Here is a 57671-nt window from a genome sequence, read left to right as displayed (position 1 = left end):
TGGGCCCCGCAGCTGGTTCGGCCGTCCCCCGGGACGGTCGTCGCAAGAGGGAATCCGGTGCGAATCCGGGACTGCCCCGCAGCGGTGAGTGGGAACGACCGCCGTCACACAGCACTGGGCCCGACGGGCCTGGGAAGCGACGGCCAGTAGGCACGAGCAGTGCGCCCGCGAGTCCGAAGACCTGCCCGCTGTGCGTCCCACGACCGTGGGGCGCTGGCTGAGACCTCGTGGGCGGGTCCTCGCCGAGCCTCACCTGCGGCCGCCGGGCCGCCGGGGTGGGCTCGTCGCGGCGTGCCCCCGGGGTCCACGTGGACTCGCGAAGGAGAGCCCCGTGACACCGACCACCAGCCGTGCCACCCTGCACGGCTATCCGCGGCAGGGCGCGGACCGCCAGTTGAAGAAGGCGATCGAGGCCTACTGGGCCGGCCGGACCGACGCGAGCGCCCTGCTGGACACGGCCCGTGAGCTGCGGCTGAGCAACCTCGCCGAGCTGCGCGAGGCCGGTGTGGACGAGATCCCGAGCAACTACTTCTCGTTCTACGACCATGTCCTGGACACCGCTGTGCTGCTGGGCGCGATCCCGCGGCGGCACCTCGACGCCGTGCCCGACGTGTCGACGCCGAAGGGCCGGCTCGACCGCTACTTCGCCCTGGCTCGCGGCAATGCAGACGTGCCGCCGCTGGAGATGACCAAGTGGTTCGACACCAACTACCACTACCTGGTGCCCGAGCTCGGTCCGGACACCGAGTTCACCCTGGACGCGAGCAAGCCGTTGGCGGAGTTCGCCGAGGCGCTGGCGCAGGGCGTGACCACCCGCCCGGTGCTGGTCGGACCGGTGACGTTCCTGTTGCTGGCCAAGGATCCCACCGACACCGTGGGCTTCCGGCCACTGGACCTGCTGGACAAGATCGTGCCGCTCTACGCGGACCTGCTGGCGCAGTTGCGCGCGGCCGGGGCCGAGTGGGTGCAGCTGGACGAGCCGGCGCTGGTGACCGACCAGCCGGCCGAGGTGCTGGACAAGGTCGCCTCGACCTATGCCGCGCTGGCCGCCGTGCCGAACCGGCCGAAGATCCTAGTCGCCTCGTACTTCGACCGCCTCGCCGACGCGTTGCCGGTGCTGGCCGAGTCCCCGGTCGAGGGCCTGGCCGTCGACTTCACCAACAACGCCGCCGCCAACCTGGCGGGCCTGGCCGCGATCGGCGGCGTCCAGGACAAGCGCCTGGTCGCCGGCGTGATCAACGGCCGCAACATCTGGGCCGCCGACCTGTCGGCCGCGCTGGCCACCCTGGGCACGCTGCTGGGCCTGGCCGGCTCGGTCGACGTGGCCGCCTCTTCGTCCCTGCTGCACGTCCCCTACGACGTGACGCTGGAGACCGACCTGGACCCGGAGATCGCGGGCTGGCTGTCGTTCGCACGGCAGAAGGTCGCCGAGATCGTCACCCTGCGCCGCGGCCTGACCGAAGGCCGCGCCGCGATCAGCAATGCCTTGCTGGTCAACGAAAACCGGCTGGCGTCGCGGGCCGCGTCGCCGATCGTGCGGGTGCCGGCCGTGCGTGCGCGGGTCGCCGCGGTGACCGACGCCGACGAGCACCGGACCAGCCCGTACGGCAAGCGCCGGCAGGCCCAGCAGGAGCGGCTGCGCCTGCCGGAGCTGCCGACCACGACCATCGGCTCGTTCCCCCAGACCGCCGAGCTGCGCAAGGCCCGCGCCGCGCTGCGGGCCGGGAAGCTGGACCACGCCGGCTACCAGGAGGCCATGCGGGCGGAGATCCGCTCGGTCATCGGCGAGCAGGAGCGGATCGGGCTGGACGTGCTGGTGCACGGCGAGCCCGAACGCAACGACATGGTCCAGTACTTCGGCGAGCAGCTGGCCGGATTCCTGGCCACGCAACAGGGTTGGGTGCAGTCCTACGGCACCCGCTACGTCCGGCCGCCGATCATCGTCGGCGACGTGTCCCGCCCGTTGCCCATGACCGTCGAGTGGTCGACCTACGCGCAGAGCCTGACCGACAAGCCGGTCAAGGGCATGCTGACCGGCCCGGTGACGATGCTGGCGTGGTCGTTCGTCCGTGACGACCAGCCCGAGGGCGACACCGCCCGCCAGGTCGCGTTGGCGCTGCGGGACGAGGTCGTCGACCTGGAGGCCGCCGGGATCTCGGTGATCCAGGTGGACGAGCCGGCGCTGCGCGAGACGCTGCCGCTGCGGACCGCCAACCGCGCCGGGTACCTGGACTGGGCCGTGGCCTCGTTCCGGCTGGCGACCTCGGGCGTGCGGGACGAGACCCAGGTCCACACCCACATGTGCTACGCCGAGTTCGGCGACGTGCTCCAGGCCATTGTGGACATGGACGCCGACGTGATCAGCCTGGAGGCGGCCCGCTCCAACATGGCCATTGTGGACGGTCTGGCCCGGGCCGGCTATCCGAACGAGGCCGGGCCGGGCGTGTGGGACATCCACTCGCCGCGAGTGCCCTCGGTCGAGGAGATCGTGGGACGCCTTCAGGTCGCCACCGCGGCGTTCCCGGTCGAGCGGCTGTGGGTGAACCCCGACTGCGGGCTCAAGACCCGCGGCTACCCCGAGGTTCGGGCGACGCTGGCGAACCTGGTCGCCGCCACCGGGCAGCTCCGGGCGCGTTAGTGGATCCGCGTTCACCGTGGCGGGCGGCACTGCCGCCCGCCGCGGTCTTCGCGCGACGTCAGTCCAGCAGGTCGAGGATGTCGTCGGCGTGCTCTTCCTCCTCTTCCAGGATGGATTCCATCAGCCGCCGGGTGGTCGGGTCGCTGTCGCCGATCCAGCGGATGATCTCCTGGTACGAGGAGATGACGATCCGCTCGGCGACCAGGTTCTCCTCCAGCATCCGGCGCAGGTCGGACTCGTCGGTGGTGACGTACTCGGTGTGGGCGCGGGCGGCCAGCGTCGCCGGATCGAAGTCGGGCGAGCCGCCGAGCTGGCTGATCCGCTCGGCGGCGCGCAGCCCGTGGTCCATCTCCTGCTTGGCGTGCTCGCGGAACTCGGCCGCGACTTGGGCGCGGTCGATGCCGGTGGCGGCGATGGCGTGCTGGCTGTAGCGCAGGAAGCAGACCACCTCGGTCGCCACGACGTCGTTGAGCAGCTCGATGAGACGCTTGGTGTCGCCCTGATAGGTTCCGGTCACCGGACCGTCCTGCATCTTGGCGCGGGCGTCTTCGCGGATCTTGGTGACGTCGATCGCGAACTGGTTGTCCATCGAGTCCTCCTCAAGGTGTCTGCCCGAGCGGGTACCCGCGCCGCCGCGGTCCATTCACGGGGATTACCCGCGCTGTGACTGGGTAATCCACTAGGCATGAGTGCGGGCTACGAGGTCGGCACGGTCGAGGCGGCGGCGTACACGGTGCCGACCGACGGCCCGGAGGCCGACGGGACGCTGTCCTGGGACGCCACGACGATCGTGGTGGTGACGGTTCGAACGCGGGCCGGGACGACCGGCATCGGCCACACCTACGGGCACGAGTGCCTGACGGGCCTGATCTCCGGCCTGCTGGCGCCGCGGGTGGTGGGGATGGACGTGCGGGAGACGTCGACGGCGTGGGAGGCGATGCGGTCGGCGATCCGCAACCTGGGCCGGCCCGGGCTGTGCTCGATGGCGATCGCGGCCGTGGACATGGCGTTGTGGGACGCCAAGGCCCGCCTGCTCGGCGTGCCGCTGCATCGGCTGCTGGGCGGCAGTCGGGCCGAGGTGCCGGTGTACGGCTCCGGCGGTTTCACGACTTACTCCCGGGACGATCTGGTGGCGCAGCTGGCCGGCTGGGTGGAGCAGGGCATTCCGCGGGTGAAGATGAAGATCGGCATCTCGCCGCAGGACGACCTCGCCCGGGCCCGGGCTGTGCGCGCGGAGATCGGCGACGATGCGGAGCTGTACGTGGACGCCAACGGCGCGTACGACCAGGTGACCGCCCGGCGGCTGGGACTGCGGCTGCTGGAGGAGGCCGGCGTGTCGTGGTTCGAGGAGCCGGTCAGCTCCGACGACTTGCGGGGCCTGGCCGACCTCACGCGCACGCTCCCGTTGGATGTGACCGCGGGGGAGTACGGCTATCACCTGGAGTACTTCCTCGCCATGGCCCCGTGTGTGGACGTCATGCAGGCCGACGTGACCAGGTGCGCCGGCATCACCGAGTGGCTGCGGGTCACCGCCGGCACCGTGCGGCCGGTGTCCGCGCACTGTGCGCCGTCGGCTCACGTGCATGTCGCGACGGTGCCGCCTGGCCTGCGGCACATCGAGTTCTTCCACGACCACGTGCGCATCGAGCGGATGCTGTTCGACGGCGTGCTGGAGCCGGTGCAGGGCCACCTCGTGCCGGCCGAGACCGAGGGAAACGGGCTGGTGCTCAAGGCAGCCGACGCGGAGCGCTTCCGCGTGGCCTGAGCGGGGTATCCGTCTCGTGTGGACGGACAGGACTGCATGCCGCATGTGTTGCGGGAATACGCGCTGGTGGCCGACGGCGAGCGTGGGGCGCTGATCGACCCGCAGGGCTGCGTGGCGTGGATGTGCGCGCCGCGCTGGCACGACGACGCGGTGTTCGGCGGGCTGATCGGAGGCGGCGGGCACTGCCAGGTCGCGCCGGCGGATCCGTGGCATGTGTGGGGCGGGTTCTACGAGCCGGGCACCCTGATCTGGCACAGCCGGTGGACCACGAGGGACACGATCGTGGAGTGCCGGGAAGCGCTGGCCCTGCCGGCGGATCCGCATCGGGTCGTGCTGCTGCGGCGGATTCTGGCCGTGGACGACCCGGTCGCGATGCGGATCCGTTGCCGGATCGGGCCGCACGAGATCCGGCGTGACGGCGTCATGCGCGTCGATTCCCTCTGGGTGCGTTGGCGTGGCGCGGTCGATGTGCGGCTCGATGACGGTCGCCACCACGACTTCGTGCTGGAGGTCTCCGACCGTCCGTTCGACGGGCCGCCGCCGGATCCCGAGAGCTGTTGGCAGGAAACCGAACACCGCTGGCGGCAGGCCGTTCCCGACTGCTCCGACACGCTCGTGCCCGTCGACACCGCCCACGCCTACGCCGTGCTGCGCGGCCTCACCTCCGCCACCGGCGGAATGGTCGCCGCCGCAACGACTTCCCTGCCCGAACGGGCCAAGGACGGCGGCGACTACGACTACCGGTACGCCTGGATCCGTGACCAATGCTATGTCGGCCAGGCGGTTGCCGCCCACGGGCCGCATTCGCTGCTGGACGACGCCGTGCGGTTCGTCGCCGAGCGGATCCTGGAGCACGGACCCGACCTGCGCCCCGCCTACACCGTCACCGGCGGCCAGATCCCGGACCAGCGCGACCTGGACCTGCCCGGCTATCCCGGCGGGACCGACCGGGTCGGCAACCGGGTGCGGCGCCAGTTCCAGTTGGACGCCTTCGGCGAGGCACTGCTGCTGTTCGCCGCGGCCGCCGGGCGTGACCGCCTGACTCCGGAGGCCTCACAGGCGGTCGGTGTTGTCGTGGACGCCATCGACCGGCACTGGCGGCGGTCCGACGCCGGCATCTGGGAGCTGGAGGAACGGTCCTGGACCCACTCGAACCTGACCTGCGTCGCCGGTTTGCGGCGTACCGCCGAGTCCACCCAGACCAACCGATGCAGTGCCCTGGCCGACGCCATCCTGGCCGAGACCGCCCGGACCTCGTTGCACCCCACGGGTCGGTGGCAGCGTTCCCCGGACGACGATGCCGTAGACGCCGCCCTGCTGCTGCCGGCGCTCCGGGGCGCGGTGCCGGCCGATGATCCCCGCACCGCGGCGACCGTGCGGGCCGTTCGGGACGATCTCGGCCGGGATGGCTACGTGTACCGCTTCCGGCCCGACCAACGGCCTCTGGGCGCGGCCGAGGGTGCCTTCCTGATCTGCGGCTTCTGGCTCGCCTTGGCCGAACAGCAGCAGGGCGACGCCATCGCCGCCGCCCGCCGATTCGAACGCAACCGCGCCGCCTGCGGGCCGCCCGGGCTGTTCACCGAGGAGTACGACGTCGGCCAACGGCAGCTCCGCGGCAACCTGCCCCAGGCCTTCGTGCACGGCATGCTCTTGGAGTGCTCGGCCCGCCTGGCCCGGGACTGGTCAGCGTGAGCGGCGGACCAGCCAGGCCAGAGCGGGGGCGGCGACGGTGGCGAGGGCAGCTGCCGCAACGGCCGTCCGCGCCGCCCTGCCCGGCGCGGAGGGCCGCCCGGGTCGAGGCTGCTTCCCTTGCAGGGCAGCCGCGAGCACTTCGGCCAGGTGCATCGGCCGGTGGTCCACATCGGACTGGTCGATCTGGGTCCGGCAGCTGAAGCCGTCGGCCAGCACGAGAGTGCCCGGGCCGGCGCCCCGCAACTCCGGTAGGAGCTTGTCCTCGGCGCAGGCCATGGAGACCTCGTAGTGCTCCTTCTCGAAGCCGAAGTTGCCGGCGAGGCCGCAACAGCCGGCGTCGAGGACGTCGACGTCGATGCCGTAGTGGCGCATGAGTTTCTCGTCAGTGCCGAAGCCGAGCACCGCATGGTGGTGGCAGTGGGGTTGGGCCACGGCCTGCAACCCGACTGTCGGGGGACGCCAGTCGGGGGCGCGTTCGGTGAGGATTTCGGCGAGGGTCTTGGTCTGGTGGGCCAGCCGGTGCGCGTCCTGGTCGCCGTGCAGGAGCTTGGGCAGATCGTCGCGGAACACCGCCGCGCAGCTGGGTTCCAGCACGACGATCGGGGTGCCGTCCCGCAACTGCGGGCGCAGCACGTCCAGTGTGCGGCGGGCGACCTTCTTGGCCACGGAGAGCTGACCGGTGGAGATCCAGGTCAGTCCACAGCAGACAGTCTGATGAGGGCTGATCACCTCGAAGCCGGCGGCCGCCAACACCTGCACGGCGGCCTTGCCGATGGCCGGATGGAAGTTGTTGGTGAACGTGTCCGGCCACAGCAGCACGGCGCCCCTGGAACCGGCCGGTCCGGTCCGGCCGGCGAACCAGCGGGAGAACCGCTGCGCCGCGAACAACGGTGTCGTGCGCTGCTGGGCTATGCCGCCCAAGGCCTTGACCAGCCGGAGGTTCGACACCGAGTTGACCACTGTCGGCGCGAGCGCCGCCAGGCGGGCCCACAGCGGCAGCCAGCCCATGGAGTAGTGCGACAGCGGCCGCAGCCGGCCATCGTAGTGATGGGACAGGAACTCGGCCTTGTACGTGGCCATGTCCACATTGACCGGACAGTCGCTCTGACATCCCTTGCACGCCAGGCAGAGGTCCAGGGCGTCGTGCACGGCCTCGGACCGCCAGCCGTCGGTGATCACGGAGCCGTTGAGCATCTCGAACAGCAGTCGGGCCCGACCCCGGGTGGAGTGCTCCTCCTCACGGGTCGCCCGGTAGCTGGGGCACATCACACCGCTCTCATGGCCCCGGCACTTGCCCACGCCGACACACCGCGCCGCGGCCTTGGCGAAACGGTTGTCGTCATCGGGGTAGGCGAAGGTCGTCGCCGGCTCCCACGGCCGATAGTCGCTGCCCTGCCTCAGGTTCTGGTCCAACCGGTGCGGGTGCACGACCTTGCCGGGATTCATCAGGTCGTCGGGATCGAACAGCGCCTTGACCTTGCCGAAGGCCTCGACCAGACGGTCGCCGAACATCAGCGGCAGCAGCTCGCCCCGGGACTGGCCGTCGCCGTGCTCGCCGGACAGCGAGCCGCCGAAGGACACGACCAGCTCGGCGCTGTGGCGCGCGAACCGCCGGTACTTGGCGACGCCGTCGGCGGTGGTCAGGTCGAACGGGATGCGGGTGTGCACACAGCCGTGGCCGAAATGCCCGTACAGGGAAGCGTTCTCGTACTCGTAGCGCTCCAGGAGGTCGCGGAACTCGCGCAGATAGTCGCCGAGCTTGTCCGGCGGCACGGCGGCGTCCTCCCAGCCCTCATGGGTCTCTGGGCCCTGCGGCGGATAGGCGGTGGCGCCAAGGCCGGCTTCCCTGGCCTGCCAGAGCTCCTCCTCCCGGGCCGGGTCGTCGAGGAAGGCGATGCTGGGAGACTTCAGGTCGTCGCACAGCGCCCGTGCGCGACGGTCGACCTCCTCCTGGTCGGCGCCGGCGAACTGGACCATCAGCCAACCGCTGCCCTTGGGCAGCTGCCTGATGGCCTGCTCGGCCAGATGCTCGCTGTGCTCCAACTGGACCAGTTGCTCGTCGACTCCCTCCAGCGCGACCGGGTTGTGCGGCAGGACGTGCGGCACGCAGTCGGCCGCGTCGGTGATGTCGGGGAACCCCAGCACGACCAGCGTGCGGGCCGGCAGCACGTCGACCAGCCTGATCTCGGCCCTGAGCACGGTCACCAGCGTGCTTTCGCTGCCCACCAGGGCTTGCGCCACGTTGAACCCGTTCTCCGGCAGCAGCGAGTCGAGGTTGTAGCCGGAGACCCGCCGCGGGATCTTCGGGTACCGGGTGCGGATCTCGGCCAGGTAGGTGTCCCGGATGTCGCGCAGCCCCCGGTAGAGCTCGGCCAGCCGGCCGCCGCCGGCGACGATCCGCTCGTAGTCCTCGTCGGAGGTCTCGCCCACCCAGGCCCGGCAGCCGTCGTGGGTGAGGATCTCCAGTCGCACCACGGAGTCCACCATCTTGCCGTACGCCTGCGCGGTCGAGCCGCAGGAGTTGTTGCCGATCATGCCGCCGATCGTGCAGCTGACGTGCGTGGACGGCTTGGGGCCGACCATCAGCCCGTGCCCGGCGAGCTGGTCGTTGAGCCGGTCCAGCGCGATTCCGGGCTCCACGACGGCGGTCTTGGCCGCGACGTCCACGGACACCAGCCGGTCGCAGTACTTGGACCAGTCCAGCACCACGGCCTCGTTGCAGCACTGGCCGGCCAGGCTGGTGCCGCCGCCGCGGGACAGCACGGGCACGCCGGCCTCGTGACAGGCCCCGATGGCGGCGACACCGTCCTCAATGGACCGAGGAACCACCACGCCGATGGGGACCTGGCGGTAGTTGGAGGCGTCGGTGGAGTAAGCGGCCCGGCTGCCGGGGTCGAACCGGACCTCGCCGTGCACTGTCCTGTCGAGTTGCGCAGCGAGGTCCACCTGATCGCCTCCGATTCACGTGAGCGGGCAGTCGTCAGTACCGCAGCAGCGCCCCGACGCCGTCGGCGAGCGGCAGGTGGCCGTCCGGCACCACCAGGTTCGCGCCGGAAACCGAAGCCGCCGCGGGCAATGCCTCGTCGGCCCGCCGGGTCAGCCGGCCGTCCTCGGCCAGCCCTTCGGCGTCGATCGCCACCTGGGCGAGCTCCTCGCCGGTCCACAGTGGACGATCGGCGGCCAGCTCGTCGGTGACGATCACCGTGTCGACCCGGGCCTCGCGCAGCGCCGCGGTGACCGGCTCCAGCCCCTGCACGGCCAGGCCGGTGTCCCGGGCCAGCTCGGCGGCGAACCGGTCGACCCAGGTCTGCTGCGCGGCCCGGGCGTAGTCCTCGGCGATCAGCCTGACCTCGGCCTCCAACGCCGCCTCGTCGATGCCGTCGGCCCGGCCGCCGGTCGAGGTGTCGACCAGGATCTCCTGATGACGCTTGGGCAACGCCTCGTGCAGCTCGGCCCGCGCCTGCACCTCGGCCGCCACGATGATCAGCTGGGCGTGCAGGTCGTCGGCCATCCGTGAGACCGCCTCGGCGACCTCGGTGGCGTTGTGGTGCGCGGTGTTCTCCACCCGGTGCTGCATCTTCAGATGCGTCCAGCCGGTGCCGGCAACCTTGTGCACCGGATGGTCCACACCGTCCACCGTGGTCCTCGCGGTCAGCTCGCCGTGCGGGCCGTAGCCGCGCAGGTCGGCCCCGAGGCGGTCGGTGATCACGACCACGTACGGCAGCGGCGGAACGTGCTGGGCGGCCAGCGGAAGCAGGTACGGCAGCGTGGACCAGCGAACCACCGGTGTCGCGGGCGGCACCGGCAGCCAGGTGTCGAGCAGCACCCGGCCCGCGGACGCGATCAGGGCCCGGCCGGCCCGGCCCACCGGCTTCGCGCCCTCGAGCACGGTCTGCTCCAGCTCCCGCACGGTCGGCCGGTCCGCGTGCTGGTCCTCCAGTGCCGCGCGGATCTCCTGCCAGCGCAGCCGAAGCGCCTGCTCGGCGTCCTCGGTGTCGTGGCTGGCGTCGAGATACACCGACGCGAAGTCGCCGGGCGCGACCACCAGGTCACGTAGCTCGGTCGTTTCCATGGTTTCCCTTGTCCTTTCCCCGGACGCGGCGGCGCAGCAGCAGCGCGGTCGTCGCCGCCGCGCCGGCCAGCAGCGCGTTGCGGCGGGAGTTCAGCCACCACTGCCGGCTGCTTGCCCGCGCCGTGTCGTCGAACGCGCCGTGCGCGCCGTGGTCGAGCCGGCGGTCGGCCGGCTCCCACAGGTTCGGCCCCGACCGCGGTGGCGTGCGATCCACTTGCTGGGCCTCGTATGCGGTGCGGGCGAGGTAGCGGTCCAGCAGGCCGCCGGACAGCTTCTCGCCCAGAATGGTGGCGACGGTCGAACCGCCGACCCAGTACTCCCGCCGCCGTGGGTGGGTGGCCGCGTGCACGATCGCCTCGGCCGCGAGTTCGGGTTGGTAGATGGGCGGCACCGGCCGGGCCGGCCGTGGCAGGCGGGACAGCAGCCAGTCGAACTGCGGCGTGTTCACCGCCGGCAGGTGCACCATCGTCACGTGCACGCCGCTGCGGTCGTGCAGCAGCTCGCAGCGCAGCGACTCGGTGAAGCCCTTGATCGCGTGCTTGGCCCCGCAGTAGGCGGCCTGCAACGGGATTCCCCGATGCGCCAACGCCGAACCCACCTGCACGATCGTCCCGCGGCCACGGGGCTTCATCCGCTTCAACGCCGCCAGCGTGCCGTGCACGTACCCCAGGTACGTGACCTCGGTGACGCGACGGTACTCCTCGGCGCTGATCTCGTCGACCGGGGCGAACACGGAGCTGAAGGCGTCGTTGACCCAGATGTCGATGGGACCGAACGCCTCCTCCACCGCCGTGGCCGCGTCTTCCACCTGTTGTGGGTCGGCGACGTCGACCGGGATCGGCAGCGGATCGCCGCCCGCCGCCCGCACGTCCTCGGCCGCGGCGGCCAATCCGGCCCCGCCGCGGGCCAACAGCGCGACCCGGTCCCCGCGCCCGGCGAACTCGCGCGCGGTCGCCCGGCCCACCCCGCCGGTAGCCCCTGTGATCACGACGACTCGGTCCATGGGTCGCGGATACCCGCTCCGGCAGTGAATATCCCGCCCGGCCGCTGGTTTCGCCCGATGGGCACGCGGGAAATCGAGGTCATGGCGACCACCGTGCACGCTCCGGACACGCCGAGCGACCTGCCAGCATCGTCCTGGTGGGCCGCGCTCAAACGCACGGTCATGGCCGTGCCGGAGAACAGCCTGATGGACTGGGCGGCGTCCTTGACCTACTACGCCGTCCTGTCGGTGTTCCCGGCGCTGATCGTCCTGGCGGCCGGGATCGGCCTGCTGGGGCCGGACGCGACCAGGATGCTGATCGAGAGCATCAACTCGGTGAACTTCGGGCAGGGCCGGGATCTGCTGGTCGGCGCGATCCAGAACGCGCACACGGGGGCCGGCCCGCTGGCGATCGTCGGCCTGCTGGGGGCGCTGTGGGCGGCCACCGGTTACATCGGCGGCTTCATGCGGGCCAACAACGCCGTCTACGGCGTGACCGAGGACCGTCCACTGTGGAAGACGCTGCCGATCCAACTCGGGCTGACCCTGGCGATGATGGTGCTGCTGGCGGTCTCCGCCCTCGGCCTGGCGGTGTCCGGGCCGATCGCCGAGCAGGTCGGCCAGTGGCTGGGCATCGGCTCCACCGGGCTGCTCATCTGGGGCATCGCCAAATGGCCGGTGATCGTGGTCATCGTCAGCCTGGCGATCTGCCTGCTGTACTGGGCCGCGCCCGACGTCCACCAGCCCAAGCCGCGCTTTCTCTGGGTGACGGCCGGCAGTGTGCTGGCGGTGGCGCTGTGGCTGGTGGCGTCGGTGGGATTCGGCATCTACGTGGCCAACTTCGCCTCGTACAACAAGACCTACGGGTCGCTGGCCGGGGTGGTCGTGTTCCTGGTCTGGCTGTGGATCAGCAACCTGGCCGTGCTGCTCGGCGCCGCCTTCGACGCCGAGCTGGCCCGAGGGCGGCGGTCCTAGCGGGGAACCAGCGGGGGAGTCGCCGCGCCCGCGCCCTCGGCGAGTCCGCGCAGCAGAGCCAGAACCGCTTCCTGGGCCGAGTGCTTCGGGGTCCAGCCGAGCTCGGTGGTGGCCCTGGTGGTGTCGAGCACCGGGATGGAGTCGGCGAGGTCGAGCCAGCCCGGCTCGGTCGGTTGCAGCCGCAGCCGCCAAGTCGCGGCGGCCAAGGCCCGCAACAGGCCGACCGGCGCCGGAATGTGGATGGCCCCGAGCAGAGAAGCCAGCTTCCGCGGGGTCATCGGCGGTTCGGCGGCCAGGTTGATCGCGCCGGACGTGTGCGACCGCAGCGCCAGCACGATCGCGTCGGCCACATCGCTGGCGTGCACGAACTGGAACGTCATGCCGCTGGGCAGCGGCAACACCGGCAGCCGGCCGCGGGCGGCCAGGTCGAACAGGAAGTTCGGGACGAGGCCGCCGAGGAAGTAACGCTGGATCTCGCTGGCCGCCTCGTGCTGGAGCACCAGGCCGGGGCGGAACCGGGTGACGGTCAGCTCGGGGTCGCCGGCGGCGACGAGGTCGAGAATCCGCTCCACAGAAGCCTTCTGGGTGCTGTAGGTCGAGGACGGCACGCCGTCGGTCGGCCACGACTCGTCGACCCGGTAGTCGGTGGGGCCGGGGGAGTAGGCGCCCACGGACGACATGTGCACGAGGTGTTTCACCCCGGTGGCCACGGCCGCGTCGAACACCCGTTTGCTACCGTCCACATTGGTCCGCGCCAGGCGCGGGATGTCGTGGCTGGACTGGAGAAGCCAGGCCAGGTGCACCACGGCGTCGGCGCTCTCGAACGCGGCCCGCAGCAGGACGTCGGAGTCGGGCCGCGAGATGTCGATTTCGTGCCAGGGCATCCCGACCGCCGGCGCCCGGCGGGAGACGCCGACCGCCTCGATGTCCTCGGTCTGCTCGATCGCATGCAGCAGGGCGGTTCCGAGGTTGCCGGAACCGCCGACCACGACCACGCGCATGGCGGTCACTCCTCCCGGGACAGGCCGTCCTCGGCGGTCAGGCCGAGCATGTCCAACAGTTCGGCGCACTGCTCGGCGTTCTCCGCCCGCGCGGCGATGTGCCGGGCGGCTCGGCGGCGCACCGCCGGCGGACATTCGTTCATCGCCAGTGGCGGTCGGGCCAGTTCCTTCAGTGTGGTCATGGGATGACGGCTACCCGCGCGCGATCGGGCGAAACCGGCAGCGGGTGTGAACGGTCGCCACGAGTGGGCATTTTCCCGGTATGAGCGGTAGACCGGGATTGACCGCGGGCCGCTCCCGCGCGCGGCGGCCTGACCTGGCGATGAATACCGTCCGGCCGGTCTGGGTAGGCGATCTTCATGGCTGGAACGGAGGAGAAGCTACGCCGACCGCTGCTCTGGATAGTGCTGGCGGTCCTGTCCCTGATCGCGGTCAACGCCCCGGACGCGGGTTTGCTGCCGATTCACGACCGTGTCGTCGCCAAGGCGATCTCCTTGGCCGGCGCGCTGCTGTTCGTCATCGCCGGGGTGCTGGCCACCCGGCGCATCTCCGGCTACACCGAAGCCAGAATGCGCCACCGCGGCCTCGGCTCCGCCGGCTCGGTCCTCGGCGTGGTCATCTCGGCGCTGGGCTACTGCGTCGTCCTGCTGACCGCGCTGAGCGTGCTGGCGATTCCCTTGCAGCAGCTGGTCGTCGGCGGCGCGCTGACCGGCGTCGTGGTCGGCATCGCCGCCCAGCAGACCCTGGGCAACGTCTTCGCCGGCCTGATGATCCTGCTGGTGCGGCCCTTTCGTGTCGGCGACACCATCGAGGTCCGCTCCGGCGCGCTCAACGGGCCGTTCACCGGCCGGGTGCGGGCCCTGGGGCTGACCTACGTCACCCTGGCCGCCGAGAACGGCACCCTGCTGCTGCCCAACGCCGGCGTGCTGGCCGCCGGGGTCACCGTCGGCCTGCACGCCCCGCAGTGAGCTCCTACTTGCCGAGCGCCCTGGCCAACTGGTTCTTGGTCATCTTCGACCGGCCCTTGATGTTGCGCTGCTTGGCCTCGTTGTAGAGCTGGTCCCGGGTCGGGCCCTTGGGCCCGGTCCGGTTCCCGGACCGCAGGCCGCCCCGGCGCTGCGGCGACATGTCCTGTGTGGACGTCCGGCTCGCGGTCCGGGACTCCCCGGCCTGCGCCCGGTTCTTGTTCACCGTCCGGGCCGCGATCTCCTCGGCCCGCTTCGGACTCTCCCCACGGTCACGGGCCGAGTCCTTCACGTGCTCGTACTGGCGTTCCCGCTTGTCACTCCAGGCCTGTGGCATCTGGCACACCTCCTGGCCTGCGGATACCCCGATTCGCGCGGTCTAAGCCGGCTACTTCGCCGGTCGGCGGGGGCGGGAGAGGCTGGCCGCGTAGGCGGTCAGGCCGGCCTTGACCGCGTCGTAGGGGGCGGGGCTGTGGCGGGCGCGGGAGGTGATCATCGCGCCCTCGACGCCGGCGATGACGGCGTCGGCGAGGGAGCGGGCGGCGGCCTGGTCGACGCCGAGGGTGATGAAGTGGAAGGCGAGGCGGTCGATCATCTCGGTGAAGGTGCGCCGGCCGGTCTCGCCGATCTCCGCGGACTCCCTGGTCGCGCCCTCGATCACCAGCGGGGCGATGGCGCAGCCGCGGGAGTAGTCGCTGGCGACCATGCCGTCGCGGCCCAGGTCGACGTAGCGTTCGACCAGGTCGGCGGGGGAATCGGCGCCCTCGGCGGCCCGGTCGATGATCTCGACCTGCTCGTGCGCGTGGGCCTCGGCCGCCGCGGTGGCCAGCTGGGTCTTGCCGTCGGGGAAGTGGAAGTACACCGAGCCCCGGGGCGCCCCGCTGAGCGTGAGCACGTCGGAGAAGGCCGTCGCGTGATAGCCCCGCTCCCGCATGAGCTGTTTGGCCGCCTGCACCATCTTCGGCTTGGCATCCGAACGCGCGCCCACGGCCCACCGCCTCTCGTCGATCACATGTATGTCGAGTTACATAGTAGCAAGCCACGCGGCCAGGTCGTCCGCGACGGCATGTGCCTGCTTGGCCCCGGCGGTCGCGGCGATGTCCACGAACTCGGGGTTCATCAGGTCGGCGATCGACTCGTAGAACGGCTCCGCGGTGATCACCCGGACGCGGTGGCCCTGCTCGACCAGCGCGGCCTGCTCCCGGGCCAGATTGTTGTCGGGCAGGGGAGCCAGCACGAGCACTCGGCCGGAGCCGTTGTCGTGGACCAGGTCCGCGTTGGTGCCGGACCGCACGCCGCCGTCGATCCAGACCGAGTCCGCCAAAGCGATCGGCGGCGCGGCCCCGGGGGCGGCGGTGGAGCACGCCACCGCGGTGGCCAGCGAGATGCCGTCGGACGCCGACCAGGCCTTGGCCACCCCGGTGCCGGCGTTCACCGCCGCCACCCGGAGCCGGTCCGGCCACGGACCCTCGGGCAGCGTCGCCCGCCACAGCGTCTCGGCCTGTGCCACCGAAATCGGCGGGATGGCGGCGATCGCCGCCCGGCCGATGCTCCGGGCCGACTCGGCGTCCGAAGTGGACCCTGACACGACCCGTCGCAGCAGATCCCAGTCGCCGTAACCGGATTCGGTGTTGCGCGCGTGCCACGCGGCCCGCTCCAACATCCGCTGCGGCAGCGCCGGGAGGTCGTCGGGCCGCATCGTGAGCCAGGCGCCGACGACCGATCCGGCCGAGGTGCCCAGCACCACGTCGGAATCGGCCAGCGGCAGTCCGGCGCCGATCAGTTCGTGCAGCAGGGACGACGTCCACGCGACACCGGCGGGCCCGCCGCCGCCCAGCACCAGCGCGTCCACGGTCACCAGTCGAGCTTGGCCGGGAGAAACGGCACATCCTCGGGGGCGTCCTTGCGGGCCTTGAGGAGCCGCTCGGCCGGCGCGCCCACGGGCACGCGCAGCGGCGGATCGGCCTGCTCGACCGTGTCGGCCACCGCGGCGGCGACCTCCTCCGGGGTGATGGCCTCGCCGCGCAGGACCCCGAGCTGCTTGAACAGCGGGAGATAGGGGTCGTCGTCGGCGAAGAGGACCTTGGCGCCGGTGGTGGCGCCGCCCGTGTTCACCGCCCCGGGCTGAACGATGCTCACCTTGACGCCGAAGTGCCCGGCTTCCAGGGCAAGTCCCTCGGCGATGGCCTCCAGCGCCCACTTGCTCGCGCCGTACGAGGCGATGATCGGCAGCACCACCCGGCCCTGCACGCTGGAGACGAACACCAGCCGCCCCGAGCCCCGCTCCCGCATCCGCGGCAGCACCGCCTGGGCCACCCGCAGTGCGCCCAAGGTGTTGAGCTGGAACAGGTTCTCGATCTCGGCCAGGGGCACGCTCTCCAGCGGGGCGCGCACGGTCGCGCCGGCGTTGCTGATCAGGACATCGATCTCGCCGGCCTCCTTGATCGCCTGGTCGACGCTGTCCTGGTCGGTCACGTCCAGCCGCAGCCGCTGGTCGACGGCCAGGTCGGCGAGGGTTTCCGGCCGGCGCGCGGTGGCCACGACCCGGTGGCCCCTGGCCGCCAGCTCGACGGCGATGGCACGGCCGATGCCCTGGGACGCGCCGGTGATGAGCACGGACGACATGGCGATTTCTCCTTGCTGCTTGGTCGAACTGGGCTGGTGAGCCGCGGGCGGGAGGCTCGGTCCCGCCCGCGGCCTGGAACGGGTGCCGCTGACACTCATACTATGTCGTACGGCATACCTGTCAAATGGACAGGGCTCGGCCGACGGCCACGTGCGGGGCCGTCAGCCGGTCAGAGCGAGGTCCACGAGTCGATGCGGAACGCGGCGCCGGCACTGCTCACGACGGCCCCGCGAGCGCCGGGGAAGTGCGCCCCGAACACCGGCGCGGCGTTGTCACAAGCCCAGGTCAGCAGCCGGAGCCGGGACTGCGTGGCGGCCGCGCCGTCGGCGTCGAGGACGTCCCGCTGCCGGGGGTCGAGGATCTGCATCGGGTGGTGCACGAGATCGCCGGCGAACAACGCGTTCTCACCCTGCGAGGTGACGGTCAGCACACAGGCCCCCGCCGAGTGCCCGGGGGTGGCGACCAGACGCAACGCGTCGTCGATGACGTGCTCGTCGCCGTCCCACAGCTGGACTTTTCCATGCTCCGCGACCGGCGCGATGCTGTCCTGGAACGCGGTCACGAACCCGAACGGATCCGTCGCGCCGGCCTTCGCGTACTCGGCCAGCTGGTCGAAGTCGGCCTTGGGCAGCAGGTGGGTCGCGTTGGGGAAGGTGGGCCGCCACCGGCCGTCGTCCAGGTAGGTGTTCCAGCCGGTGTGGTCCGGGTGCAGGTGGGTGTTGATCACCAGGTCGATGTCCTCGGGCCGGAAACCCAGGGTGGCCAGGTTGTCCAGGTACGCGGTGTCCAGGCCGTTGAACGGCGGCGCGCCCCGGCCGGCCTTGTGGTTGCCGATGCCGGTGTCGAGCAGGATGGTCCGGCCGGCGCTGCGGATGAGGAAGCTCTGCGAGGTCAGCCAGGCGTCCTCCGACTCCGGCGCCCAGAAGTCGGGCTCCAGCCAGGAACGCTGCGCCTCCCAGTCCCGCCGGTCGGACTCGGGCAGCAGGTCGGCGCGGGTGAACAGGGCGCCCTGCCATTCGTGCACGGGGGCGATCCGCACGTCCCCGAACGCGGTGAAGCCGGGGTGCTCGGTCATGGGTTTTCCCTTCAATGGACCGTTTTCGAGGTGCGGCGACATCACGGGGACGGCAACACGTGAACGTGCCAGCACTAGAGGGAAGGTCCGGCCGCCGAGCCCGGCCGAGAACCTGGGTCGAACTGTACCCCATCATCGAGCCCGGCCCCGTCGCCGACGTCATGGCAGACCTCCACTGGACCACCGAGTTCGTCCGTTCCCGACGCTCCGCCCTTTCGGGCGGCCCGAGGGGCAGTGGGCACTCGTCTGTTGGGGCGTATCGGGGCGGTTGGCCGTGACATCGGGATCCGGTGGCCGATAGTCGGGGCATGACGAGTCCGTTCGCGGTGAGTTCGCCGAGTCCGGCGACTATCGGGTTGTCGCTCGCGGCAGTGGGGCGGGAGCGGGCGACCGTGTTCGACGAGCACATGGGCGCGCTGGTCGTGTTGCGGCACAAGGACGTCTCGGCGGCGCTGCGGGATCATGGGACGTTCAGCACCCGGTTCTACGCGGCCAGCCCGGCGGTCGAGACGATGATGATCACGCACGACGGGGCCGAGCACACCCGGCAGCGGCGGATCCACAACCGGTTCTTCAGCCCGGGGGCGAGCGCGCGGTACGCGGCGCGGATCGCGCCGATCGCCGAGCGGACGTTCGGCGACCTGGTCGGCCGGGAGCGGTCGGACCTCATCGAGGACGCGCTCGCCCGCTACCCGATGGAGGTTTTCCTCGACCTGCTGGGCATTCCCAACGAGCTCGGGGACCAGGGGCTGGCCTGGGTGCGTGCCATCGTGGCCTGGCTGGGGTCGCCGATGGACGAGCAGTTGGCGGCCGCGGGCCAGGCGGCGTTCGACGAGCTCTGCGGGTACGCCGGCACGTTGATCGAGGCCGAGGTGGCGGACCCGGGCGACAACCTGCTGGGCGAGATCATCCGGGCCCATCTCACCGAGGGCGGCTTCACCGTGGAGGCGTGCACGGTCGCGGTGGTCAGCCTGCTGCTGGGCGGCCTGGAGACCACGATCCAGATGCTGTCCGCGACGATGTCCTCCTTGCTGCTCAACCCGTCCGCGCTGGACCGGGTCCGGGCCGACCGCAGCCTGCGGGACGCCGCGCTGGACGAGTCGTTCCGCTGGGCCAACCCGTCCGCCGGCCTCTACCGTCTCGTCACCGCCGACACGGTGGTCGCCGGTGTGCCGGTCGGCGCCGGCAGCATGGTCTACCTGTGCATCGCCTCGGCCCACTACGACCGGGACGCCTACCCGGACCCGGAGGTGTTCCACCTCGACCGCCACGCCAGCCACCTCGGCTTCGGCCTCGGCCCGCACTACTGCGTCGGGGCCCCGCTGGCGCGCATCGAGGTCCGGGCGGCGCTGGACGCGCTGCTCGACCGCTTCCCCCGGCTCCGTCTCGACCCCGACCAGCCGCTCGCGTTCCGTTATGGCGCAAGGGGTTTCGTGCAGCACGGGGCCGACACGCTGCCGGTGCTGCTCAGTTAGCCTTGGCGCTGATCCTGCGGGGAGAAGTCGGCCGACCTCTCCCCGCGCCGGGTGCTCGCTACGGCTGGTGTTGCTGGAAAGCCTGGGCCTGGACGGTGTTGCCGCAGGCGACGAAGTCGCTGTTGTCGGCCATGGTCATCTCGATGCCGCCGTCGGGCACGCCCAGCAGCAGCACGGGTCCGCGGACGGACTCCTGGCCGGCCGGGCAGCGGGTGAAGGTCAGCAGGACCTCGGCCCCGTCACCCGGAACCAGGGTGACCGGGGAGGACGGGCCGACCTTGGTCACGGTCAGCTGCTGGCGCGGCCATTCCCCGGAGGCCGGCGGCAGGCCGGTGATGGCGACCTGCGGGTAGCCCTGGATCACGCACGTGGCCGGGCCGGTGTTCTTCACCGCGCTCTGCACGATGACCGTCGTCGCGGTGGTGCTCGCGACCGCCGCCTCGGTGGTCAGGCCGTTCGGCTGGCAGGCCGGCTGGGCCTTGACCGGAGGTGGCGAGCTGGCCTGCGTGATCTTGGTCGAGGCGGTGTGCGTCGCCGGCGCGGTGCTGGTCGCCGTGGTGGGCGCGCTGCCGGCGGCCGGTGTGTCGCCGGTCGATCCACCGGTGCAGGCCGCCAACATCAGTCCGGCGACCGGCAGCAGCGCCAGTGTCAGTCCTACCTTCCGCATGGTCTTCCCCCTTCGGCACGTCCTGGATTCTGTGACCAATGACGTCCCGAAGTCGGCCGCGTTGCCCGGACTGCCCCTTGGGGCGGTCAGCGGTTCTTGAACTCCTCGATCGCGGCCCTGGTCGTGCGGGCCATCGTGTCGCTGCCGGCGTGCCCGGAGTCCTCGATGATGTGCAGCCGCGCGCCGGGCCAAGCCTTGGCCAGCTCCCACGCCGTCTGCACCGGGCAGCCCATGTCGTGCCGGCCGTGCACCAGCACCCCGGGGATGCCGGCGAGTGTGTGAGCGTTGCGCAGCAACTGGTTCTCGGCCAGCCAGGCCCCGTTGCTGAAGAAATGCGCGCAGATCCGGACGAACGCGATCTGGGCGTCGACGTCGCGGTCGCTGTACATGCCGGGCACGCCGTTGGGTTCGCCCGAGATGACGGCGTCCTCCCAGGCCAGCCAGTCGGCGGCGGCCTTGGCCCGGACCGCGCGGTCGGGGTTCTCCATCAGCCGCGCGTACGCCGCCAGCAGGTCGCCGTCGCGCTCGTCCTCGGGCACGGCGTCCCGGAACCGATCCCAGGCCTCGGGGTAGAACCGGCCGGCGCCCCGGTAGAGCCAGTCGAGCTCGGCCGCGCTGCTGGTCGTCACCGCCGGGATGACGATCTCGGTGACCCGCTCGGGATGCTGCTGCGCGTAGGCCAGGATGAGGGTCGTTCCCCAGGACCCGCCGTTGAGCAGCCAGCGGTCGATGCCCAGGTGCTCGCGCAGCCGTTCCATGTCGTCGATCAGGTGCTGGGTGGTGTTGAGGCTCATGTCCGCCGCCGGGTCGCTGGCGTGCGGGGTGCTGCGGCCGCAGTTGCGCTGGTCGAAGCGGATTACCCGGTAGCGGTCGGGATCCCAGGCCCTCGTCGGTTTCCGCGACGCGCCCCCGCCGGGCCCGCCGTGCACGTTCAACGCCGGCTTGCCGTCGGGTTTGCCGAGCTGCTCGTAGTAGACGCGGTTGCCGTCGCCGGTGTCGAGGAATCCGGTGTCGTACGGGCTGAGCGGGGGGTAGAGGTCCACCATGATCGCCGATCGTAGGAGAACCGCCCCCGGAATTCAGCGCATTTTCCCGTGAGCATATGACCGGCATGAGTACCACCAGCAGGGACAGGCTGGCGGGCCGTCGAACTCGTAGCCTTTGGTCACGGGAGCGAATTCCGCAATTCGTGGTTCGAAGGGGAAAACATGTCTGTGCCACTTGCCGGTCGGCGCGCGCTGGTGACCGGGGCTTCGCGCGGTATCGGGGCGGCGGTCGTGCGGCGGCTGGTGAAGGACGGCGCCGAGGTCGCCTTCACCTACGGCGCTTCGGCCGCCGCCGCCGAAAAGCTCGTCGCCGAAACGGAAGCCGTCGCGATCCGGGCCGACAGCGGCGACCCCGCCCAGGTGGCCGGGGCGGTCGACGAGACCGTGGCCCGGTTGGGCGGCCTGGACATTCTCGTCAACAATGCCGGCATTCTCCCCGCCGGCCCGATCGAGTCGCTGACGATGGAACAGTTCGACCGGGTGGTCGCGGTCAATGTCCGGGGTGTTTTCGCCGCGGTCCGGGCGGCCGTGCCGCATCTGGGCAGCGACGGCCGAATCATCACCATCGGCAGCATCAACGCCGACCGGGTGCCGCTGTCCGGGATGTCGGTCTACGCGATGTCGAAGGCGGCGGTGGCCGGACTGACCCGCGCGCTGGCCCGCGAACTCGGGCCCCTCGGCATCACCGTCAACAACCTCCAGGTCGGGCCCACGGCAACGGACATGACCCCCGAGGACAGCGAGATCGCCGACACGTTGCGCGAGGTGATGGCCCTCGGCCGTTTCGGCCAACCCCACGAGATCGCCAGCGTCGTCAGCTATCTCGCCGGGCCGGAGGCGGCCTTCGTCACCGGCGCCAACTGGAATGTCGACGGCGGCTTCACCGTCTGACTCCCCGGGCCGATCGATGGGAGCAACTTCCGTGACCACAGCGGTTCGCCTGCCGGGCAAGGCCCTGCTCGGGCTCTTCCTCACCGGGTTCGTCGGCATCCTCACCGAGTGCCTGCCGGCCGGCCTGCTCCCGGACATGGCCCGTTCGCTGGACGTGAGCACCGCGCTCACCGGCCAGACCGTCACCCTCTACGCCGCGGCCACCTCGATCGCGGCGATCCCCCTCTCGCACGCGTTCTCGAGGTGGCCTCGCAAGCAGGTGCTGCTGACGGCCCTGATCACATTGGCCGTCACCAACACGCTGACCGCCCTGTCCGACAGCTACCCGCTGACCCTGGTGATCCGGTTCGCCGCCGGGCTGGGCACGGCCTTGATCTGGCCCCAGCTCGGCGGATACGCCGCCCGGCTCGCCCCCGCCGGGCAGCAGGGCCGCGCCATCACCGTCGCCCTGGCCGGCACGCCCATCGGCCTGGCCCTGGGCGTTCCCCTCGGCGCCTGGCTCAGCGCCCTGGGGTGGCAGGTCGCGTTCTACTCGTCGGCCGGCCTGACCGTGCTGACCCTGTTGTGGACGCTGGCGACGCTCCCCAACCTGCCCGGCCTGCCGCCGGGCCGGCGCCCCAAGGTCGCCGACACCCTCGTGCTGCCCGGGCTGCGGGTCATCCTGTTCGCGACCGCCGCGTACATGGTGGCGCACAACATTCTCTACACCTACGTCAGCGATTTCCTGCGACACGTGGGCATGGCCGGCCAGACGGGGACCGCGCTGTTCGTCCTCGGCGTCACCTCGGTGCTGAGCACCCTCGTGGTCGGCGCGCACATCGACCGCCAGCTCCGCAAGCTCGTGGTGGGCAGCACCGGGCTGTTCGCCGTCAGCGTGCTCGTCATGGCCGTGCTCTCCGGAGTGCCGGCGCTGGTCTACATCGCCGTCGGGGCTTGGGGTTTCGCCTTCGGCAGCGCCGCCTCCCTGTTCATCGCCGCCGCCATCGACGCGGCCGGCGAGGCTGCCCAGCCGATCATCATCACCGTCATCTCCGGCTCCATCGCCGCCGGCGGCCTCCTCGGCGGCCTGCTCATCGCCGACCTGGGCCCCGCCTCACTCACCTGGTCCGCGTTGGCCCTGCTGGTCGCCGCCACCGCGGCCGTCGCCGCCGGCCGAAGGCACGCCTTCCCCCGGAACGACAGGTGAACGTCAATCTGACGTCATAGAGCTTCCATGCCCTGGTCGAGACGATGTCGGGCATGAAGACGATGGTGAGGGCCCGCAGCGCCGTGCTGGCGACCGTCGCGGTCCTGGGCTGCCTGGCGTTGAGCACACCGGCGTCGGCCGTGACTGCGCGACCGGCGGCGGCCACGGCGTTGCCGGTGGTGGACATGGAGGCGGTGGTCCTGGCGGCGCAGATCGACCCCCGCCGGGCCGACAACACGCACACGCCGGGAGCCACGGACTCGGTGCTGGCGGTGGAACGGGCGCTTCAGGCCCGGAATCTGCTGGACGCCAAGTGGGTCGACGGGTACTTCGGGACCACGACCGTCGCGGCGTACGCGGCGTACCAGCGGTCGCTGGGCTACAGCGGCCTGGCGGCGAACGGGCTGCCCGGCACGAGCTCGCTGACCGCGCTCGGACAGGGCCGGTACACCGTCACCCACACGATCGGACCAGGCGCGAAGGTCACCCGGGACGGGCACACCGTGAACACGCGCACCCAGGCGATGCTCACCGAGGCCGAGCGCCTGCTGGGCTTGCACCTCACGCTGTCGCAGGGCTCCTACAACCCCGGCGGCGACCCGAGCTCGGCCGGCACCCACGACGGCGGCGGCGTGGTGGACGTCAGCGTCACCGGCATGTCGGCCGCGACCCGCACCGCCGTCGCCAAGGCCCTGCGCCAGGTCGGGTTCGCGGCCTGGGTCCGCAACCCCGATCAGGGCGACTGGCCGTGGCACATCCACGCGGCGGCGATCAGCGACACCGATCTGTCCACCCAGGCCCAGAACCAGACCGGCGACTACTACCTCGGCTTCAACGGCCTGGCCAACCACGGCGCGGACGACGGGCCCAAGGTCCCGATCCAGACCTGGGAGGACTACCAGCGCACGCACTGACCGGACCACCGACACCGCACAAAGGGGAACCGTGAGAAACGCACGCACGACGCTCGCCGTCGCCGGGGCCGCGCTGGCCCTGGCCGTCCCGATGCTGGCCGCCACCGCCTCGCCCGCGTTCGCCGCCGGCCGTGACGGCACCTGCGACAGCGGGGAGTTCTGCTACTACTACAACAGCGACGAGGCCGGGTCCCTGTCCGACTTCACCGGCTCGATCAGCGACCTCGGCGCGACCCAGCCGTCCTGCTACGACTTCAAGAGCGCCGGCAACGGCCAGGGCGTGTGCGTGAAGAACAACGCGGCCTCGGTCTGGAACCGCACCTCGTACACGGTGCGCGTCTACTTCAACAGCGACTTCGGCGGGGCCAGCCAGGACTTCGCGCCCGGCGCCAAGGGCAACCTCAACGCCACGCTGAAGAACAACAACGCCAGCCACGAGTTCCTCACCGGCGGTGGCGGCGCGCAGACCCCGCGCAACGACTACGACGGCAACGCCCGCGGCTTCGCCCAGAACAACTGCACCGCCTTCGCCGCCTACCGGATCGCCAGCCGGCTCGGCGTGCCCAACTTCAGCAACTCCTACGGCGGCACCACCTGGGGCAACGCCGGCACCTGGGACGACGCCGCCCGCCGCGTCGGCGTCACGGTCAACAAGACCCCGACGGTCGGCGCCATCGCCGTCAACGACGTGCACAAGGTCGGCCACGTCGCCTACGTCAACGCGGTCCACTCCGACGGCTCGTTCGACGTCGAGGAGTACAACTGGAACAACCCGCTGGCCTACGGCACCCGCAAGAACGTGCACGTGAGCAGCGCCCAGGCCGACTTCCAGTGGATGCTCCACTTCTGACGGCCCCACTTTCCCGAACCGGTTGAAGCCGAACGGCCCCCTGCCCGAGAATGCTCGGGCAGGGGGCCCGGTGCCGTCGCGGCGGCTGACCGTTTCCAGGGGGCGGAAATGGGCGGTAATGCCTTCGGGGAGCTGCTGCGCGACTGTCGGCTCGCGGTCGGGTGGACCCAGGACGAGCTGGCCGGCCGGTCCGGGGTGTCGGCGCATTCGATCAGCGTGCTGGAGGCGGGGCGGCGGCAGCCCCGGCTGTCCTCGGTGGGCCTGCTGGCCGAGGCCCTGGCCCTCGATCCGCACCGGCGCGAACAGCTGCTGGCGGCCGCGCGCGGCGAGGTCGCCCCCGAGCCGCCGGTCCGGGCGGCCGTCGCGGTGCCCCGGCAGCTGCCGGCCGCGGTCGCCGGCTTCACCGGCCGGGCCGACCAGCTCAAGGAACTCACCGGCTTGCTCGATCGGGACGGCACGGCGGTGATCTCGACGATCAACGGCACCGCCGGCGTGGGCAAGACGGCGCTGGCCGTGCACTGGTCGCACCAGATCGCCGACCGGTTTCCCGACGGGCAGCTCTACGTGAACCTGCGGGGTTTCGATCCCAGCGGCCAGCCGGTCCAGCCGGCCGAGGCGATCCGGGGTTTCCTCGACGCGCTCGGCGTGCCGGCCCAGCGCATCCCGTCCGGCCTGGCCGAGCAGGCGGCGCTGTACCGGTCCCAGCTGGCCGGCCGGCGGATGCTGGTCGTGCTGGACAACGCCCGCGACACCAGCCAGGTCCGCCCGCTGCTGCCGGGCTCGGCCCCGTGCCTGACCGTCATCACCAGCCGGGACACCCTCGGCGGCCTGATCGTCAGCGAGGGGGCGCAGGCCGTCCCGCTGGACCTGATGATCTCCGGCGAGGCCTACGACCTGCTGGCCGGCCGGCTGGGGCCGGAGCGGCTGGCCGCCGAGCCGCAGGCGGTCGCCGACCTGATCGAGTTGTGCGCGCACCTGCCGCTGGCGCTGAGCGTCGTCGCCGCCCGAGTCACTCTCACTCCGACCCTGTCGCTGACCGAGTTGGCCGCGCAGCTGCGGGACGTCCGCGATCGGCTGCACGCCTTGGACGTCGGGGACACCAGCGTCAACCTCGACGCGGTGTTCTCCTGGTCGTACCGGACGCTGAGCGCCCCGGCGGCGCGGATGTTCCGGCTGTTGAGCCTGCATCCGGGCCCGGTCATCTCGGTGTCCGCCGCCGCCAGCCTCGTCGGCGCCGACCGCGGGCCGGCCCGCGCGGCCCTGTCCGAGCTGGTCCGGGCCCAGTTGCTGACCGAACCCGGGGCCGGCCGATTCGCGTACCACGACCTGCTGCGGGCCTACTCGGCCGGCAAGGCGGCCCAGGAGGAGACCGAGCCGCAACGCCGCGTCGCCACGCACCGCATGCTCGACCACTACCTGCACACCGCGCACGCCGCGACGCTGCTGCTCAACCCACCCAACGACCGCCTGCCGCTGGCCGAACCCCAGGCGGGGACCGCCGTCGACGATCTCGCCGACCACGAGCAGGCGTGGCAGTGGCTCACGACCGAGCGCCCGCTGTTCCCAGCCGCCGTCGACCACGCGGCCGCCGGTGGCTTCGACACCCATGCCTGGCAACTCGCGTGCAGCGTCGCCAGTTTCTGCATCCGCACCGGGCACTGGGCCCAGATGGTCGCCACCCAACTCGTCGCCATCGCGGCGGCCGAGCGCGCCGGGGATCAGCACGGGCAGGCGTGGTCGCTACGTGAACTGGGCCGGGCGCACATCCGCCTGCGCCGCTTCCCCGAGGCGGACGCCGCCCTGCGTCAGGCCCTCGACCTGGACGAGCGGCTCGGCGACCTGAGCGGCCAGGCCCGCAGCCACAACAATCTCGGCATCGCGTCGTACGCGCAGGGCTTGTACCCCGAGGCGCTGGCGCACGACCAGACCGCCTACGCCTTGTTCCGCGAGGCCGGGCACCGGCCGGGCCAGGCCGACGCCTTGAACGCCATCGGCTGGATGCTGACCCAGCTCGGCCGGCACGCCGAGGCGCTGCGGTCCTGCACCCAGGCGCTCGAACTGCACCGGGCCGTCGGCAGCCGGCACGGCGAGGCCGACACCTGGGACAGCCTGGGCCGCGCCCACCACAACCTCGGCGAGCACGAGCAGGCCGTCGACTGCTACCGGAATGCCCTTGATCTGTATGAGAAGTTGGGCGCTCGCCATCCCCGGGCCGACACCCTGATCCGCCTCGGCGACACCCACCGGGCGGCCGGCGACCTCGACGCCGCCCACCACTTCTGGCAGCGTGCGCTGCCCATCCTCGACGACCTCGGCCACGCCGACGCCGCCGTCCTCCGCGCCCGGCTGGGCTGGACGCCGAGGTCCAGCCAGGAGGCCGCCGCCGAAAGCCTGCCGCCCTGATCGCCCGGGCTCCTGGCGCTAGAGTCGAAGGCGGGAGCGGTGGGAGGAGCCGACGATGGACGAGCGCGAGCCTGACGTTGTGGACGGCGAGGTCGTCGAGGACACGCCGAACGCCGCCCTCGCGGCGCCGGCGCCGGCGTTGCCCGACCCGGACTACAGCGAGGGCGGGGTGCCCAGCTTCGACTTCGTGCGGGAGAAGATCGAGGGGCGGTACACGACGTCGCTGGGCTCGGCGGAGGTGGCCGGGCTGGGCACGGAGAACACGGTGGAGGCCCTGGACAAGAAGCTCGCCGACCGGGAGCAGGCGGGCAAGGACCGGCTGGCCGAGATCCGGCGGTCGATGCGCGGGGAGTAACCGGCCCGGGTTCATAGCGCGGGCAAAGCGGAATCGAAGCGGTGCGGGCCAGGATGGCCGGCATGGTGCGAGGTCTGGTGGCCGCGGTCGCGGTGCTGGCGGCGGTGATGTCGGCTCCGGTGGCGGGGGCGAGCGGCGTGAGCGCGTCGCAGTCGGCGGTGGCGGGCACGGAGCAGGTGCTGTTCCGGGCGGGCACGGGCGGCTACGGCTGTTTCCGGATTCCGGCGTTGGTGCGGACCAAGCAGGGCAGCCTGCTGGCGTTTGCCGAGGCCAGGAAGTCGCCGTCGTGCGCCGACCGGGGCGACATCGACATCGTGCTGCGGCGATCGACCGATGACGGCCGCACCTGGGGGCCGGTCAGGGTGGTCCTGGCCGGGCGGTCCGACGATCCGTTCGCGCCGTTCACGCGGGGGAATCCGGCGCCGATCGTGGACGAGGCGACGGGCCGTGTGGTGCTGGTGTCGACGTCGAACGAGGCGAGCGTGTCCGGGCAACGCCTGCCCTGGGTGCAGCACAGCGACGACGACGGCCTGACCTGGTCGGCGGCGACGCAGCTGCCGGCGACGTTCGACGGCACGAACAACGGGTGGTTCGCCACCGGGCCCGGCCACGGGGTTCAGCTGCGTAGCGGCCGGCTTGTCGTTGGCGCGCACCAGAAGCCGAGTGGCGGCGTGGTGGACGCGGGCGTGCTCTACAGCGATGATCACGGGGACAGCTGGCACGCCAGCCAGGTCCCGAACTCCTTTGTGGACGGTGAGCTCAGCCCGGGCGAGATCTCGGTGGCCGAGCTGGCCGACGGCCGGCTGTACGCGGCCGGCCGCAACGAGATCACCACCGGCGATCATCGGGTGGCGGCGATCAGCTCGGACGGCGGCACGACCTTCCCGGCCTTCGCCGCCGTGCCGTCGCTGGTGACGCCGAACGTGCAGGGCTCGGTCCTGGCGCTGCACCAGACGTACCAGAGCACCCCCGGCGACACGCTGATCTTCTCCGGCCCGTCCGATCCGACGGATCGCGTGCACCTCCAGATCCGGTACTCCACCAACAACGGCGCGAGTTGGGCCACGCCGGCGCACGGCCTGATCACCAACGACCGGTCCGGCTACTCGGACCTGGCCGAGTTGACCGACGGCGAGATCGGCGTGCTGTACGAAGGCGGGACTTCGTTCTCCGCCGACGAGATCCGGTTCAACCGGTTCACCCCGGCCGAGATCGGCCTGCCGGGCACCTTCACCGGCAGCCCGTCCGCGCAGGCGTCGACCGCCGCCGCGCCGACTACGCCGGACTCGTCGCCGGAGGCCAATGACGCCTACCTGGCCGGCAATGCCACCGTCAACGACGGCCTGGTTCTGGACGGTGCGGGCGACTACGCGGATATCCCGCACAGCAGCACCCTCGACCCCGGCGCGGGCGACTTCGCCTATGACCTGACGTTGCGCCACACCGCCACCGCGACCAGCCCCGACCAGGTTCTGCTGTGGGCCTACGGGGTCGGCGCGGGTGCGCCCCAGGTGTGGCTGCGGGTCCAGCCGAGTCAAGATCAACTGTACGCCTGGGTACAGGGCGACACCGGGGCGCAGGTGGCGTTGAAGGACGGCTCCTCGGCGGTGGCGTTCGGCGACAACGCCACGCACCACCTGACCCTGAGCCGGACCGGCGGCCGGATCACGCTCACTGTGGACGGCGCGTCCGCGTCGGCCAGCGGGGTGACCGGCTCGGTCAGCGCGGGCACGGCCGGGATCCGTCTCGGGGCCAAGCAGGACGCGGCGGCCGGCGATCCGTTCCACGGCACCATCGGCGACTTCCACTTCTCCCGTGGCGCAACGGAAAGCGTGCACCTGGCGTTCCGGGTGGTCGACGACGCGACCGTGCCGGCGAGGACCAGCCTCGCCATGTCCGACGACCTGTCGGCGCACTGCGCGGACGCGAACCTGCTCGGGGGCCTTGGCACGCTCGTCGCCGGCCGGGCCACCGGCACCAGCGCGCTCCAGGTGAACGCGGCGCACCCGGGCGCGGAGACGCCCTTCGTGCCGGGCCTGGATGTCGGCTCCGGGGACTTCACCATCACCACGTGGTTCAAGTACTCGGCCACCGCGAGCAGCGCCAACCAGGCGCTGGTGTGGGCGTACGGGGCAACAGCCGGCGAACGGTCGGTGTGGGTTCGGGCCCAGCCGGCGCAGGACCGGCTCTACGCCTGGGTGCAGACCGACACCGGCCAGGTCAGCGTCGCCCTGCCCGACTCCACGGGCGCGACGGCGTTCGGCGACAACGCCTGGCACGCCCTGGCCTTGACCCGGACCGGCGACCAGATCCGGCTCAGCGTCGGCACGACCGCCGCGACCGCGTCGGGGCTGACCGGTTCGGTGAGCGCCGACAAAACGGACGTGCTCGGCCTGCGGGTCGGCTCGAAGCCCGACGGCACAGACGTGTTCACCGGCGCGGTCGACGAGGTGCGGTTCTACTCGCGGGCCCTTACCGCCGCCCAGGCCGCCGGCGCGTACCCGGCCGATCTGCCGGCGGTCTGGTGGTCGTTCGAGGGGCAGAACACCCAGAAGCACGACGTGGTCCGGCTGGCCGACGGACCGTCCACTCCGGACTATTCGAGCCACTGCGGCGGTGGTTTCGTGCGTGGGGGAGCGGCGCTGGGAGCCGGCAAAGTGGGTAGTGCCTTGACGTTCGACGGCAAGGACGACACCGTGCAGGTGCCGTACTCGGCCGCGACCAACCTCGGCGACGGCGACTTCACGATCACCACATGGGTCAAGTACACCGGTACCGCCGACCAGGTGATCTTCTGGGCCGGCGGCATCGGCGCGACCCAGCGCGGTCTGTGGCTGCGGGCTCAGCCCTCGCAGAACCGCTTCCTGGCCTACGTGACCACCGACGCCGGCGCGACCTCGGTCACCGCCCCGGCGGCCGCCGACGGCGCGTGGCACCACATCGCTTTGCGCCGGGCCGGAAACACCTTGTCGCTGATCGTCGACGGCGTCACCGGCGGCAGCGCATCGGGCCTGACCGGCTCCCTGACCTACGGCGATGCCTTTGCCGCCGACGGCTTCCAACTGGGCGCGCGGCCGGACGACACCGGCTGGCTCCACGGTGCCCTCGACGAGTTCCGCATCTTCCGCTCGGCCCTGTCGACGGCCGAGCTGACCTCGGTGCGGCAGAACAACACGGATCTGGGCAACGTGACCGCGCTTCGCCTGCCGTTCGACACGATCGCCGCCACGCCGCACGCGCGGATGTAGGGCCGGTCTAGGCGACGTGATCGCGTTCGGTCCGGGAGTGTGCATGCCATGCGCGGGGATGTAGCGGCATGGCCCGGGCACCGTCTCGGGCGACCAGGCCGGTGAGGCGGGCGCGGGTGGTGACCAGGACGAGGGCGGAGCGGCCGGGCAGCAGCGGGCGGACCTGGTCGGAGTCGGAGGCGTTGTCCAACAGCAGCAACACCTTCCGGTCGGCCAGGAGGGACCGGAAGAGGGCGGCGCGTTCATCGGGCAGGGAGGGGATGCGGTCGGTGCCCAGGGAGCGCAGCAGGGCGGCGAGGGCGGTAGGGGGATCGGTGCGGGCAAGGTCGACGTGGAGTTGGCCGTCGGGGAAGGCGGAGCGGACGCGGTGGGCCCAGTGCAGGGCCAAGGCGGTCTTGCCGACGCCGGCGTCGCCGGTGAGGACGCGGATGCGCACGGAAGTGCCGGACCAGTCGGCCAGATCGGCGTCCAGGACGGCGAGTTCGGCCTGGCGGCCGGTGAAGTCCTCGCGGGCGTGGGGCAACTGGGCGGGCACGACGGGCCGGAGTCGGCGGTGCAGGTCCCGCAGGCGGCCGCCGGGCTCGATGCCGAGACGGCGCCGGGTGGCGGAGTAGACGTCCAGGGCCTCCGAGGTGCGGCCGGCGCCGTGCAGGGCCAGCATCAGTTGTTCGGCCAGGCGTTCGCGGTGCGGGTGTTCGGCGACGAGTCGGCGAAGCTCGGGCAGCAGGGCGATTCCGTTGCCCTGGGCCAGTTCGGCGTCGAACAGCAGCTCGAACGCCGCCAGGCGGCGCTCGTCGAGCCGCATGATGTCCACAAAGGACTCCGCGCAGCCGAGCAGCGCCGGGCCCGGCCACAAGGCCAGTGCCTCGCGGAAACGGGACTGCTCCACCAGGTTCTCGAAGACGTCGAGGTCGAGTTCGCCGGGACGGACGGCGATGAGATAGCCGCCGTGCTGGCGGCGGATGGTGTCCGGGCCGAGCAGTTTGCGCAGGCCGGAGACGTAGATCTGAAGTTGGCTGCGGACGGTGGCCGGCGGGTTGTCGCCCCAGACCAGGTCGCACAGCCGTTGGTCCGAGACGACGTGGTTGGCGTGCAAGAGAAGGGCGGCCAGCACGGTGCGCGGCTTGGCCCCGCCGAGCGGGCCGTCCTGCGCCGTGACCTCGCCCAACACCCGGTAACGCAAGGGAACTCCCAGAATGACAGGCCGGGCCGGCCCCCGGGGAGCAGGGGCCGGCCCGGCGGACAGCGCGCTCAGGCGCTGGGCAGCTGCCGGTCGTAGAAGCGAACCGCGCCGTTGGCGTTGCGGAACGTGATCATCCAGGACTGGCCGTTGGAGTTGACGTACGACGCCACGTTCGGGTCGGTGGCCGACGGGTCGGTGGCGGCGATGGTCTTCGTCCACTCGCCCCACCCGTTGCTGCCGGTCTGCGTCTCCCACACGTGGTAGATCTCGTTGTCCGTGCCGCGCACCACCACGGCGAGCCGGCCAAGGGCCGGGTCCATGATCGCCGCCGGCGCGCCGGCCGCGACGAACGTGCCGATCTGCTGGAAGTCCGCCGGCCAGGAGCCGTCGGCGTTGGCCAGCTTGGACACGATGGTGCCATCGGCCGAGCGGGCGAACACCTGCACGAGGTAGCCGGGGCGGACCACGACGGCCGGCTGCCCGGACAGGCCCGAGCCGCCGATGTTCGTCCACGCCGAGAGGTTGCCGTCGTTGTAGTACTCGATCGAACGCAGCGACCCGGCCGCGGTCAGGCCGAACACCTGGAGGCCGTCCCGCACCGGCACCACGGAGATGCCCGACACCAGGTTCTGGTCGCCGAGGTCCTGCCAGAACGGCACCGTGCCGGCCTGGTGGTACGCCCACAGCTTGCCGTCGGCGTCCACGGCGAAGTCGACGACCGTGCCGTCGGCCAGCTTCGCGGTGACCGGCGGCGAGGCCATCGAGCCGCCGAAGTCGGCCCAGCCCGACCAGGTCTGCGCGCCGGGCGCGGTCTGGGCGTTGCCCCAGACGTCACCGCCGTCCGAGTACTGGGCGGCGACCTGGATCTTGCCGCTGGGCAGCTGGCTCAGCGACGGCTGCCCGGTGAACGCCTCGTTGCCGGAGATCACCGTCCACTGCACGGAGTTGAAGTTGTCCACATCGGACTGATGGCCCTCGACGACCCGGCCCGCGTTGTCCACGTAGGCGTACTCCAGCGTGCCGACGGTGGCCCCGGACACCGGCGCGGCCTGCATCGCCGTCATCCGCGTGTTCTGCGCGACCGGCACCTGCGCCTGCGGGTCGGAGTACCAGCCTTGCAGGTCCACGATCAGGTGGATGGTGCTGTCGCTGCCGTTGCGGATCCGGATCTTGCCGTCGGTGCCCGGCTTGAGCACCAGCGAGTGGGCCCGCCAGTCGCCGGCGTTGAAGTCCATCACGGTCAGCGCCGGCTCGGTCTGGCCCACCGGCCACGCCTTGAGGTAGCCGGCGTCGGTGGGGGTGGCGATCAGGTTCAGCGCCGCGCCGGCGATGCCCCGCGTCGGCAACCCGTTGGTGCCGCCCACCTGCACGTCGATCGTGGCGTTGGCGGCCAGCGGCAGGCCCGCGCCGAGGGTGCGGGTGTTGAGCAGCCGGGTGTTGGCGAACCGGTAGCCCGCGCCCTGGGTCGAGCTGGACACGTAGTAGCCCTCGACGTTGACCACCAGGTTGATCGCGTCCGGGCCCTTGTTGGTGAAGGTGACCTGGCCGTTGGCCGGCAGCGACAGCACGGCCCCGGACTGCGTGGAGCCCTTCTCGAAGTTGAAGATCGGCCTGGCCGTGCCGCCGGACGGCGCGACGGCCAGCCAGCCCGGGTTGGCCGCGCCGGGCACGAGCAGGTTCACCTGCGCGGCCGCGGACCCCGCCGGGATCAGGCCGCCGGTGATGGTCACCGTGCGGGTGGCGCCGGCGGCGATGGTGCCGGTGGTGGTGCCCAGGCCGCTGCGGGTGTCGATCAGCCGGGCGTGCGGCACGGGCACGAAGCCGCCGCCGGTGGCCCCCTGTTCCGCCTTGTAGTAGCCCTGCACCTCGACGACGACGTCGGTCTTGCCGGCGTTGTTGTAGAGCGACAGCTTGCCGTCGCTGCCCGGCTTGACGACGGAGGTGTTGGAGATCTGCTCGCCGGCGGCCGCCGAGATCGTGGTCACGTTGGGCCGGGTGATGCCGCTGGGCCACAGCTCCACGAAGGTCGTCGCGGTCGGCTTGAGCAGCCCGACCCGGACCACCACCGCGCCCACGCCGGTGGCCGGCACGGAGCCGACGCCCAGCACCGGGAAGCTGACCGTCGCGGCCGCGCCGACCTGGTCGCTGATCCCGCCGGTGCCGCTGCGCGTGTCCAGCACCACCGACGAGCTCGTGGTCGGCACGAAGTCGCCGCCGCGCCCGGCCGCGTCCGCGTGCGCCGTCGGCGCGGTGACGCCGACCAGGGCGAACGCCGCGGCCGCGAACGCCGCGATCATCTTTCTGTGCACGTGATTCTCCTATTTCACGCCGGCGAGAGGAACCGGCTGTCCCTTGTAGACGACCCGGCCGAGATCGTTGTACCGCTGGTTGTTCACGCCCCAGATCTGGTTGGGGATCGTCTCGTGCAGGTTGATCGGCTTGACCCCCTTGGGCACGACCACGCCGACCGCGTCCATCTGGAACGCGTACGGCACGGTGCGATGGCCGTCGTAGAGCGGCGTGACGGTGTAGTCGACTTCCTGTTTCTCCCGCACCGCCGCGGTCACCTCGTTCTCCACCGCCAGCATGTTCGGCGAGAAGTCCCGGTCGTTCTGGTCGATCCGGTTGGCGTTGGTGGTCCGGCTGCACGTGGCCAGGTTCTCCAGGTTCGTGCCGTCGCCGCCGAGCTGCTTGCCGAGCAGGTGGCAGTTGTTGATCCACTTGCCGGGCTTGCCGGTCGCGCCGAGGACCTTGCTGTAGCGCCGGCCCCAGTAGTAGCCGGGCGGCCTGATCTTCGAGTTGGTGGCGGAGCCGGTGCCGAGGTCGCTGTACGTGAGGCACGCCTCGACGCCGGTGGCGCGGTCGCCGTTGGAGGTGTCCACCGGCTTGTAGTTCGGTTCGGGCAGCCGTTCCTCACAGCCCTCGTCGCGGCGGGAGTCGGTCTTGGTCTTCACCTGGGACGCCGCCGAGACGACCGCGACCACCGCGCCGGTGGCGTCGACCGCCGCCTGCCAGAGCCGCTGCGCCTGAACCTTGTTGTCGGCCACCACGTTCTCGATGGTGTCCACCACGGCCGCGGCGGCCGTCGGCGCGGACGACACCACCTCGGGCAGGTTCAGCACCGCCGTCGTGGCCGCGCTGCCGACCGCGATCGCGGTGTGCTTGGCCGCGCTCTCCGCCGCGTCGCGGGCCGCCTGGGTGATGCGCAGAGCCCGTTCGTAGGCCGCCTTGCGGGCCGCTTCGGCGGCGCGCTCGGCCCAGTCGATGGGGCTGTTGCCGCCGCCACCGCCGACGGGGTTGGGACGGCTTCCGGCGCCGTGGCCCGAACTGTACGGGTAACCGCCGCCACCGCACTGGCTGGTCCAGGAATGGGTGTCGCAGAACAGGTCGTGCGCCGACTCGTGGTAGAGGCTGTGGTAGTAGGCGTCGCACTCCATGCCGTAGATGGCGGTGCAGGAGTCGTCGCCGAGCGGTGTCGGCTTGATGACGTTCCACAGCATCTGGAGTTCGATTTCGACCAGGTCGTCCCGGCCGACGGCCTTCTTGGCGTACTTCCACACGGAGCCCCAGCCGAAGTTGCCGGTGGGGTCGGTGGCGTTGACCGGGTCGGAGTTGGCGTACAGGTAGCGGTTGGCGTTGCCGGACGGCTGCGCGCCCAGCGACATGCTGTCCCGCGAGGTGAAGGCGCCGCTGGTCGGGTCGTACCACCGCGCGCCCATGTCGACCTTGCCGGTGCCGGGGTCGGTCCAATCGCCTTGGTAGCCAACGTTTCCGGTGTCGCCGGTGTGCGCGGTGACCTGGCCGAACGGGCTGTAGGCGGTGGTGCCGGACAGGGCGGACAGGGTGGTGTCGGCCGGGTTGAACGCGCCGACCACGTCGTCGTGCCGGTCGCTCAAGGTCAGCTGCTTGGACGTTCCACTTTGGACGGCCAGCAGATCGCCGCCCGGGCCGCGGGCATAGGTCTCGCTGCCGTCGGACACCGGGTCGTTGCCTTGTCCCGCATAGGTGAACGCGGTGCCGTTGCGGGAGCTGACCCGGTCCATGCTGTCGTAGCTGTAGGTCTGGCCCGGCGCGGCGGCGAGGCGGTCGAAGCCGTCGTAGGTGTACTTGGCGGTGCCGCCGGAATTCGTTTGCGAGGCAAGGGTTCCGCGTGCGGTGTAGGTGTAGCTGTCGCCGCCCTGGGTCAGCAGCCGGTTGCGCTCGTCGTAGGTGGCGGTGGTCGCGCCGGCCTTGGTGCGGTTGCCGGCGGCGTCCCAGCCGTAGTCGGTCTTGACGCCATTGGTGGTGTCGCTGGTCAGCCGCCCGGACGAGTCGTAGCTGTAGGAGGTGGTGACGCCGAGCTCGGTCTTGTCCGACAGTTGGTCGTCGAGGTCGTAGTGGTACGTGGTGCTGGCCACCGCCTGCGAGGCGGAGTTGGTCAGGACATCGGTGCTGGTGCGGCCGAAGTCGTCGTAGCCGTAGGTGCGGGTGCGGCCGGCGCCGTAGCCGACGGTCTTGACCTGCCCGGCGCCGTCGTAGCCCAGCTGTTGTTTGGTGCCGGTCAATCCGTCGGTGACGGAATCGAGGCGGGCGTGCACGTAGCTGTAGCCGGTGGTGCCGGCGGCGTCCGTGCGGGCGGTCTGGTTGCCGTCGCCGTCGTAGCCGAAGCTCGCGGCGCCGGAAGGCCCGCTGCTGCTGAGGATCTGCCCGCGGTCGTTGTACGTGTAGGTGTCGGAGCCGGAGGTCACCAGCCGACCGCCCTGGTCGTAGCCGAGGTGGCGGGGCGAGGTGGTCGCCTCCGCGCCGCTGCCGGTCGCGTCGGTGAGCCGGTTGGCCGCGTCGAAGGTCATCTGCTGCGCCACGCCGCCGGGCTCGGTCTGGCGGACCGCGTTGCCGTTGGCGTCGTAGCCGACGGTCCAGGTGCGGTCGGCCGCGTTGGGCTGGGCCGCGGTAGCCGGCTCGATCGTCGACTCGGGCAGGCCGAGGCTGTTGTAGGTGGTGATGGTGGAGTTGCCGCGGCCGTCGGTGAACCGGGTGACGTTGCCGGCCGCGTCGTAGCCGAACGAGCTGGTGATGGACGTCTTGGCGTCCACCGGCTCGACCTGGCTCACCAGCTGGCTGGCCGCGTCGTAGGCGTAGGTCGTGGTGGCCTGCAAGGGATCCGTCACCGAGGTGCGGTTGCCGACCAGGTCGTAGGCGTAGCGCGTGGTGCGCAGGGTGCTGCCGTCCGACTTGAGGTCGGCGGAGGCGACCACCTGGCCCAACAGGTCGTAGCTGGTCTGGCTGGTGCGGCCGAGGCCGTCGGTGGCGCGCACCTGCCGGCCGGCGAAGTCGTAGCCGTACTGGGTCGGGACGCCGGACGGGTCGGTGGTGCTGGTCAGTTCGCCGACGGTGTCGTAGGTGTTGACGGTGCCGGCGCCGGTGGGTGACGTCAACCGGAGCATGTTGCCCTGGTCGTCGTATTTCATCACCGTGGTGTAGGCGGCCGAGGAGGGCCGGCGCTCCACGGCGGTGCCGGACACCTGCCGGTCCAGATCGTCGTACGTGGCCTCGGTCCGTGCGCCGTTCGGATCCACAGTGGACAGGACCTTGCCGGTGCGGGAGTAGGTGTAGGCGGTGATCGAGCGGTCGTCGTTGGTCGCCGACGGCGCGTCCACGGTGGAGGTTCGGTCCAGCTGGTCGAAGGTGGTGCGGGTGACGTTGCCGCGCGGATCGGTGACGGTGGTGATGTTGTTGTTGCCGTCGTACTCGTACTTCGTCGTCGGCGTGATCGCCTGGCTGGCGCCCGGGGCGAGGTAGCTCGGGTTGCTCTGGGTGAGCATCCGGCCGGCGGCGTCGTAGGTCGCGTGGCTGGTGTAGGTCCGCTCGTCGGTGAGCTCGACCTGGTCGTCGAAGGTGTCGTAACCGGTCTTGCGAGTGGGAGCCTGGGTGGTGGCGGGATTTCCGTTGGACTCCACCGAGAGCGCCGGCCCGCTGGAGCCGGTCTGCCGGCCCAGCTCGTCGTAGCTGAGCGTGGTGGTGTAGGCGGCCTTGTTCGCGCCGGCGACGTTGCCGCGCGGGTCGGTCACCGAAGTCTGTAGGCCGCGCTGGTCGTAGGTGTACGAGGTGGTGCGCGGGGTGGTGCCGTCGGTGACCGTCGTGGTGAGCGGGTTGCCGGCGTCGTCGTAGGTGTAGTCGGTGGCGGCCGGTGTGGTGGACATGATCCACGGCACGTTGGAGGCCTTGCCGGACACCTCGGTGTGGGTGACGTTGCCGTTGGCGTCGTACTTGTACGTGGTGGTGCGGCTCAGCCCGTTCGGATCGACCACAGTGGACACAGGTCGGCCGTTGAGGTCCGGCGTGTGCTGGGTGGTGGTCGCGCCGTTGTCGGTGACCTGCTTGGTCAGGTTGCCGGCGGCGTCGTAGCTGTCGTCCTCCAGCACGTAGTCCTTGGTCGAGCCGTCAGGGTTGTGGAAACCCTTCAGCACCACGAGGTGCGTCTTGCCGTCGCCGTAGTAGGTGTACTCGGTGCGGCGGCCCATCGCGTCGGTGTCGCTGGCCAGGCGGCCGGCGAAGTCGTAGCTGTAGGCGTGCAGCAGCAGGTAGTCGCCGGTGCCGGTGGCCGGCGCGCCGGGCGGGTCGCTGTGCCAGTCGCGCAGCCGCACCTCGGCGAGGCTGTTGCGCGCCGTGTAGGCGAAGTCGTAGCGGTTGCCGTTCGGGTCGGTCTGCGAGGTGAGGTTGCCGAACTGGTCGTAGCCGTAGCCGGTCTCGTTGCCGACGCCGTCGGTAGTCCGGACCGGCCGGTCGTGGTCGTCGTAGTCGGTGGTGGTGGTTCGGGTCGGGTCGCCGCCGAGCACGTCCGAGTAGTCCACCCGCGTCGGGTCGCCGTCCACGTCGTAGGTCGTGGCGGTTTTGCGCTGGTGCTTGACATTCGTGACGGCGTCGGTGGTCTGCGGCTCGGTGACGGTGGCCAGGCGGGACCAGCCGTCGTAGCCGAAGGTCGTGACCAGCCCGGACGGGTAGCTGTCGGAGATCTCCTTCTCGGTGACCTTCCGGCCGATCGCGTCGTAGGTGTACTGGGTGATCAGCCCGGACGGCGCGGTGACCTGGGCCAGGTCGCCGTTGCTGTAGTAGGCGTACCGGGTGTACTTGCCGCGACCGTCCATTGTGGAGGCGAGCAGCCCGGCCGGCACGATGCCGCCGCTGAAGCCGGCCTCGGAGCCGGCGGTGTAGCTGTTCTGGATCAGGCTGCCGTCCGGCCCGGTGCGCGTGGCCACCTGGCCGGTGGAGTGGTAGGTGTAGCTGGTCCGGTAGGTGGTGTCGGTCGCGCTCGCGGACCGGCCGTCCCGGGTGTCGGTGGCCAGGTAGGAGCGCGGGTCGTACGGGTTGGTGATCGTCGCCGGGTACGAGGTGCGCGTGGTCTGGCAGTCGTTGACCGCGCGGCAGGTGGTGCTGCTGATCACGTCGCCGCGGGAGTCGTAGGTCATCGACGTGGCGTCGCCGTTCTCGTCGGTGACCTTGGTCAGCATGCCGCTGTCGTCGTAGGTGTACGAGCGGATGCTCACGCCGTCGGCGTCGTAGCGGACGAACACCGGGCCGCCGGAGTCGCCGGGAATGGTGGTGCAGAAGGCCGGGTCGTTCGGGTCCGGCGCGGTGCAGCTCTGCACCGGCGGGGGCGGCGTGGCCGTCGGCTCGCCGGGGTTGTCGTCGTCGCGGGCCTCGATGCCCAGCGGCAGGCCGAAGCGCAGCAGCCAGCCGCCGATGGCGTCGTACTCGTACAGGCTCGGCCGGTTGGACGGGTCCAGCACCTCGACGCTGCGGCGCAGGTCGGTGTCGTCGCCGTAGACCGTTGGCGTGCCGACCTTCCAGGTGCCGCCGTTGCCGTCGGTGTACTCCTTGACCCGGTCCTGGGCCACGTCATAGGTGATCGCGGCGGCGGTCTTGCCGCTGGGCAGGGTGATCGACGAGAGCTGGTCGGCCGCGCCGGTGCCGGCCTTGTAGTGCGCGGCAACCGCCGCCGCGCCCAGCGGTCCACTGTAGACGGACACGTCGTCGATCGCGCCGGTGTAGGAGCGCTGGGCGGTGGCGCCCCAGGCCGGCCACGACGCCGGCGTGCTGGCGTAGGCCGCGCCGAGCTGGTTGAACGTCAGCAGCGAGGCGTCGATCTGCTGGCCGGTCAGGTCCGCGACCTTCGCTCCGTCCAGGTACAGGGTCTGCGTGCTGCCCATCGAGGACAACACCACCTGGTGCCACTTGCCGTCGTTGACGGCGGTGGCGGAGGTGATCGGGTTGATGGCGCCGGTGGCGAACTGGCCGCGCAGCTTGCCGTCCGTGCCGACGTAGAGCACGGGCACGCCGGTGGTGGACGCGGTGCCCAACGCCTTGTCCTGGTAGCCGAGCAGGGGGCCGCCCGAGCCGGTCAGGGAGTTCTTGAACCACAGCTCGACGGCCGCGTCCCGGCTCTTCTTCACGGTGCCCTTGGGCAGCGTCACCGCGGAAGTGGCGCCGTTGAAGGAAACCGCGGTGTCGCTGGTGCCGGCGAGCGCGCCGGCCGTGCCGAGCGTGACGTTGGAGTAGGTGGCGGCGTCCTTGCCGACGTTGACCGTCACCTCGCTGCCGGCGGCGGCGCCGTCGGGCTCACCCAGCCGCCAGTACGACTCCGGGTGCGAGTCGAGCACCGTGCTGCGGTAGTGCGAGCCGGCGGCGTAACCGTAGTTGGTGCAAGCACTTCCGGGCCCGCAGACCTTGGTCAGCGTGTCGCCGGTGTAGCTGTAGGCCCAGCCCAGCGCCGCGCCGTTGACCGGATCGGTCGTCACGCTGGTGACGTGGTTGCCGGTCCAGACGAAGGTCAGCGATCGGCCGGCGGTGTTGGTCTGGCTGTTGGAGACCTGGGCCTTGGACAGCTTGCCGGTGGTCGTGTCGTACGTGATCACGATGGCGTGGCCGGCGTTGTCGGTGAGCCGGGTGATCCGGCCGGCGGTGGAGAACTGGTAGGTCGTGCCGGACTTGTCCAGCAGCTTCCACGACGTGGAGTCCAGGGTGAGCTGCGCGGTGCGGCCGGCCGGCGCGGAGTAGCTGCCGTCGGCGTTCTTGCCGAAGCGCACCTGCTGGCCGTCCGGGTAGGTCACCACGACATTGCCGGAGCCGTCGTTGTCCGGCGCCAGCTTCATGTCGTACGTCGAGGACCAGCCGGCCCCGAACAGGCCGTCCTTGCGCGGGTCCAGGCTGTTGTAGGTCCGGGTCAGGGTCAGCTGCGGGCCGACCGTGGCCACCGAGGCGTCGACCGCGGCGGTGCTGTAGTTGCCGACGTTCGGGTCGAAGTCCTGCCGCTGCTCGCCGTAGGGCGCGCCGGCCAGGCGGGAGGTGATGTCCGGCTGCGGCACCGACGTCAGGATCGTGGCGTACGGCGAGATGACCTCGTTGCTGGCGTCCTTCACGTAGGCCCGCCACAGGTACGCCTTGGTCCAGCTCAGGGTTGCGGTCGGCACCGTGTAGGCCTGCTTGGTGGAGTAGGCCGACTGCGTGCAGTTGGTGGGCTTGCCGGCGTCGTCGCGCAGGCAGACCTCGAACTTGAACTGGAGCGACGAGCTCGGCGGCGCGTCGATGTCCAGCGCCCGTGCCCACAGCTGCGGCGTCAGCGTCGGGGCCTGGAAACCGTTGGGGGGATAGAGTTCCTGCACCACCGGCGGGATGTCGAAGACCTGGAGCACCAGCCGGGCCGGCGGCACCTGGTAGTCGGTGAACACCTGGCCGCCGGTGTGCACCATGGTGAAGTCGAGGAAGTACTTGCCCGGCGGCAGCGCCTTGATGGTCGCGTCCAGCGTCACCCGGCCGCCCCGGGCCACCGTGCTGGTGAGGTTCGCGGACCGTTGCTGGACAACGGAAGCGCCGGTGGCGGTGTTGTAGGCGCGGTAGGCCAGGTAGTAGCTGCCCGGGGCCCAGGCCTCGGCGCTCTTGTTGGTGACGGCGACCTTGATCTTGCCGTCCTGGTTCTGGAGCACGGCCGGGTTCGGCACCGGGTTCGGGATCGAGTACGACGCGTTGTACGGGCTGTGCGTGACGTACAGGCGCGGCGGGTTGGCGGTGCCGGTGCCGGTGAACCACTTGCCGGACAGGGCATCGCTCGACCCGCGGATGGACAGGCCGTTGTTGGCCTGGTCGCCGTTGACCCAGCGCTGCACCAGGTCACGGCCGGCGGCGCCGAGGTTGATCGTCTCGCCCGCGGTGGGGCAGTCCGAGGAGGAGTGGCCGAACGCGATGTAGCCGTGCGCGAAGGACTTGCTGGCCAGCGAGCCGCCGACGGCCGGCCCCGGCCAGTTGTAGCCGCTGCCGCCGGTCCACGAGCCGGTCACCGGGTTGACGGTGATCTCGCGCGGCTTGCAGGAGTCGGAGTTGTACTCGACCATCCACAGCTGCGCGCCGAAGATGGTGTGGTACTGGAGCTTGCCCACCAGGTCGCTGAACTTCACGTAGGACGCCGACTGGTGGCCGTCCACGGTGCCCACCAACAGGTCCTGGTCGCCCTTGGCCGAGCCGACGCCCTCCTGGACGTACATCGCGTCGGTGCCGGAGCCGCCGTCGACCGGCATCTTCACGGTCGGGTCGACCTGGACCGGGAACTGCCGGTCCGGGTCGCGCAGCCAGGCCGCGTCGAGGCTGACCTCGAGCTTGTCGCCGGCCAGCCGGTAGGTCACGCCGGCCGAGCGCGCGGCCCCGGCGTCGATCATGTCACCGGCCGGGACGACCGCCTTGGTGGTGCCGGCACTGTCGGCCAGCGTGATCTGCCCGTTGGCCAGGCGCGGGGTCAATCCGTTGAGCCGCAAGGGAAAGGTGTAGCTGGTGGGTGCGTCGGGGGAGTCAAGCACCAGCGTTTCCTTGACGCCGCCGGACACCGACTCCAGCTTGAGGTCGACGTGCGGGCGCACCGCCGGGTAGGTGATCGCGCTGTCGCCGACCGTGCCGGTGACGGCCGCCGCGCCGTCGAGGCCGAAGGACACCTGCTGGCCGGGGCCGGTGGTGACGGTGGCGAGATCCGGCGCGGCGGCCGTCGGCGCGAAGTGCAGGCCGACGGCGTCGGCGGTGTTGCGCCAGCCCGACTTGCCGTCCGAGGTGAGCCGCGTGTCGATCGGCTGCCAGCCGTCGGGCGTCCGGTAGTTCACCGGCGCCGTGGAGAACTCGGTGGTTTCCGTGCCGTCGGGATTGGCGTACGTGGTGTCGTACGCGCCGCGGGCGGCCGGGATCTCCTTGCTCGTCTTCGGATCGAATCCGGTGGCCTCGGTCGCCGGCGGCGTTTCCACCGAAGCCGCATTCTGAGATGGATTCCAGGTTAACGAGGGGTAGCGCGCACGTAGTGAATTGGGCAACGTGCGGTTACCGGGTTGTCCGCTGGGCCTGTCGGAGGCCGTGGCCGATCCCCATCGCTGCTCCGGCCCGTGCGCGTAGGACGAGCCGCCGAACCAGTCGCCGCCCGAGAACGGCCCGATCAGGCCGGTGGTGGCGACCCCGGTCAGCAGCACGATCGCCAGGCCAACTGCGGTGATCTTGACCGGCACGCTCGCCGTCAGCCACCAGGCCGCCACGAAACCGCGTGATCTCCGTCGCCCCATGCCCCAGTGCCTCCCCGTTCGCCTCGACCGACGACGGTGGCAGCGGGATGTGTAGCCGATCTGTATTCGAAGTGGTTTCCGGTGGCGGGCCGGGTCGCCTAGATTGGCGGCAAAGGCGGCGTAAAGGGGACGCATGCGATTTCGGGTTCTCGGCCGGGTCGAGTACCTCGCCGACGCCGAATGGCGACGCATCGGCGCGGCCAAGTGGCGGACGCTGCTGGCCACGCTGCTGGTCGAGCCGGACCGTCTCGTCTCCAGCGACCGAATCGCCGCGCAGCTGTGGGGGGACCGGCCGCCGAAGACCGTGGACAACCAGATCTACGGCTATGTCGCCCGGCTGCGCCGACTGCTCGGCGCGGACCTGCTGGTGACGCAGTCGCCCGGCTACCGGCTGCGCGTCGCCGCCGTGGACACCGATGCCGGCCGGTTCACCGTGCTGGCCGACCGCGGCCGCGCGGCGTTACGGGCGGGCGACACCGAAGGCGCGGCCCGGGATCTGGCCGAGGCGTTGGCGTTGTGGCGCGGCGATCCGTACGAGGACGTGCCGGTGGCGCCGATGATCCGCGCCGAGGCGGACCGGCTGGCCGAGGCCCGGGTGGACGCGCTGGAGGACTGGGCCGAGGCCGAGCTGGCTCGCGGCGAGCATGGCCCGGTGCTGGCCCGGCTGGCCGATTTTGTCGCCCGCTACCCGTTGCGGGAACGATTGCGGCAGACGCAGATGCTCGCCCTGTACCGGCAGGGCCGGCAGGCCGAGGCCATCGGCGTCTACACCGAGCTGCGGCGGTTGCTGGCCGAGGAGCTGGGCGTGGACCCCGGCTCGGCGATCCAGAGCCTGTACGAGCAGATCGTGCGGGCCGATCCCGCGCTCTCGGTGCGGCAGACCGGCGTCGTGGTCCCGGTGCACCAACTGCCGCCGGACATCCCCGACTTCACCGGCCGCGCCGACACCATGGCCGTCCTCGTCGACGCACTGTCCGCCGGCGTGGAGACCGGACCGCCGCCGGTCGCGGTGCTGGTCGGGGGGCCGGGCGTCGGCAAGTCCAGCCTCGCCGTGCACGCCGCGCACGCGATCCGGGCCCGGTTCCCGGACGGCCAGTTCTACCTCGATCTCGCCGGCACCTCGGCCCGGCCCCGGGATCCGGCCATGCTGCTGGCCGACATGCTCGGGGCGCTGGGCGTTCGCGGCGAGTGGGTGCCCGACGAGCTGGCCGCGCGGTCGGCGCTGTACCGCTCGCTGCTGGGCCGAAGACGGATGCTGCTCGTGCTCGACGACGCCGCCGACGCCGGCCAGGTGCGGCCGCTGCTGCCGCCGACCGGCAGCTGCGCGGTGCTGATCACCACCCGAAGATCGATCGCCGACCTGCCCGGGGCCCGGCATGCCGAGCTGGACGTGTTCGCGCCCGACGAGGCGCTGGAGCTGTTCACCGCCATCGTCGGCGCGCCGCGGGTGGCGGCCGAGCCGGCCGACGCCGAGGCGATTCTCCGGTTCTGCGGCCATCTGCCGCTGGCGATCCGGATCTCCGGCGGCAAGCTGGCCGGCCGGGCCAAGTGGCCGCTGCGGGTGCTGCGGGAACGACTCGACGACGAGTCGCAGCGGCTGGACGAGCTGCGGGTGGGGGAGTCGGGGGTGCGCGCCAGCTTCGAGCTGAGCCTGCGGTCGCTGCCCGACGACGCGGTGCTGGGATTCGCCTTGCTGGGCCTGTCGTGCGCGCGGCCGGTGGCGGCGTGGGTGCTGGGTCCGCTGCTCGACCGGGCCCGGGCCGACGAGGTCATGGACCTGCTGTTGGACGCCAGCCTGATCCAGGTCGTCGACACCGACGTGACCGGCCAGCTCCGGTATCAGCTGCCCAGTCTGTTGCACGCCTATGCCGCGGAGGTCGCGGCGGCGCTGCCGGAGCCGGTTCGGCGGGCCGCCGTCGTGCGTCTGCTGGGAGCGTGGCTGTACCTGGCCGAGCGGGCCGGGGAACACCTGCCGCCCAGCCTGTTCCGGCCCACGCCGGGCACGGCCGTCCGCGTCGCGGTGCCGGTCGACGTGGAGCGGGATCCGCTGGGATGGTTCGCGTCCGAACGATCCACCGCCCTTGACGCCGTCGCCCTGGCCGCCGAGTGGGGCCTCGACGAGCTGGCCTGGGAACTGGCCGCAGCCATGGTGTCGTACTACGACCTGCGCAGCCTGCACCAGGACTGGTTGAAGGGCCACGAGATCGCCCTCGGGGCCGTGCGCGCCGCCGGCAACGAGCGGGGCGAGGCCGTGCTGCTGACCGAGCTCGCCCAGGTGCAGATCTACCGGGACCAGTTCGACACCGCCGCCCCCGCCGTGCACCGTGCTTTGGAGCTCTACCAACGGATCCGCGACCAGCGTGGCGAGGCGCTGGCCACCGGCGCGCTGGGCACCATCGAACGCTTCCGCGGCAACCACGACGAGGCCCTCGCGCTGGCCAAGCTGGCGCTGGACCTGGTGATCGCCGCCGGTGACCGGCACATTGAGGCGCAGCTGCGCAACGGCATCGCCGTCATCCACCTGGCCCAGGGCTCCTCGGCCGAGGCCGAGACCTGGTTCACCGGCGCCCTCGACCTGGCCCGGCAGACCGGCGACGTGCACCGGGAAGCCGTGGTGCTGCGGGAAATGAGCCGCCTGCACACCGACGACCGCGCCCTGGCCTGCCTCTGGTCCGCGCACGACAAGTTCGAGCGGCTCGGCGACGAGCGCTGCCTGGCCTACACCCTGCTGCGGATGGGCCAGGTCCACGCCGCCCGCCGGGACAGCCGGCAGACCGCCGCCGTGCTGGCCCGGGCCGCCTCCTGGTTCCAGCGGGACGGGGACCGCATGGGCGAGGCCAGCTGCTGGCAGCTGCTCGGCGAGCTCGACATCGGCTACGACAACCGCGAGGCCGCCCGCGTTCACCTGGGCCGGGCCCTGGCCCTGTGGCAGACCTTCGGCGCGGCCGAGCCCGCCCGGTCGGTCTCCGCCCGGCTCCAGGAGCTCGAGGCCGGCTGAGCTTGACAGGCCATTGCTGCATATACAACACTGGGGCATGAGCACCTCTGCCATCGAGGAGATCGTGGGCGACTGCCTTGCGGTGCGGATCCGGCTGGTCAGCCGGGCCCTCACCGGCCTCTACGACGGCGCGCTCGGCGGGCACGGGCTCACCATCGCCCAGGTCAACCTGCTGGCCGCGCTGGGCAAGGCCGGGCCGTGCCCGCCGTCGCGGCTGGCCGAGGTGTTGCAGCTGGAGCGGTCCACGGTCAGCCGGAATCTCACCCTGCTGCTCAACCACGGCTGGATCGAGGCCGTCTCGTCCGACGCGAAGGGCATGCGCGAGGTGGCGCTGACGGCGGTCGGCCGGGCCAAGATCGAGTCCGTGCTGCCCGACTGGCGACAGGCACAGCGCGACGCCGAGCGGTTTCTCGGGGCCGCCGGCGTGGACTCGATCCGGGAGATGGCGGCGGCCATGGGATACGCGCCGGGCGCCTGATCGAACGGGACGCGCCCGGCGTGGGCCACTGCCCGTATGGTGTATATACAACGTGAGGAGAAGCTGATGACGACCTACTTCGCCGACAAGGTGGTTGTGGTCACGGGGGCGTCCCGGGGCATCGGCCGGGCCGTGGCGCTGGCCTTCGCCCGGGAAGGGGCCCGGCTGGTGCTCGCGGCCCGCTCGGCCGAGCGGCTGGCCGAGCTCGAACGGGAGGTGCGCGGCCTGGGGCCCGAGGCGTTGGCCGTGCCGACCGACGTGACCTCGCCCGACGCCGTGACCGCCCTGGTGGACGCCACGACGCGCCGCTTCGGGCGGATCGACGTGCTGGTGAACAACGCCGGCATCGGCAAGGTCGGCGACATCGCGTCGGCCACCTTCGCCGACGATCTCGACCAGACGCTGCGGGCCAGTGTCTTCGGGATGATCGCCGTGACCCAGCGCGTGCTGCCGGTGCTGCGGGCGCAGGGTTCGGGCGCGATCGTCAACATGTCCTCGGTGATGGGGCGCAAGGCCTTCGCGCGGTTCGGCTCGTACGCGATGGTGATGCACGGCGTCTCCGCCTTCTCCGACAGCCTCCGCCAGGAGGTGGCCGGCAGCGGCATCCGGGTGTCGGCGATCCACCCGGCGCTCACCGCCACCGACCTGCTGCGGGACGTCGACGAGGCCGAGATGCCGCCGCCGTTCCGGCACATGACGCCGCTGTCCTCGCAGGACGTCGCCCGCGCGGTGGTGACCGCCGTCCGACGCGGCCGGCGACGCGTCGTGCTGCCGCGAACGGCGAACATGCTGCTGCTCGGCGAAGCGCTCTCACCCCGCGTCGGCGACCTGATCGCCACCGCCCTCACCCGCCGCCCCATCGCCGCACTGCTGGGCATGAGCCGCGGGAAGACCTACCACCAGGCGATCTCCGCTCGACCCGTCAGTGAGCTGCGCTGACCACGGGGGCCCGGACCAGCACTGCGGCCAGGCCGATGGCCCAGGTGATCACCGTGGTCGTCCGGCCGCCGACGATTCGGGGCAGCAGCCGTCTCGCCGGACCGCTTTGCGTCCCGGCCGGGGCGATGTCGTCCTCGATCCCTTCCGCCGGCGCCGCATCGGGCCGCCGAGCCTGGCGGAACATGCTTGCTGGCATGGTGTTTCCTTGATCAGTTGATCGTGAAGTTGGCCATCATCCCCATGTCCTCGTGTTCGAGGTTGTGGCAGTGGAAGACGTAGCGGCCCTTGTAGTCGCTGAACCGGATGGCGATCTGGACCTTCTCGCCCTTGTTGAGGAAGACGGTGTCCTTCCAGCCCACGTCGTAGGGGCCCGGGGCCTGGCCGTCACGCGACACCACCTGCATGGTGGCGTTGTGCACGTGGAACGGGTGGTGGAAGTCCGAGGTCACGGTCCACACCTCGGTGCTGCCGGCCTGCACGTCGGCCTCCGAGTAGGTCGGGTCGTAGACCCGTCCGTTGATCTCCCAGTCGGCGCCGGCCCGGTGGAACCTCATGGTGCGCGTGGACTTCGCCGAGCTCGGAACGATCGAGTCCATTGTGGACAACGTGGCCGGCACGCTGCTGGTGTCGGTGGCCGTGCGGGCCACCTCGAACCGCATCACCGCGGCGGTCGAGCCGGAGCCGAGCTGGTTGGTCAGGGTGATCCGGTCGCCGACCTTGCGCTGGCTGAAGTCGATGACCACGTCGAACCGCTGCGCCGGCGAGATGGCGATGGTGTCCAAATGCTGGGGCGCGGCCAAAAGGCCCTGGTCGGTCCCGATCTGGGTGAAACCGGCCGAGCCGTCGAGGGCGAGCTGGTAGGTGCGGGCGTTGGAGGCGTTGAGGATCCGGAAGCGGTAGCGGGCCGCGTCCACCTTCAGCACCGGCCACGGGGCTCCGTTGACCAGGATCACGTCGCCCATCACGCCGTTGTCGGCGTCCTTCTGCACGCCGGGAGTCGACCGCATCGTCGGGTCGAGCGCCGGGTACAGGAAGGATCCGTCGGCGGCGAAGGCGCGGTCGGCGATCATCAGCGGCACGTCCCGATTCCCTTGCGGCAGCGGGAGAGCCTGCTCCTCGGCGTCGCGGGCGATGTGGAAGCCGGCCAGGCCGCGGTGCACGCTCGCGCCGGTGAAGTCCATCCGGTGGTCGTGGTACCAGAGCGTCGCCGCCCGCGGCGGCTTCGGGTACGTGTAGTCCCGCGTCTGCCGGGTGACGACCGCCTGCGGGTCGGCCATCGACGGCATGTCGCCCATCGCCGGCATGGTGGAGAAGTCGCCGTAGGACGCGGCCGGCAGCACGAAGTCGGTGGGATATCCGTCGCTGTCATGGGGAATCGCCCCGCCGTGCAGGTGCACGACGGTCGGCACCGGGAGGTCGTTGCGATGGGTGACCACAACGTCGCGGCCGGGGTTCTGCACGATGGTCGGCCCGGGGAAGGTGCCGTTGTAGCCCCAGATCGGCGTCTTCAGGCCGGGCAGGATCTCCGCCGTGGCCGCCGACTGCGTGATCTCGTAGTAGTCGGTGTCGGCGGTCCGGCGGGTCGGCTGGAGTTCCTGGGGAATCGGCAGCGTCGCGCTGAACTGCGCCGGCAGCGGGGCCTCGCTGGTCAGCGTCTGGATTCCGGAGTTCGGGTCGTCGGCGCCTGGTGAGCCGCCACCGTCGTTGCCGTGAGTGTCGTTGTGGTGGGTGCCCAGGAACGGCCCGCCGAACGGACTCCCGCCGCCGGCACCGCCACGGCCGAAGGCCCCGGCGACATCGGCGATGACGGCGGCAGCGGCCACGGCACCGGCGATGCCGACGGTGGTCAGCACGGTGCGCCGGCTCAACGCGGCCTCGGTCAGCGGGGGATCGGCCGCGACCGATACAACGGCCCGCTCCGGCCGTGGGAACAGGGTGAACATCGCGCCGGCCAGGAGAATCAGCATCGGACTGGTGCCCGCGGCGCCGCTGCCGAGGCCTTGCGTGAGCTGGCCGACGACCCACGTGACGGCGCTGAGGCCGATGGCGGTCCACAGGAATGTCCTTGCGTGCCAACGGAGACCGACGGCCGCCCCGATCAGGACCGACAAGCCCGCGGCCACGAGGGCGATGGCCTCGGTGTCGTCGGCGACGCGCAGCCAGAGCCAGCCCATGCCGATCCACAGCGCCGCCCACATCACGCGGGCGCCCCGATCGCCCAGCAGGCCGCCGGGACGGCCGTTGGGCCAGACGACCAGGGCGACCGGCACGATCAACACGGCCGCCCCGGTGAACAACAGTCCGAAGGACTCGCCCAGCCACCAGATCAGCGCCGCACCCACCACGGAGCCGGCGAGCGCGATCCGGACGGTGGGCCGCCAGAGCAGGCCGACCCCGATGCCGATCTGGGCCAGCGCGACAACGGTCGGGGCCGAGGCGAACGGGGGCAGCTGTCCCGCCCCGTCGATCACCCAGAACAGTCCGAGCGCCGACTGAACGGCCCGAACGGCGTCCGAGGCGAGATACCCGCGAATTCTCGCCAATGACGAGGAGTTGTGCCGCTTGCGGGGGACGGCGGTGATAAAGAGGCTCATCGGGTCGGCTCCGGCCGTAGGCATGAATGCACCGGATGAGCAATTGCGATCCTCATGCGGAAAGCGTCGCCGGGAACGCGTTCGCCGGCATCGCGCCGGGGAAGGCCGCCGGTACTGCCGAGGAAGTGTCGCGGCGTACTTCCTGGGGAGTACGGCCGTCATTCTCTCGTAAGATGTCCGCCGCCGCGCTCGCCAACTACCCTTGCGGGGTGAGCACCCAAGGCGTCGCACCCGGCAGCCGATGGCGGTTGCCACCGCTGGTCGCGGACATTGTCCTGGCGGTCGCGGTGACCGTCATCACGGTGTGGGGCTGTTACAGCGAGTCGAATCCGTCCTTTGACGCCGGACCGTTCTATCACGGGAATGTCATCGTTCCCGCTCCCGCATGGGCCTATCTTCTGGTGGCCGCGGCCGGCATGGCGTTGATCTGGCGCCGCCGCCATCCGCGGGCGGTGCTGGCGGCCACGATCGTCGGCGTGCTGGCCTTCGCGCTCCTGGGCTACATCAGCGACGCCGCGCTGATCATCCCGCCCATCGCGCTGTACGCGGTGGCGCTGGCGGCGCCGGTGCTCGAAGCCGTCCTGCTCGGCGTGGTCACGCTCGCCGCGCTGGCGGTGGCCATCGTCCTCGGCCCGGCCGTCGCGATCACCAGCGGCGACATCGCGCTGACGGGCCTGGTGGCCATCGCGGTGCTGGGCGGGATCGCCAGCGCCAACCGGCGGCGCTACATCGAGGAGGTCCGGGTGCGCACCGAGCTGATCGAGCGGACGCACCAGGAGAAGACCCAGCGCACGGTCGACGCCGAACGGCTGCGGATCGCCCGCGAGCTGCACGACGTCGTGGCCCACACCATGTCGACCATCAACGTGCAGGCCGGCGTCGCCGCCTACGTCGGCAGCGACCTGCCGCCGAACGCGGTCAGCGCGCTGCGGGCCATCAAGACCGCCAGCAAGGACGGGCTGCGGGAGCTGCGGGCGATCCTGTCCGTGCTCCGGCAGGTCGACGCTCCCGACTCGACCCAGCCCCAGCCGGGGTTGGCCCGCCTGGACGCCCTGGTCGCCGGGGTCATCGCCGCCGGCCTGCCGACCGCCGTCGTCACCACCGGCGAGCCGCCGGCCGCGCTCCCGCCCGCCGTCGACCTGGCGGCCTACCGCATCGTCCAGGAGTCGCTGACCAACGCCATCCGCCACGCCGGGCCGGCCACCGCCACCGTCGAGATCACCTACGGCCGGCGGGAGGTGAGCCTGCGCGTCACCGACACCGGATGGGGGCCGCCGACCAGCTGGCCGACCACCGGACACGGCGTGATCGGCATGCGCGAACGGGCCGCTGCCGCCGGTGGGCAGCTCGGGGTAGGCCGGGCCCACACCGGTGGATTCGAGGTCACCGCCCATCTGCCGCTGGAGTCCGTGTGACGATCCGTGTGCTGCTGGCCGACGACCAGGCCCTCATCCGCGCCGGTTTCCGGGCGCTGCTCGAGCACACCGAGGACATCGTCGTGGTCGGGGAGGCCGCCGACGGCGACCAGGCCGTCCGCCTCGCCGCGTCCACCCGGGCCGACGTGATCCTCATGGACATCCGCATGCCCGGCGTCGACGGGCTCGAAGCCACCCGGCGCATCGCCGACAGCGAGGACCTGGCCGGGGTGCGGGTGCTGATCCTGACCACGTTCGAGTCCGACGACTACGTCTACGAGGCGCTGCGGGCCGGCGCCGCCGGCTTTGTCGTCAAGGACACCGAGCCCGCCGACCTCGTGCAGGCCGTGCGCATCGTGGCCGCCGGGGACGCCCTGCTCTCGCCCGGCGTCACCCGCCGCCTCATCGCCGACATCGCCGCGAGGGCCCGCCCCGACCGGGTGGTGACCGACTACCGCCTCGACCGGCTCACCGACCGGGAGCGCGAGGTGCTGGCCCTGGTCGGCCGCGGGCTGTCCAACGACGAGATCGCCGGCAGCCTGTTCCTGAGTCCCTTCACCGCCAAGACCCACGTCAGCCGCATCATGACCAAGCTCGCCGCCCGGGACCGGGCCCAGCTCGTCGTCATCGCCTACGAGACCGGGCTGGTGACCGTGGGCTCCGGCTCCGATACCGCGCAGCAGGCGGCGGGCGTGAGGCGGGAGTCCAGGCCGTAGGTGGCGGAGTCGGCCTTGACAACGTAGACCTCCCACGGCTCGCGGCCGGGGCCGTGGACCCAGACCTTGTCCTGCACGGCGTAGCAGCAGGTGGTGTCGGCCTCGACGTCGGTGAACAGGCCGAGGGCGGAGAGCCGATCGGTGGCTTCGGTGACCTGGTCGGTGGACTCGACCTCGACGCCCAGGTGGTCCAGGGCGGTCGGCTGCTCGGGGGAGCCCTCCAGCAGCACGAGCTTCAGGGGCGGCTCGGCGACGGCGAAGTTGGCGTAGCCGGGCCGGCGCTTGGCCGGGTCGACGCCGAACAGCTTGGTGTAGAAGGCGATCGAGGCCTCCAGGTCGGAGACTCGCAGGGCCAGCTGGACACGGGACATGACACGCTCCTTGGATAGACAGTCATCGAATCAAGCCGCTGAGTAGATTGCGCTCTAGATAGAGGGCTGTCAAGATAGACGTATGTCGAAACAGCTGCCGCTGGTGGCGACCGAGGAGTTGTGCTGCTCCCCGCTGACGCGCGAGCCGCTGACCGAGCAGCGGTCGGCGGACCTGGCCCGGGTGTTCAAGGCGCTGGGCGACCCGGTGCGGCTGCGGCTGCTGTCCCTGATCGCCTCCCACGCCGGCGGCGAGGCCTGCGTCTGCGACCTGGCCGACGCGTTCGACCTCACCGGGCCGACGATCTCCCACCACCTGAAGGTGTTGCGCGAGGCCGGCGTCATCGACGGTGAGCGGCGGGGGACCTGGATCTACTACCGCGTCCTGCCCACGACATTGCAGGCGCTGTCCACGGTCCTGACCACGGACTCGGCCGGCCCGTGAACGGACGACTGTCCACAGTGGACTTTCGGTCTACGCCGCGCTGTCCTATCCACGGGAGCGAAAGTGACCGATCTGCCTGAGGTGTTGTTCGTGTGCGTGCACAACGCCGGCCGCTCGCAGATGGCCGCGGCGTTGCTGGCTCACCATGCTCAGGGCCGGGTCACGGTCCGGTCGGCGGGCTCGGCGCCGGCCGAGACGGTCAACCCGGCGGTGGTCGCGGCGATGGCTGAGCTGGGATTGGACCTGTCGAAGGAGTTTCCCAAGCCGTTGACCGACGACGCCGTGCGGAAAGCCGATGTGGTGATCACGATGGGGTGCGGCGACGCCTGCCCGGTGTATCCCGGCAAGCGGTACCTGAACTGGGAGTTGGCGGACCCGGCCGGCCGGGACGTCGAGCACGTGCGGCCGATCCGGGACGAGATCGACCGTCGGGTCGTCCAACTGCTGGCCGAGTTGGCGGTCAGCCCGTTCTAGAGTGATGGTCGGATCAGTCATGTCGCGGAAGGGGCGCGGATGCTGTACATGTACGGATTCGACCGGATCGGCGTCGTGGTCGGGGATCTGTTCTTCGTCGATCCGGAGCCGATCAAGGGCCAGGAAGGCGCCGAGCGCGGCGTGCGGCTGGAACTGCGGCTCATCGCCAGCGGCCCGCTGAAGGGCACGATCTACTCCGCCTATCCGATCGCGGTCGAGGACCCGGTGTGGCGGGTGGACCTGCTGGAGTCGGTCGAGGGCCGGCCGGGCAGCTTCGACCGCACCCACCACCATCCGGCCTTCACCGACTGGGATCCGGGCCACCGGGTGTTCGTCCGCGAGCTGTCGGCCGATCCGCTGGGCTGGCTGGCCGACAAGCTCGCCGACCTGGACGGGGTGCTGTCCGAGGCCGGCTTCCCGGCCGACACCGCCGGGCCGGACGACGCGGCCGAACTGCGCCGGGCGGCCCCGGAGATCGTGGCGGCCACCGGCCGGCTGCTCGAACGGGTCCGCGCCGGTGAGCTCGGTCGTCCGCCGGCCGGCGAGCTGCCGGTCTCGGCCGATGGCAAGCCCGCGGTGGTCCGCACCGGCTGGCTCTGACGTGAAACGGGGCGGGCCGCATGCGACCCGCCCCGCTCACTCACTCCTCTTGCGCCACGCCGCGAAGCGACATGGCCAGCGGCCGTCCCGGACGACCGCTCGGCCCGAAACTCCGCGCCCGCACCCGGCTGCCGATCGCCGGGAACTCCGCCGGACCGTGCACCACCGTGTCGGCGACCTCCGGAATGTTGACGTGCGCGTACGCGTCGAAGTCCGGGAGGTAGAGCCCCAGCCCGAAGGCGTGGTGGCAGATCACCTCCGCCCACGCGATCTCGCCACGGGGCAAGGAGAACTCCGGCAGGCCCAGCTCGTTGTGCATGTCCCAGTCAGGGTCCAGGTGCTTCATCACTTCCGCCAGTACCGGGGGTAGGAGTTCAACTGCGACACCGAGTTGATGGGAATCTCCAGTTCGGTCAGCGGCCCGCCCTCGTAGGGGTACTCGTACCGCGCGAATTTGGCGTCGAAGTCGCGCTTGGGCACGACCACCGAGATGATGCCCTCACCATACGAGCGGGCGTACTTCTCCGCGACCGCGCGGTCCCGGGTGAAGTAGGCGAAGCCGTTGCTGCCCTCGGACTGGAACTGCGAGGGCTGGAAGCCGTGCGTGTACATGCACTCGCCCATGCCGCGCTGCGGGGCCTTGTAGATGGTGACCGTCTCGTCCTCGTCGTTGCGGGGAGTCGGCGGCCGCGGGACCGCGGTCGGCCCCTCGGTCGGCTTGTTCTGCGGTGTCGGCTCGTCCCGTGTCCCGGTGGGGATGCGGATCTTGGGCATCGACATCGGGGTCGGCGGGGCCAGCGTGCCGCCGGCGAAGTAGCCGACGATCATGGGGGCCCCGACCGCGAACGCGCCCACGACCAGCGGCAGGTCCGCGCCGCCGGTGGCCACCACCGACGCCACCAGCGCGACGCCGACGACCGCGCCGACCAGGCCGCCGACGATGGCCCCGAAGATGCTCCACATGCCGTTGGGATCGTTGGCGTTGAGGGGATTGCCCAGGGCGTAGCTGTACGGCGTGCCGGTGCTGTCGATCGCCGGGTCGACCGTGAGGAACAGCGCGGTCGCCGGGTCGTAGTAGCGGGACTTCAGGTAGACGAAGCCGGTTTCGGGATCGCTGTAGCCCTGCCCGTACTGCAGCGGCGTGTCGGTGCCGCTGTGGCCGGTGACCTTGCCGTACGGGGTGTAGGCGTACGAGCCGCTGACCTTGCCGGTCGAGTCGGTCAGGGCCCGGGTGTTGCCCACCTGGTCGTGGAAGTACCAGAACGTGCCGGCCGGGCCGATCTGCTCGATCGGCATGCCGCCGGGCCCGTACAGGTAGCTGGTCGAGCCGTCGCCGATCAGGTTCTCGCCGTCCCACGTGAAGTGGGTCGTCGTCGTGCCGACCGTCTTGCTGGTGCGCAGGCCGACGCCGTTGTAGGCGTAGCTCGCGGTCCCGGCCGGGGTGGTGGCGCCGGTGAGCCGGTTGGCCTGGTCGTACGAGTAGGTGCTGGTCGTGCCGGCCTTGGTGCGGTTGCCGAGCCCGTCGTAGGTGTAGGCGGTGGCCCCGGTCGGCGCGCCGGCGCAGTTGGGGTTGGCGACCGGCGTGGCCACGGTCCAGCAGAGCTGTCCGGCGGCGTCGAACGTCTGCTGGGTCCCGCCGACCAGGGTCGGGTTGCCGGCCGGATCGGTGGCGAACGAGGTGGTCGTGCCGCCGGCGGTGACCGAGGACAGCTGGTTCAGCTTGCTGTACGAGTAGGTCTGCGCCCCGTCGGGCAGCCCGGTCGGCGTCTGCCCGGTCAGCTGGTTGGCCGGGTCCCGGGTGTAGCCCAGGGAGGCCAGCGCGGCGCCGCCGGCCCCGGTCAGCGTGGACGAGGAGACGGTGTCGGCGTTGTCGTAGCCGCTGGTGACGGTGGTGCCGTTGGGATAGGTGATGGTCAGCAGTTGGCCGTCGCGGCCGTAGCCGAACTTGGTGGTGTTGTTGTTCCAGTCGGTGATCCCCGTCAGCCGGCTGGCCGCGTCGAACGTGCGGGTGACCTGCTGCCCGGCGCCGCCGGGATAGGTGACGCCGGTCGGCCGCCCGGCCTGGTCGTAGCTGTACTTCAGCGCCGCGCCGCTGCCGTCGGTGGTGCTGGTGACATCGCCGAACGCGTCGTAGGTCCAGGTCGACGTGCCGGTGCTGTCGGTCATGGCGACCTGCTGCCCGACCGAGTTGCGCAGGTACGACACCGACGGCGTCACACCGTCCGAGTAGCTGGTGCCGATCTGCTGGCCGGCCGCGTCGAAGCTGTCGGTGGTGACGCGGCCGGTGGGGTCGGTGGTGGTGACCGGGTTGCTGACCTTGTCGTAGCCGGTCTTCCACACCTGGCCGTCCGGGTTGGTGCGAGTGATCGCCCGGGCCCGGCCGTCGTAGGTGTAGCTGGTCTTGCCACCGGCCGCGTTGACCGTGTCGGCGACGGTGTCGTCCGGATTGTAGTCGGTCCTGACGGACGTGCCGTCGGCCCGGGTCAGGCTCACCACATGGCCGGCCGCGTCGTAGCCGGTTGTCGTGGTGTTGCCGTTGGCATCGGTGTCGGTGAGCTTCTCGCCGTCGACGTCGTAGGTGGAACTCTGGCTGTGCCCCAACGGATCCACGGTCTTGGTGACGTTGCCGTGGATGTCGTACTGGGTGGTGACACAGCCCCGCGCCGGCGGCGTGCAGCCGGGAGTGACCCCAGCGGCGACGCCCTCGGGGGAGACCGTGGAGGTGACCCGGCCGGTGCTGGTGTCGTAGCCCATCATCGCCTTGTCACCGAGCGCGTTGGTCGCGGTGACCATGTCGCCGTACGCGTCGTAGGTGGCGGTCGCGGTGTTGCCAGCCACATCGACCGTGCGGGTGCGGTCGGAGGGATGGGCGGGATCGTCGTAGTAGTAGGAAACCGTGCGCGTGGGCAGGGCGACCGTGCCGCTGTTGACGATCTCGCTGGAGGCCGCCAGCTGGGTCGTCGTCACGCTGGTGAGGTCGCCGTAGCCGAAGCCGCCGGCGTTCGTGCCGCCGCCGGCCAGGGCGATGTGCCCGGCCTCGTCGATGTTGTTGCTGGTGCGCACACCCTGCG

At 71.3% G+C, this 57671-nt stretch carries 42 protein-coding genes and 1 riboswitch (2 of these 43 cut by a window edge); of the genes, 21 read left to right on the top strand and 21 right to left on the bottom strand.

All coding sequences use genetic code 11. From position 1 onward, the window contains the following. Window positions 1-204, top strand: a riboswitch (cobalamin riboswitch) (it extends 4 nt beyond the left edge of the window). A gap of 127 nt (window positions 205-331) precedes the next feature. Beyond that, complete coding sequence (gene metE / locus ACIG5F_RS40220; protein ID WP_396525346.1) at window positions 332-2638, top strand: 5-methyltetrahydropteroyltriglutamate--homocysteine S-methyltransferase; 2307 nt, start codon at window positions 332-334, stop codon at window positions 2636-2638. Window positions 2639-2696: 58 nt separating this feature from the next. Here metE and ACIG5F_RS40215 read toward each other — a convergent pair whose 3' ends face one another. Beyond that, the gene (locus ACIG5F_RS40215; RefSeq protein ID WP_396525345.1) at window positions 2697-3227 is read right to left on the bottom strand and encodes a bacterioferritin; all 531 of its coding nucleotides are present in this window, start codon (window positions 3225-3227) and stop codon (window positions 2697-2699) included. Window positions 3228-3323: 96 nt separating this feature from the next. Between ACIG5F_RS40215 and ACIG5F_RS40210 the strand changes: the two genes are divergently transcribed. Together ACIG5F_RS40210 and ACIG5F_RS40205 are read left to right on the top strand one after the other, a co-directional pair. Beyond that, entirely contained in the window at window positions 3324-4403 is a 1080-nt protein-coding gene (locus tag ACIG5F_RS40210; protein ID WP_396525344.1) for an enolase C-terminal domain-like protein, read from the top strand. A gap of 18 nt (window positions 4404-4421) precedes the next feature. After that, on the top strand, window positions 4422-6095 hold the full coding sequence (locus tag ACIG5F_RS40205) for a glycoside hydrolase family 15 protein (protein WP_396525343.1): 1674 nt from the start codon (window positions 4422-4424) through the stop codon (window positions 6093-6095). On the opposite strand, the gene ACIG5F_RS40200 is transcribed toward ACIG5F_RS40205, so the two are convergent. The 3 genes from ACIG5F_RS40200 to ACIG5F_RS40190 are packed head-to-tail and all read right to left on the bottom strand — an operon-like array spanning window position 6087 to window position 11170. Further along, a complete protein-coding gene (locus ACIG5F_RS40200) occupies window positions 6087-9041 on the bottom strand; it encodes an FAD-binding and (Fe-S)-binding domain-containing protein (RefSeq protein WP_396525342.1) in 2955 nt (984 codons plus the stop codon). The two genes, ACIG5F_RS40205 and ACIG5F_RS40200, sit on opposite strands and share 9 nt — an antisense overlap. 34 nt (window positions 9042-9075) lie before the next feature. Then, complete coding sequence (locus ACIG5F_RS40195) at window positions 9076-10167, bottom strand: Vms1/Ankzf1 family peptidyl-tRNA hydrolase (RefSeq protein WP_396525341.1); 1092 nt, start codon at window positions 10165-10167, stop codon at window positions 9076-9078. Continuing rightward, entirely contained in the window at window positions 10145-11170 is a 1026-nt protein-coding gene (locus tag ACIG5F_RS40190) for an SDR family oxidoreductase (protein ID WP_396525340.1), read from the bottom strand. The genes ACIG5F_RS40195 and ACIG5F_RS40190 overlap by 23 nt, the downstream gene beginning before the upstream one ends. Window positions 11171-11227: 57 nt before the next feature. On the opposite strand from ACIG5F_RS40190, the gene ACIG5F_RS40185 reads away from it, so the two are divergent. After that, complete coding sequence (locus ACIG5F_RS40185; RefSeq protein WP_396525339.1) at window positions 11228-12124, top strand: YihY/virulence factor BrkB family protein; 897 nt, start codon at window positions 11228-11230, stop codon at window positions 12122-12124. Here the strand turns inward: ACIG5F_RS40185 and ACIG5F_RS40180 are convergent. Then, entirely contained in the window at window positions 12121-13125 is a 1005-nt protein-coding gene (locus ACIG5F_RS40180) for an NAD-dependent epimerase/dehydratase family protein (protein ID WP_396525338.1), read from the bottom strand. The genes ACIG5F_RS40185 and ACIG5F_RS40180 overlap by 4 nt on opposite strands. A gap of 5 nt (window positions 13126-13130) precedes the next feature. Next, on the bottom strand, window positions 13131-13307 hold the full coding sequence (locus ACIG5F_RS40175; protein ID WP_396525337.1) for a hypothetical protein: 177 nt from the start codon (window positions 13305-13307) through the stop codon (window positions 13131-13133). 177 nt (window positions 13308-13484) lie between these two features. Between ACIG5F_RS40175 and ACIG5F_RS40170 the strand changes: the two genes are divergently transcribed. Beyond that, window positions 13485-14093, top strand: coding sequence for a mechanosensitive ion channel domain-containing protein (locus ACIG5F_RS40170; protein WP_396525336.1), 609 nt, complete (start codon window positions 13485-13487; stop codon window positions 14091-14093). Window positions 14094-14097: 4 nt separating this feature from the next. On the opposite strand, the gene ACIG5F_RS40165 is transcribed toward ACIG5F_RS40170, so the two are convergent. From ACIG5F_RS40165 to ACIG5F_RS40145, 5 genes are all read right to left on the bottom strand, one after another. After that, window positions 14098-14427, bottom strand: coding sequence for a plasmid stabilization protein (locus ACIG5F_RS40165; RefSeq protein WP_396525335.1), 330 nt, complete (start codon window positions 14425-14427; stop codon window positions 14098-14100). Between the two features lie 51 nt (window positions 14428-14478). Continuing rightward, window positions 14479-15078, bottom strand: a complete 600-nt coding sequence (locus ACIG5F_RS40160; RefSeq protein WP_396525334.1) for a TetR/AcrR family transcriptional regulator — start codon at window positions 15076-15078, stop codon at window positions 14479-14481. Between the two features lie 36 nt (window positions 15079-15114). Further along, window positions 15115-15948, bottom strand: a complete 834-nt coding sequence (locus tag ACIG5F_RS40155; RefSeq protein ID WP_396525333.1) for a patatin-like phospholipase family protein — start codon at window positions 15946-15948, stop codon at window positions 15115-15117. Continuing rightward, the gene (locus tag ACIG5F_RS40150) at window positions 15945-16715 is read right to left on the bottom strand and encodes an SDR family oxidoreductase (RefSeq protein ID WP_396525332.1); all 771 of its coding nucleotides are present in this window, start codon (window positions 16713-16715) and stop codon (window positions 15945-15947) included. The genes ACIG5F_RS40155 and ACIG5F_RS40150 overlap by 4 nt, the downstream gene beginning before the upstream one ends. A 170-nt stretch (window positions 16716-16885) precedes the next feature. Further along, window positions 16886-17791 (bottom strand): MBL fold metallo-hydrolase, encoded by a 906-nt coding sequence (locus tag ACIG5F_RS40145; protein WP_396525331.1) that lies wholly within the window; start codon window positions 17789-17791, stop codon window positions 16886-16888. A 308-nt stretch (window positions 17792-18099) separates the two neighbouring features. Here ACIG5F_RS40145 and ACIG5F_RS40140 point away from each other — a divergent pair, with 308 nt between their 5' ends. After that, window positions 18100-19266, top strand: a complete 1167-nt coding sequence (locus ACIG5F_RS40140; RefSeq protein ID WP_396525329.1) for a cytochrome P450 — start codon at window positions 18100-18102, stop codon at window positions 19264-19266. 58 nt (window positions 19267-19324) lie between these two features. On the opposite strand, the gene ACIG5F_RS40135 is transcribed toward ACIG5F_RS40140, so the two are convergent. After that, window positions 19325-19933, bottom strand: a complete 609-nt coding sequence (locus tag ACIG5F_RS40135) for a DUF4232 domain-containing protein (protein WP_396525328.1) — start codon at window positions 19931-19933, stop codon at window positions 19325-19327. Window positions 19934-20019: 86 nt separating this feature from the next. Next, on the bottom strand, window positions 20020-20979 hold the full coding sequence (gene pip, locus ACIG5F_RS40130; protein ID WP_396525327.1) for a prolyl aminopeptidase: 960 nt from the start codon (window positions 20977-20979) through the stop codon (window positions 20020-20022). Window positions 20980-21147: 168 nt separating this feature from the next. Here pip and ACIG5F_RS40125 point away from each other — a divergent pair, with 168 nt between their 5' ends. From ACIG5F_RS40125 to ACIG5F_RS40095, 7 genes are all read left to right on the top strand, one after another. Beyond that, window positions 21148-21870 (top strand): 3-oxoacyl-ACP reductase family protein, encoded by a 723-nt coding sequence (locus ACIG5F_RS40125; RefSeq protein WP_396525355.1) that lies wholly within the window; start codon window positions 21148-21150, stop codon window positions 21868-21870. A gap of 31 nt (window positions 21871-21901) precedes the next feature. Further along, window positions 21902-23056, top strand: coding sequence for an MFS transporter (locus tag ACIG5F_RS40120; RefSeq protein ID WP_396525326.1), 1155 nt, complete (start codon window positions 21902-21904; stop codon window positions 23054-23056). A gap of 62 nt (window positions 23057-23118) precedes the next feature. After that, complete coding sequence (locus tag ACIG5F_RS40115) at window positions 23119-23970, top strand: peptidoglycan-binding protein (RefSeq protein ID WP_396525354.1); 852 nt, start codon at window positions 23119-23121, stop codon at window positions 23968-23970. A 31-nt stretch (window positions 23971-24001) separates the two neighbouring features. Further along, window positions 24002-24820: a CHAP domain-containing protein gene (locus ACIG5F_RS40110; RefSeq protein WP_396525324.1), complete on the top strand. Its 819-nt coding sequence runs from the start codon at window positions 24002-24004 to the stop codon at window positions 24818-24820. A gap of 108 nt (window positions 24821-24928) precedes the next feature. Beyond that, the gene (locus tag ACIG5F_RS40105) at window positions 24929-27223 is read left to right on the top strand and encodes an ATP-binding protein (protein ID WP_396525323.1); all 2295 of its coding nucleotides are present in this window, start codon (window positions 24929-24931) and stop codon (window positions 27221-27223) included. Window positions 27224-27278: 55 nt separating this feature from the next. Then, on the top strand, window positions 27279-27578 hold the full coding sequence (locus tag ACIG5F_RS40100) for a hypothetical protein (RefSeq protein ID WP_396525322.1): 300 nt from the start codon (window positions 27279-27281) through the stop codon (window positions 27576-27578). A gap of 62 nt (window positions 27579-27640) precedes the next feature. Beyond that, window positions 27641-30826 carry a LamG-like jellyroll fold domain-containing protein gene (locus tag ACIG5F_RS40095; RefSeq protein WP_396525321.1) on the top strand — a complete coding sequence of 1062 codons (3186 nt, stop codon included), beginning with the start codon at window positions 27641-27643 and terminating at the stop codon, window positions 30824-30826. A 7-nt stretch (window positions 30827-30833) separates the two neighbouring features. Here the strand turns inward: ACIG5F_RS40095 and ACIG5F_RS40090 are convergent, their stop codons facing one another. From ACIG5F_RS40090 to ACIG5F_RS40080, 3 genes are all read right to left on the bottom strand, one after another. Next, window positions 30834-32009 (bottom strand): BTAD domain-containing putative transcriptional regulator, encoded by a 1176-nt coding sequence (locus ACIG5F_RS40090; protein WP_396525320.1) that lies wholly within the window; start codon window positions 32007-32009, stop codon window positions 30834-30836. Between the two features lie 68 nt (window positions 32010-32077). Further along, complete coding sequence (locus ACIG5F_RS40085; protein WP_396525319.1) at window positions 32078-34318, bottom strand: hypothetical protein; 2241 nt, start codon at window positions 34316-34318, stop codon at window positions 32078-32080. Window positions 34319-34327: 9 nt separating this feature from the next. After that, window positions 34328-43573 carry an RHS repeat-associated core domain-containing protein gene (locus ACIG5F_RS40080; RefSeq protein ID WP_396525318.1) on the bottom strand — a complete coding sequence of 3082 codons (9246 nt, stop codon included), beginning with the start codon at window positions 43571-43573 and terminating at the stop codon, window positions 34328-34330. A gap of 133 nt (window positions 43574-43706) precedes the next feature. Between ACIG5F_RS40080 and ACIG5F_RS40075 the strand changes: the two genes are divergently transcribed. From ACIG5F_RS40075 to ACIG5F_RS40065, 3 genes are all read left to right on the top strand, one after another. Beyond that, a complete protein-coding gene (locus tag ACIG5F_RS40075; RefSeq protein WP_396525317.1) occupies window positions 43707-46571 on the top strand; it encodes a BTAD domain-containing putative transcriptional regulator in 2865 nt (954 codons plus the stop codon). 37 nt (window positions 46572-46608) lie between these two features. Continuing rightward, complete coding sequence (locus tag ACIG5F_RS40070) at window positions 46609-47049, top strand: MarR family winged helix-turn-helix transcriptional regulator (RefSeq protein WP_396525316.1); 441 nt, start codon at window positions 46609-46611, stop codon at window positions 47047-47049. Between the two features lie 66 nt (window positions 47050-47115). Beyond that, window positions 47116-47988, top strand: a complete 873-nt coding sequence (locus tag ACIG5F_RS40065) for an SDR family oxidoreductase (protein WP_396525315.1) — start codon at window positions 47116-47118, stop codon at window positions 47986-47988. On the opposite strand, the gene ACIG5F_RS40060 is transcribed toward ACIG5F_RS40065, so the two are convergent. Continuing rightward, window positions 47972-48184, bottom strand: coding sequence for a hypothetical protein (locus tag ACIG5F_RS40060; RefSeq protein WP_396525313.1), 213 nt, complete (start codon window positions 48182-48184; stop codon window positions 47972-47974). The two genes, ACIG5F_RS40065 and ACIG5F_RS40060, sit on opposite strands and share 17 nt — an antisense overlap. Window positions 48185-48197: 13 nt before the next feature. Next, on the bottom strand, window positions 48198-50582 hold the full coding sequence (locus tag ACIG5F_RS40055; RefSeq protein ID WP_396525312.1) for a multicopper oxidase domain-containing protein: 2385 nt from the start codon (window positions 50580-50582) through the stop codon (window positions 48198-48200). 209 nt (window positions 50583-50791) lie between these two features. Here ACIG5F_RS40055 and ACIG5F_RS40050 point away from each other — a divergent pair, with 209 nt between their 5' ends. Further along, window positions 50792-51997 carry a histidine kinase gene (locus tag ACIG5F_RS40050; protein WP_396525311.1) on the top strand — a complete coding sequence of 402 codons (1206 nt, stop codon included), beginning with the start codon at window positions 50792-50794 and terminating at the stop codon, window positions 51995-51997. Continuing rightward, window positions 51994-52713, top strand: a complete 720-nt coding sequence (locus ACIG5F_RS40045) for a response regulator (protein WP_396525310.1) — start codon at window positions 51994-51996, stop codon at window positions 52711-52713. Before ACIG5F_RS40050 ends, ACIG5F_RS40045 begins: the two co-directional genes overlap by 4 nt. Here the strand turns inward: ACIG5F_RS40045 and ACIG5F_RS40040 are convergent. Then, the gene (locus ACIG5F_RS40040) at window positions 52629-53084 is read right to left on the bottom strand and encodes an ArsI/CadI family heavy metal resistance metalloenzyme (RefSeq protein WP_396525309.1); all 456 of its coding nucleotides are present in this window, start codon (window positions 53082-53084) and stop codon (window positions 52629-52631) included. The two genes, ACIG5F_RS40045 and ACIG5F_RS40040, sit on opposite strands and share 85 nt — an antisense overlap. 82 nt (window positions 53085-53166) lie before the next feature. Between ACIG5F_RS40040 and ACIG5F_RS40035 the strand changes: the two genes are divergently transcribed. From ACIG5F_RS40035 to ACIG5F_RS40025, 3 genes are all read left to right on the top strand, one after another. Further along, the gene (locus tag ACIG5F_RS40035) at window positions 53167-53526 is read left to right on the top strand and encodes an ArsR/SmtB family transcription factor (RefSeq protein WP_396525308.1); all 360 of its coding nucleotides are present in this window, start codon (window positions 53167-53169) and stop codon (window positions 53524-53526) included. 63 nt (window positions 53527-53589) lie between these two features. Continuing rightward, complete coding sequence (locus ACIG5F_RS40030; protein ID WP_396525307.1) at window positions 53590-54000, top strand: arsenate reductase ArsC; 411 nt, start codon at window positions 53590-53592, stop codon at window positions 53998-54000. Between the two features lie 39 nt (window positions 54001-54039). After that, on the top strand, window positions 54040-54600 hold the full coding sequence (locus ACIG5F_RS40025) for a hypothetical protein (protein WP_396525306.1): 561 nt from the start codon (window positions 54040-54042) through the stop codon (window positions 54598-54600). A gap of 40 nt (window positions 54601-54640) precedes the next feature. On the opposite strand, the gene ACIG5F_RS40020 is transcribed toward ACIG5F_RS40025, so the two are convergent. Together ACIG5F_RS40020 and ACIG5F_RS40015 are read right to left on the bottom strand one after the other, a co-directional pair. Continuing rightward, window positions 54641-54946: a hypothetical protein gene (locus ACIG5F_RS40020; RefSeq protein WP_396525305.1), complete on the bottom strand. Its 306-nt coding sequence runs from the start codon at window positions 54944-54946 to the stop codon at window positions 54641-54643. Further along, window positions 54946-57671 carry the end of an RHS repeat-associated core domain-containing protein gene (locus tag ACIG5F_RS40015; protein WP_396525304.1) on the bottom strand. It continues 4108 nt past the right edge of the window, so only the last 2726 of its 6834 coding nucleotides appear in the window; the start codon falls outside the window, past its right edge; its stop codon occupies window positions 54946-54948. The genes ACIG5F_RS40020 and ACIG5F_RS40015 overlap by 1 nt, the downstream gene beginning before the upstream one ends.

This window comes from Kutzneria sp. NPDC052558 (assembly GCF_044547355.1).
Lineage (GTDB): Bacteria > Actinomycetota > Actinomycetes > Mycobacteriales > Pseudonocardiaceae > Kutzneria.
Note: the sequence above shows the minus strand (reverse complement) of the source record. Positions and strands in the feature narration are given on the sequence as shown.

Bases quoted from the DNA above. Each gene is read 5' to 3' on its own strand.
- ACIG5F_RS40215 (WP_396525345.1), bottom strand. From the start codon at position 3,227: ATGGACAACCAGTTCGCGATCGACGTCACCAAGATCCGCGAAGACGCC.
- ACIG5F_RS40210 (WP_396525344.1), top strand. From the start codon at position 3,324: ATGAGTGCGGGCTACGAGGTCGGCACGGTCGAGGCGGCGGCGTACACG.
- ACIG5F_RS40195 (WP_396525341.1), bottom strand. From the start codon at position 10,167: ATGGAAACGACCGAGCTACGTGACCTGGTGGTCGCGCCCGGCGACTTC.
- ACIG5F_RS40190 (WP_396525340.1), bottom strand. From the start codon at position 11,170: ATGGACCGAGTCGTCGTGATCACAGGGGCTACCGGCGGGGTGGGCCGG.
- ACIG5F_RS40185 (WP_396525339.1), top strand. From the start codon at position 11,228: ATGGGCACGCGGGAAATCGAGGTCATGGCGACCACCGTGCACGCTCCG.
- ACIG5F_RS40180 (WP_396525338.1), bottom strand. From the start codon at position 13,125: ATGCGCGTGGTCGTGGTCGGCGGTTCCGGCAACCTCGGAACCGCCCTG.
- ACIG5F_RS40175 (WP_396525337.1), bottom strand. From the start codon at position 13,307: ATGACCACACTGAAGGAACTGGCCCGACCGCCACTGGCGATGAACGAA.
- ACIG5F_RS40170 (WP_396525336.1), top strand. From the start codon at position 13,485: ATGGCTGGAACGGAGGAGAAGCTACGCCGACCGCTGCTCTGGATAGTG.
- ACIG5F_RS40165 (WP_396525335.1), bottom strand. From the start codon at position 14,427: ATGCCACAGGCCTGGAGTGACAAGCGGGAACGCCAGTACGAGCACGTG.
- ACIG5F_RS40150 (WP_396525332.1), bottom strand. From the start codon at position 16,715: ATGTCGTCCGTGCTCATCACCGGCGCGTCCCAGGGCATCGGCCGTGCC.
- ACIG5F_RS40145 (WP_396525331.1), bottom strand. From the start codon at position 17,791: ATGACCGAGCACCCCGGCTTCACCGCGTTCGGGGACGTGCGGATCGCC.
- ACIG5F_RS40140 (WP_396525329.1), top strand. From the start codon at position 18,100: ATGACGAGTCCGTTCGCGGTGAGTTCGCCGAGTCCGGCGACTATCGGG.
- ACIG5F_RS40135 (WP_396525328.1), bottom strand. From the start codon at position 19,933: ATGCGGAAGGTAGGACTGACACTGGCGCTGCTGCCGGTCGCCGGACTG.
- pip (WP_396525327.1), bottom strand. From the start codon at position 20,979: ATGGTGGACCTCTACCCCCCGCTCAGCCCGTACGACACCGGATTCCTC.
- ACIG5F_RS40115 (WP_396525354.1), top strand. From the start codon at position 23,119: ATGGTGAGGGCCCGCAGCGCCGTGCTGGCGACCGTCGCGGTCCTGGGC.
- ACIG5F_RS40105 (WP_396525323.1), top strand. From the start codon at position 24,929: ATGGGCGGTAATGCCTTCGGGGAGCTGCTGCGCGACTGTCGGCTCGCG.
- ACIG5F_RS40100 (WP_396525322.1), top strand. From the start codon at position 27,279: ATGGACGAGCGCGAGCCTGACGTTGTGGACGGCGAGGTCGTCGAGGAC.
- ACIG5F_RS40095 (WP_396525321.1), top strand. From the start codon at position 27,641: ATGGTGCGAGGTCTGGTGGCCGCGGTCGCGGTGCTGGCGGCGGTGATG.
- ACIG5F_RS40080 (WP_396525318.1), bottom strand. From the start codon at position 43,573: ATGGGGCGACGGAGATCACGCGGTTTCGTGGCGGCCTGGTGGCTGACG.
- ACIG5F_RS40075 (WP_396525317.1), top strand. From the start codon at position 43,707: ATGCGATTTCGGGTTCTCGGCCGGGTCGAGTACCTCGCCGACGCCGAA.
- ACIG5F_RS40070 (WP_396525316.1), top strand. From the start codon at position 46,609: ATGAGCACCTCTGCCATCGAGGAGATCGTGGGCGACTGCCTTGCGGTG.
- ACIG5F_RS40065 (WP_396525315.1), top strand. From the start codon at position 47,116: ATGACGACCTACTTCGCCGACAAGGTGGTTGTGGTCACGGGGGCGTCC.
- ACIG5F_RS40060 (WP_396525313.1), bottom strand. From the start codon at position 48,184: ATGCCAGCAAGCATGTTCCGCCAGGCTCGGCGGCCCGATGCGGCGCCG.
- ACIG5F_RS40055 (WP_396525312.1), bottom strand. From the start codon at position 50,582: ATGAGCCTCTTTATCACCGCCGTCCCCCGCAAGCGGCACAACTCCTCG.
- ACIG5F_RS40040 (WP_396525309.1), bottom strand. From the start codon at position 53,084: ATGTCCCGTGTCCAGCTGGCCCTGCGAGTCTCCGACCTGGAGGCCTCG.
- ACIG5F_RS40035 (WP_396525308.1), top strand. From the start codon at position 53,167: ATGTCGAAACAGCTGCCGCTGGTGGCGACCGAGGAGTTGTGCTGCTCC.
- ACIG5F_RS40025 (WP_396525306.1), top strand. From the start codon at position 54,040: ATGCTGTACATGTACGGATTCGACCGGATCGGCGTCGTGGTCGGGGAT.
- ACIG5F_RS40020 (WP_396525305.1), bottom strand. From the start codon at position 54,946: ATGAAGCACCTGGACCCTGACTGGGACATGCACAACGAGCTGGGCCTG.